The sequence below is a fragment of the Salinibacter sp. 10B genome, from assembly GCF_002954405.1.
Classification (GTDB): domain Bacteria; phylum Bacteroidota; class Rhodothermia; order Rhodothermales; family Salinibacteraceae; genus Salinibacter.
On record NZ_MQWC01000005.1, the window covers coordinates 228496 to 286166 of the forward strand.

Sequence of the window (57671 nt, forward strand, 5' to 3'; positions counted from 1 at the left end):
CCCCGAGCGAGGATGCTATCGCCGAAGACGCTGCCACCCCGACCGGGGAGGCATCCGCCGAGGACACACCTCCCAAGGACGCGACTTTTGCGCGCGACACCGGACCCATGCCCATCGTGGGCATCGGCGCCTCCGCCGGCGGCATCGACGCCCTCCGCCGCTTCTTTTCCCGCCTCCCCAAAGAGGATTCGGACGAGCGCGGGATGGCGTTTGTCGTCGTCCTGCACCTCGCGCCCGACATGGAGAGCAACCTCGCCTCCATCCTGCAGCAGGACACCACCCTCACCGTCACGAAAGCCACCGACGGCATGGCGGTCGAGGCCGGACACGTCTACGTCATTCCCCCGGGCCGCCGTCTGGAGATTGCGGGCGGCCGCCTGCAGGTGACCGCCACGGAGGGCCGGCACGACATCTCCACCATCGACCGCTTCTTCCGCTCCCTCGCCGCCGACCAGACCACGAACGCCGTCGGCATCATCCTCTCCGGCACCGGCACCGACGGCAGCGTAGGCCTCCGCGCCATCAAGGAGGAGGGCGGCGTCACGATGGTGCAGGACCCGGCCGAGGCCGAGTACGACAGCATGCCCCAGAGCGCCCTCGCCTCCGGCCTCGTGGACCTGGTGCTCTCCGCCGAGGGGCTGGCCACCAAGCTCGCCGAGTACCGCGACAGCGCCGGCATCGTGCAGCTGCCCGAGTCCGTCGAGTCGCTCGACGAAGACGGGCTCTCCACGCTCCAGAAGATCTTCTCTCGCCTCTACACCGAAACGGGGCACGACTTCTCCAACTACAAGCGCTCCACGATCCTCCGCCGCCTGGAGCGCCGCCTCCAGATCAACTCCCTGCCCTCCCTGGAGGACTACCTGCGCCACCTGCGGGAGGACGAGGGCGAGATGAAGGCCCTCTACCGGGACCTCCTCATCAGTGTCACCAGCTTCTTTCGGGACCCGGAGGCCTTCCAGGCACTCGAAAAGAAGGTCATCCCGAAGCTGTTCGAGGACAAGAGTGCCGGGGATCAGGTGCGGGTGTGGGTCCCCGGCTGTGCGACCGGCGAGGAGGCCTACTCGCTGGCCATCCTGCTGCAGGAGTACGCCGACACGCTCAGCCACCCGCCGGACTATCAGGTCTTCGCGACGGACGTGGACGAGGAGGCCCTGCAGGTCGCCCGCGAGGGCCTCTACCCCGAGCCCATCAAGAGCGACGTGCCGGCGGATCACCTCAAGCGGTATTTCGAGACGGAGGGCGACTACTACCGGATCGACCATCGCCTCCGCGAGCGCATGCTCTTTGCCAAGCACAATCTGCTCACGGACCCGCCGTTCTCGAACCTCGACCTCGTGAGCTGCCGCAACCTCCTGATTTATCTCAACCAGGAGATGCAGGAGCACGTCTTCAAGCTCATCCACTACGCGCTCAACGAGGGCGAGTACCTGTTTCTGGGCCGGTCGGAGGCGTCGGGGCGGGCCACCCACCTCTTCTCCGCCCTCGACAAGTCGAACAACATCCTGCAGGCGCGCGTCCTGCCGGCCGAGAACCGGCAGCACATCCCCCTCTCGACGGACCTGTGGCGCGGCCTCGACGTGGGGCGGACGTCCGACGCCAAGAGCGGCCTTCCCGGCGTGACGGGCGGGGATCAGGAGCGGCCCCCGGTGGACGAGCTCCACCAGCAGGCGGTGATGGAGGAGGTGGCCAGCGTCCTCGTCGACGAAAACCAGGAGATTGTGCACCTGAGCGAGGGCGCCGGCCGCTACCTCACCATGAAAGGGGGCGCCCCGTCGCACAAGATCCTCAACTGCCTGCCCGAGACGCTCCGCCCCGAGCTGCGCAGCGCCCTCTACCAGGTCTTCGAGAAAAAGACTGCCATCGAGCGCACCGGCCTGGAGGCCGAGATCCAGGGCCAATTCCGCTCCCTAGACGTCACGGTGCGCCCCATCGAGAGCCCGGAGCCGAAGCAGTACGTGCTCGTCCGCTTTGAGGAGCGGGAGGAGGAGGAGGAGAAGCGAGCGTCGGCCATGCCCGAGAGCGCCAGCGCCCGCGAGGCGGAGCTCCAGGAGGAGCTGGAGCGCACCCGCGACCAGCTCCAGACCACCACGGAGGAGTACGAGGCGGCGACCGAGGAGATGGAGGCCGCCAACGAGGAGCTTCTGTCGATGAACGAGGAGCTGCAGTCCAAAAATGAAGAGCTGGAGACGAGCAAGGAGGAGCTGCAGTCGCTCAACGAGGAGCTCAAGACCACCAACCAGGAGCTGAAGACCAAGATCGAAGAGGTGCGCGAGACGAACAGTGTCCTCGAAAACCTGATGGCGGCCACGGAGATTGCCACCCTCTTCCTGGACCGCAACCTCAAGATCCAGCGCTACACCCCGCGCGTGACCGAGCTCTTCAGCATTCGGCCCGTGGACGTGGGCCGCCCGCTGTCGGACTTCACCAAGCGCTTTGACTACGAGGCCATCCTCGACGACGCCCGGACGGTGCTGGACGATCTCACTACCATCGAGCGGGAGATTCACCAGAGCGACGACCGGTGGTTCCTGCTGCGGCTGCGGCCCTACCGCACGGTCAAGGACGAGATTCAGGGTGTGGTCCTCACGTTCGTCGACATCACCGCCCGCAAGCACGCCGAGGAGGCCCGCCGAAAGAGTGAAGCGCGGCTGGACGCGTTCGTGCGGGCCACGTCGGACATCATTTACCGGATGAGTCCGGACTGGTCGGAGATGCACCACCTGGAGGGGCGGGAACTCCTCGACGACACGGCCGAACCGCGGCAGACGTGGATCGAGGACTACATCCCGGACGACGAGCGGGACCGCGTCATGGCGGCGATTGAGGAGGCCATCGAGCAAAAGGATCCGTTCCACCTCGAACACCGGGTCGTGCAGGCCGATGGCACGGAGGGCTGGGTCGAGTCCCGCGCCGTGCCCATCATCGGCGAGGACGGCGAGATCGTCGAATGGTTCGGCACCGCCACCGACATCACTGCCCGCAGGGATATGGAATAGGTGTCCCGAGAATGCAGACGACGCGGGCGTTGGCGGAAGTCACCTCAGTGACCGGACACAACGTCTCCCCCTTCCGTGAAGGGAGAACAAGGGCCGAGTCTGGCGAGGTCATTCCGGGGAGAGGGCTGTCCTTCGATCAAAGGAACTACTCCCATCCCAGAAAACAGGATCAGACGACGGTACGCATACACCCTTCCCCCATTCAGCGTAGAGTTGTGAGATTAAGCGCAGGACATTCCCACGTATTGAAGAAGCTCCGGGAACTCCTTGGTAAATCGGCCCAGGAAGTTCCGGACGGCTTTTGTTAGCCTCTTCCAGTCGGCAACCTAGGATGCAGGTGCAAGACCTCCTGCTTCAACCAGCGCCACAGCCGCTCGTCGGGGCTCAGCGCGTAGCCCTGTCCCCGTCTGTGGCTCACTCCCAACCGATCCAACATCTGCCACAACCCGGCCTTAGAGACTGTTTTGATTTTCCAAGATGACAGTTCAGGCAGAGCGCGACGACTGCAGATTGTTGGGATCCAACAGGGGCTCCTTCTGAGCAACGGACGGCCTTCCAATTCCTGCGAAATATCTCGTCGATTCTCAAACCCGCTCAAAAATCAAAACAGTCTCTTAGTCTCAGGGGCTTTCTCTCTCGACTCCTCCCGAAGCAGACCGACCGTCCAGTGGCTCTTTCCGTGCCCGAGTGCCCGAAGGGACCGACTTGAAAGTTCACGGACCGCTTCAAGCATCTTCTCCTCACTGGTCGGGGGGAAAAGCGGGCTTTTGCCTGCGTGCGGTGATTCTCGCTCCTTTCGGGCGGTTGTGTGAACCATTCTCTGGTCCATCGCGGTCTGGCCGGTCGTGGGTCCCTTTTTGCCGCAGGCTAAAGCGCGAGTACGAGCAGGGCTGCCCCCATAAGCGCCGCGACCGATCGTACGTGATTCCAGGCGGTCCACGTCTCAACGTAGGTCCTCCACGTGCTGGCCGCGTCCGGTCCCGCCGGATCCAGCTCTTCCAGCGCGTCGTTCATCGGGACATTGAACACGGCGGTTACCAGGAACGTCCCAGCGAGGTAAAGCACACCCCCTACGGTCATGTACACGCCACCGGGCCCAGGCCACTCCCAAAGGGCCATTCCGACCAGCACGAGACAGCCTCCGGCCGTGCCGAAAAATACGCTCAGGAACCACGGGTTGAGCACGGTGCGGTTGATTTCCTGCATCGCTTTGATGCCTTCGGCGAATGGACGGCGAGCAAGGGCGTGCATCACAAACGTCGAGAAGGCAAAAAAGACGCCCGCCATCAATCCGGAGCCCAGAGCGCTGCAGAGAGTCAGAAAAGCCACCCAGTCGTTCATGTGGCAGTCTCTTTTTTCCAGGAGCCGGCCGCTGCGGCCTCTCGGGCAAAGTCTCCGAAGTCGCGAGGCGGGCGTCCAAGGGCACGCTCGACCCCGTCTGTGAGGTGGCTGTTTCGCCCGTCCATCACCTCCCGGAACAGATAGTCAAGCAGGCCCCTGTAGTCGTCGGGGACGCCCTGCTCCTCGAGGGCCGAGAGAAACTCCTTGTGGGAAATCGGCGCGTAGGTCACCTCCTGCCCCGTCGCCTCGCTGATCTCCCCGACCGCCTCGGCGAAGGTCAAAAGGCGAGGGCCCGTCACCTCGTAGACCTGCCCGTCGTGTCCGTTCTCGGTCAGAGCCGCTACCGCGATGTCGGCAATGTCCTCTACGTCGACGAATGGCTCGGTCACGTCGCCGGCCGGAAGGGCAACAGTCCCCCCGAGGACGAGATCTCGCATGAATCCCTCACTGAAGTTTTGACTGAACCAGGTCGCCCGAAGCACCGTCCAGTCGATCCCGGCGTTCTGCACGATCTCCTCGCAGCGCCGGGCCTCTTCTTCCCCACGTCCCGAGAGCAAAACTAGCTTTTGGGCACCGCTCTCAACGGCGAGGTCGACAAACGCTTGGATCGCCTCCGAAGCTCCGGGAACGGCAAGATCCGGATAGTAGACAATGTAGATCGACGTGACGCCGTCCAGGATCGGCGCCCACGTGCTGCGGTCGTTCCAGTCGAACGGGAGATCAGCGGACCGGGACCCGATTCGCGTAGGCACGCCCAGCGCTTCGAGTCGCTCTATGACCCTCCGGCCCGTTTTTCCCGTTCCGGCCGTGACCAGCGTGAGGTTTTGGGGTGAGGCGTTCGTCTTTGTCATTGGTTTCCTCCCATGGATGAGATCATAGTGGATTGCTTTTGTCGAGGGTGCCCCATGTCGAGGGTGCCCCCTCCGTTCACGGTCGACGCCCCACGAATTTTCTTATCTCGCGCAACGAGCGGACGCCTTCCCCCTGGAAGATGCCCTGAGAAAAAAGTTGTCCGTCCCTCAACGTAGCGCTACGGCAATTTTTGGTATGGTTGACTCGGCTCGTTTGCTGCTACGTCACCGGCGGTCCATGATCTGTGCCGGTGTAGGAAAAGACCTGCTCTCGGCTTCTTCCTCATCTCCCCGCTGGTGTCAGAGCATTATCCGGATACTGCAAATGTCTCATTGAAAAAGAAGTGTGAGCAGCCATCGCCTTTCGTCGGAAATGAATCGCTATCCGGCTGAGGCAGAGGGGGGGAGGTCATTAGTAGAAATGCCTTCTGTGCGCGCACTGCATGCAAGCTGGTGTCCTACACATCAATCCCACGGCGCACGACAATGCATTCCTGAGTTCTACGATGAACCCAATTCTTTGAGGGATTCTTCTTTATCATCCCTCCTTATTTCTCAAACGAGCACGCACATGAAAGCAGTCCTCGCCCCCGAGTACGGATCGCCGGACGTCCTGCAGATCGCGGACGTCCCGAAGCCAAGCATTCGAAAGAATGAGGTCCTGATCCGGGTGCGGGCCGCGACGGTCAGCTCCGGTGACTCGCGGGTTCGGAGTCTGACAGTGCCAACGGGATTCAAGCTTCTCTCCCGCCTTCTCTTCGGGATCATGCGCCCTCGACAGCCCATCCTCGGGACCGAGTTTTCAGGCGAGATCGAGGCCGTCGGAGAAGACGTCAAACGGTTCGGCGTTGGAGATTCCGTCTTTGCGTATAGCGACGGCAAGATGGGGGCACACGCCGAGTACGTGGCGATGCCGGAGGAGGGCCCGCTGGCTCACAAGCCGCCCAACCTCACGTACGAAGAGGCTGCGGCGCTGTCGTTCGGGGGCGTAACGGCGCTTCGGTTCCTACAATGGGGCGGTCTTCAAGAAGGCGAGACGGTGCTCGTCAACGGGGCCTCCGGGAGCGTCGGAACCGCCGCCGTGCAGCTTGCCCGGCATTTCGGGGCGTCCGTCACGGGCGTATGCAGTACCGGCAACGTAGAATGGGTCCAGTCCCTCGGTGCCCACCGAGTCATCGACTATACAAAAGAAGATGTTCGCGAAATCGGCGATGTCTACGATGTTATCGTCGACACTGCCGGAACCCTTCCGTACTCCCGGAGCAAGCACCTGCTCAGGGACGGAGGGCGTCTCCTGCTGGTGCTCGGGTCCCTTCCGGACATGCTCCGGGCCCCCTGGGTGGCGCTCACGAGCACCAAGCGGGTCGTGGCGGGAGCGGCCAGCGGACGTCGGGAAGACATGGAGTTCCTAGCATCACTGGCGGAATCCGGGGCGTTCACACCGGTGATTGATCGAAGCTATCCACTGGAGCACATCGCCGACGCTTACCGCTACGTCGAACAGGGCCACAAGAAGGGAAACGTTGTATTGACCGTGGCCTCGACCAACGGCTCACGCCCACACACAGCTCGGCGAAGAAATAAAAACCACGCTCAACCCTCTTAGACGAACTGCGAGACTGGTCAGTTGCCTTGAACTTCCTTCCTCCCGGCGTCTTCTAAACCCACCCCTGCCATTCAGCCAGCGTGTAGAGCACCCCCACGATGAAGAGGCTGCCAAAGATCACCTTGTTGTATCGGGCCAGCCAGAGTGGAAGGTAAATGTCAAAATTATCCTCTCGGTCATCGGTGAAACGCTCAGCTACGTCTGTGAGCGGACAACGCCAACGATTCGCCCAGAGGATCCCCACCTCTCCCAACACAATCACGATCAGCAGAAGGGCCACGTCGAACGCTTCGCGCCATGCATACACGGGAAGAGCAAGGATGCAGCCGGCAAAAAAGGCCCATGCAATTGTATGAACGGTCTTTACGGCTCGGAGTGATGGCTGAGGAGTCATCATAATGCGCTTTCGGAGCAGACGGAATCCGATTAGGGCCCGACCTGCGGTTATGTCCCACGCTGAGACGGCTGCAGAGCATAGTCCGTTGAGACGTCAGCCGGTTTGGTACGATAGAACAAAACGCCCAGCAGAACCGCGACGATCAGAAGCACGCCGAGGTACCCGACGATGCCGACGTTCCGGAGGTCCATGTCGCCCGTAAGAACCCCACCCAGCCCGGCGAAGCCGAGCAGTCCGCTCGTGATCATGAGCACGCGGATGGACGTGGCAAGTCGACTGCCGCCGAACACCGGGGCGGCAAACAGCACCGAGAGCGCAAAGAACACGTCCCAGGCGAGGATGTCGAGGGCGTAGGCAACAGAAGGCCACTCGAAGCTCAGAAATAGCGGTAGATTCGACACCTCCCCGAACGCCGGCTGTCGACTCAGGGTTAGGATGAGAAAGTGGAGAGTCGAGGTCACCCCGGCAACTAGGCCCATGAAGATGACGGACGCGAGGCTCCACACCTTCGCGCGGGGAGCCGCCCATGCATGTACGCTAACCATGAGCGCAACCAAGGCCGGCATCATGGCGAGGATCAGGACCTCGAGGATGGTAAACATCGGGTCGCCGATGGGCTCCTCAGGAGACTCCAGCGAGACAAATCCAGTTATGAGCGTCGCCGCGTACGCCACCTGAAGCACCGCGACGCTTCCTGCCGACACGATGCCAAACCGACGAGCAGTGGTCGTGAACGTGAGAGCCATGGGTTTTTCAACACCTCTGTTGCGTTTGTCCTGAACATCATCCACCAATCCCCAGACGGAGGAGTGATCAACGCCCGCTCCCCCGGTCCCGTGACACCGGTGTTTCTAGCAGCCGCGACCTCACCATTTCCACCCATTTCCGGGGCTCTTCATAGAGAGGCGTATGCCCGGACTTCTCGAACCACACGATCTCTTTGCGGGGCGCCTCCAACACTGCGTAATACTTTTCGACGAGCGTCGTCATGGCATTGACGTCGTGCCGCCCGACGAAGAAATATACCGGGACCTCCACCTCGGCTGCCTGCGTCGTCAAGTCCAGGTCCTCCAACTGAGGGTACACAACGTTGAACACCTTGGCGAGCCCCCGCACCCAATTGACCTTGTCCCAAAAACCGTACTCGGGCGCGAGGAGCGCATCGATCAAGATGTCGTGGCTCTCCCCCTCCCCTGGCGCTCGCTCGGACATGATGCGATTGAGCACGTCCAGGTAATCGGCATACGTGAGAATCGGATTACCACTTTGGTACGGAGGCGGTCCTTTCCGGCGGAGCCGCTCTAGGCGCTCGGTCTCCCCTCGTCCTTCCAGGTACCGCAGGGCCAGTTCGTATCCCATCACGTCATTCTCAGTCGTGCGCACCATCTGCCCACTCCCCACATAGGCATGGAAAAGATCCGGTCGGTCGCGGACGAGCCAGATTCCCAAAATGGTACCCCACGACTCGCCCATGAGGTAGATTTTCTGTTTATCAAAACGCGTTCGGAGATGCCCTACCAGAGCGACCGCGTCGGCACGGTAGCGCTGCGGGGTCAACCAGCCGATGTCCACGGCCGTGAAGGACTTTCCGGCTCCCGGTTGATCCCAGACGAGGAAATCGTCTTCGAGAGCTCCGAGATGCTTTCTCGTAGACGGAAGCTCGCTTCCACCCGGCCCGCCGGCAAGAAAGAGGAGAACCGGATTCTCCCTGCTCGTTCCTCGAATCGTGACCCATTGAGAGCTGCCGTTGAGCTCGACTTGCTCCAGGGACGCAATGCTCCCGGGAAGTGGCCTGCCGCTATCGTCCACGATCGGAGGGGTGTAGGCCAGTATTTGAGAGAGCAGGACCGTAAGGACGGCCACGGCCGTGACCCCGACAAGGAGCGCCAGGCTTCGCGAACGAAGCGCGTCCAGGCCCCTGAAGGCTCCCACGAGCACGGCCCCATCCACCACGACGAGAAGGAGCCCCACCCACACAGGAATGCCGGTCGTAAGGGGAGCGATTGCCACCAGTGCAAACAGGAGAACGGCCAGCACCCCGACGGCGCCCCAGACAGCCAGACGCACGATTCGACTCGCGACGGGCGCTCGACTCGATTCAAACTCTTGAGAGGACATAACGGCCTCTGTATCAAGGTGACGCGGCCGAAACCCGGCGGGATGGAAGCGCACTCCTCCCTCCATCCCACTCGTAACCGCACGTGGACCCGGCCGCCTCTTCTACGCTATGTTAGACGGGGGCCGGGAAGACAGCATTAGAATGTACGCATGATTCCAACGCCGGCAGTGAAGTAGGTCAGGTCAACGTCCGTATTCAGACCACCGATCTCAATGTCACGGGAGAGCGATCGATAGCGAAGCCCCGGCATCAATTGCCAGTTTTGCCCTAGGGTAATTACCGGACCGGCGCCAATCTGCCATCCAAATCCGTGACCGGAGTCGGCCGTGATGTCGCCGTCGGTGTTTTCAACTTCGATGTGGTTATAGATGCCCCCTGCTCGCAGAAAGTAGCCGTACCGGCTCGTGCGAATGGGGTGGATGAATTGCAGACCGAACGTGTAGCCCGTCTCTTCGACGTCAATGTCCGTCCCGGCAAACGAATTCCCATCTGCCGACATGCGACCATACCCCCAACCACCATATGCACCAAGGTGTGAAAGGAATCGATATGAAAAGACCACTTCGCTCCCGAATCCCGTGTTGAGGTTAGCATTCCCGAGGTCTTGCGTTGCGAACTCCGGTCCCACTCGAAGCTCTACACCGAACCGGTCCTGAGCGACTGTGGGGGTAGAAATAAGCAGCAGAAGTGCGCCGACAAACGTGATGAAAAAATATCTCATGGTAGTACCTATCGGATAAATGGTAGCCCCCTTGAACTGGAGGCAACCTACCGCAGGTTGATCTCAGTCTGGTAGGTTTTTCTTGACAACGTGGCGCAGGGAGAGAGCAGGACTTACTGACAGGGGTCTCCCTACGTCTACAATCTTCAACCGAGGGAATGGCTACCGACCTGTGAGACAGTGAAGGCCACACCTGGGAATTCTGCAGTCTGCAACCCAGGGACACGGCCCGCTGCAACACTCGGGGCAGAGTCAACTCCTCATTTTCGGCGTTCGTGCCCCGTGGAGCCGAGCTCCCTGCCGCCTCTGATGCTCACCTCAGATCAAGAAGCCACCGAGCTGCGATCAATAGGCCTATCAGAACCGGCCCTTCAGAAGCATGGCTACGCGGGGGAGGCTCAGAATGCTCGTTGGGTAATCCATCGCTCCTGCACGGCGGTCTCAAGCATGCCGGGGGTGATCAGGCGAATAGCCTCGCTAAGGGGCATGGGTTCGATGCCACTAGCGTTCGTCGACCCAGGTGAAACCCAACTCGCGGTGGGATTCGAAGAGATGAACCGACCAGGTGCGGTTGCACTCCTCCCCCGTCCCTCAGTGCTGATTCCAGCCTGGTCGTCTGGAGGTGCTCTACGTGTACTCTACAGCCTGTTGCACGCGCCGGTAAAGGGCCGTCAGCCCCTTTCTCCGCTGCAGTCCCACTTTGTCTGAAAGCCCCATCTGTTCGAGCGGATTGCACGGTGCATCCTCAATAGTAGACACACGGGCCTCATGAAAAGCCTCGCGCAAAACCCCGAGGAAGGCACGCGCCGTGGCGGCCTCTCGGGGGGCATCAGCATGGAGTTGAACGCGTCCGTCCTCCACCTCAACGTAAAGGAAAACCGGCGACTGACACTCGGGCACTGCTCCGAGACCGGCCTCCCGCATTTCGGCATAGGCCTCAGGGAGATCGGGAAGCCGACGGGCGTAGTCCCGCATCAACTCCAGTTGTAGATCGGGGCCCGCAGCCCGAAACGTCTCAGCAATCTCGGCAAAGGTAGACATAGTGCGATCCGTCGTGGAAGGAGCAACTCAGGAAGAGCGGACTGGCAGCGATTGGACGCGCTCGTCAGTGGCGCGGGCGATGGCGTTCGCAACGGCCCCAGTCGCCGGGCCCTGGGCGGCTTCTCCTGCCCCCAGCGGCGGCTCGTCGGGCCGGTCCAGGACAGTCGCTTCTACCACCGGCACGTCCTCAAACTGAAGAATTGGATAGCTGCCCCACTCCCGGCTGGTGATGCGGGTATCGTCGAACTGCACTTCCTCGTTCAGCATCCAGCTCATCGACTGAATCATCCCCCCCTCCACTTGATTGCGGAGTCCGTCGGGGTTGATGACCTCCCCGGAATCGATGGCGCCCCACAGGTGGGTGACCGTGAGATCCCCGTCCGCCTCAGCCCGTACCCTTGCTGCGACGGCGCAATACGACGCGCGATTCTTGTAGCGGGCAAAGCCGTAACCGAGACCCTCAGTAGCCCCCACAGAAGTGTCTTGAGCCTGCTCGGCCACCGCGTCGAGGACCGCCCCCGCTCGCGGGTCCTCCAGGTGCTGTTTCCGAAACACCACCGGATCGGTTCCCGCCCGGTCGGCCAACTCGCCCATCATGCTCTCAATGGCGAACACGTTGGCGTGCGCCCCCAGTCCGCGCAAGGCTGAGACGCGCAGCGGACCGTCGAAAAAGTGGGCACTGATGCTTCGGGTCGGAAGCTCGTAGTACGGAACTGCATTGCGGTAGCCGCCAGCCAGGTAGCCCCGCGACGTGAGCGCGTGGGCGTCCTCAATGTACCGACCGGCCAGCAGGTTGCCAGGATCGCCCCCTGGACGCGTGCTGTGCGAGTCCGAGTGCACGTCGAATTGCCAGTCCTGAATCGTACCGTCGTCCCCAAGGGTCGCCTCCACGTCCATGATCATGGCACTGCCGTAGGGCTCCCAGCCGTGCTCATCTTCGCGCTCCCACTGGAGCCGAACGTGTCGATTCGGCACCTCCATTGCCAACAGGGCCACATCCGCGGCCACGTCGTCCGCACCGTTGTGACCGTAGCAGCCCGACCCCGGCACGCCCTTGACCTCAATCTTTTCCGGCGGGAGTCCTACCAGTGCAGTCAGGGTGTCACGAAGGGGATACACGCCCTGGCTGTGCGTCCAGATGCGCAGGCGGTCACCGTCGTAGTGTCCCACGGCGCAGGACGGCCCGAGTGAGCCGTGCATGACGTACGGGCGGAAGTAGCTGGCGGAGATCGTTTCGCCCTCGCCCGCACTGCCCTCGTCGACCACCGTCTCCGTCTCTGCCGGCAATGCTCGGAGGTGTTCTTCCAGCGGCGTGTCGGCTGGAAGCGCCCTCGGCTCCGACCATTCAGCGTTGCTCTGGAGCACCTGCTGCGCTCGAAGGGCCTGGTGCTCTCCCTCCGCCACGACGGCCAGGAAGCTGCCGTTCTGCACAATCTGCAGGCCGTCGCCGACCGCCTCGCGCACAGCATCCTCGTCATATTCCCTCAGCGACGCGTCGTAGCCCGGCGGGCGGACCACTCGCGCGTGCACCATGTCGTCAAATCGGAGGTCCTGCACGTAGACCTCTTCGCCCCGCACCATGCGGTCAATGTCCGTCCGCTCCACGGGCGTGCCCACCCACTCCCGCTCGTCCGTGGGTCGCAGGTCGGCAGGCTCGGTGACGGTCTCCGTGATCTGCTCGTCGCCCAGTACCTCCGCAAACGTAGCCGATTGGCTGCCTGCTGTCAGCGTCCCGTCGTCGATCTTCACCCCTTCAGACTCGACGCCGAACTGCTGAGCGGCGCGCTCCTTCAGGATGCGGCGGGCCGTGGCACTCGCGTGCCGCACCGACATGGCGCTGTGTTCAATCGACACGCTGGCGGACGTGTAGCGCTCGTTTGGCGTCACGCCGGTCTCGGCCAGATGCACCTCTAGCCGATCCGGCGACGTATGCAGTTCCTCGGCGGCCACCTGCGCGATGGCAATGCGAATACCTTGCCCCAGCTCCAACTTGCCGGTGTAGACGCGCAGACGCCCGTCGCCCAGCACTCGAAGCCACGCGTCAATGCGTGGGTGTTGGGCGAGGCTCGGAGGCAGGTCGCTCCTGCCTGCCGGATCGGACGCCTCCGCCGCGTCGGCCTCGTCCTGCGTGAGCTGGCAGCCGGGAAGCAGGCTGAAGCCGATCGTCAGAGTCCCGGCGCTTTTCAGGAAGGTGCGCCGTGGAAGTCCGGACTCAGGCACATCGTCGGAGGAGGAAGGAGTGGACATGGGACAGATGGGAATCGGGAAAACAGGGCACCAAACCAGAAGTGGGCGCATCAATCCTCCATCTCGCCGGCCGCGCGCTGAACGGCCCGAACGAAGCGGGCGTGCGTGCCGCATCGACAGAGAACTTGGTTCATCCGGTCCGTGATCTCTGCCCGACTCGGATTCGGAGTGTCCTCCAAGAGCGAGACAGCCGTGATGATGACCCCGTTCACGCAGTAGCCACACTGCGCGGCCTGCTCCTCCACGACGGCTTCTTGCACCGGATGCAGCCCGCCATTGTCGTCCGAAAGGCCGGCGAGCGTCGTGATGGGCCGGTCCTCCACCGCCGAGACGGGCAGCTGACAGGTGGTGCGCGCCGTCCCCTCCAACAATACCAGACACGACCCGCACTGCTGCAGGCCACAGCCGTACTTGGGACCGTTGAGTCCCAACTCGTTGCGCAGGACGTAGAGGAGCGGCGTTGACGGATCGACCCTCACGGTGTGGTCGTCGCCGTTCACCGTGAGCTGGATCTGCTGCTGTTCCATCTCGGGATCGGGGTCGCTTGAGAGGAGCGGGAAAAGAGCCGGACGTTTTCATCAGCGCGCGCCGGTCTACTCCCAAACCAACCTCCGCCCCCTCTGATCCGACCGCGTTCCAAACCGGCCGTTAGCGGTTTTCGCCCTCTTTCTGTGACACTTGCTGCCGCACCTTCGCAAGCGCCTCGGGCGTATCCACATCCTGCAGAATGCTATTGTCGTGAACGGGCACCCGGGTGAGCGGCACCTCGTCGCTGCGCAGGAGGTCGCGAGCGCCCCGATCCCCCTCCAGGTCGAGCAACGCCTCGCGGTAGGATGCCCCGAAAATAACAGGATGCCCCTGCTGCCCGTCGTAAGTGGGTGCCACAATCCGCGGGGTCGTTTGAGCGGCAAAGGATTGGCAGAGCCGATCCACGATGGAGCTGGAAAGCAGAGGCAGGTCGCCGGGGCACATCGCAAACCCGGTGGCATCCGGCGAAGCTGCGCGCACGCCTCGGCGGATTGACGAAGACATGCCCGACCGAAAGTCGGGGTTGTGGACGACGCGCGCCCCATCCGCCCGACGGACCAGCCCGGCGATCCGCTCGTGCTGGGCACCGGTCACGACGATCATCTCTTTCACCGGAGCTGCCGCAACCGCCTGAAGAACACGGAGGAGAACGGGCCGGCCATCCACCGTTAGAAAAAGCTTATTCCGCTCCCCCATCCGCCGGGAGCGGCCCGCGGCCAGAATGATGGCGGACGGCGCATCGGGTAAGCTCATGATACATGCAAGGCTGTGGAGGGGCTACGCCGTCGCGGGGTCACCGTCGGCGGACGCGGCCTCGGCCTGATCAGTCTCCGGTCGAACCGTCGACGGGTGAATGCGACCGGTCCCGTCGGATAAAAACCCACCGCTCGCCCCAGCAAACACGGTTTGCACCTCGGCCGCAACGGAGAGGGCAATCTCTTCGGGCGTTTCTGCGCCAATGTCGAGCCCGACCGGGGCGTGGAGCCGCCCGTCGGCCATTGCCTCCTGAGCCGCCCGGTCTGCCGATGTCTCTCCCTCTGCAAAGTCCTCCGCCAGCCGCTCCAGGCGGGACCGAGCTCCGAGCGCCCCCACGTAGCCGACGTCCGACCGCAGAAGAAACCGCAGCACCGCTCGGTCGCGGATGTAGTTGTGACTCATGACGACGGCTGCGTCGCGCGTCCCCACGTGCGCAAGCTCCTCAGAAACCTCCTCCGGATGGGGAAGCGCAACGTGCCCAGCCGCATCTGGAAAGTGCTCTTGGAGTTCAGGCACGGGCGATCCTCCTACGACCACGGGCTCCCAGCCCAGCAGGTTGGCCTGCCGGACGAGCGGCTCGGCGTCGTGCTCCTCCCCGAAAATGAGGAGACGGAGCGGCGGCTCCACGTGCTCAATCATCACGTCGACCCGGCCCCGATCCAACGTATACGCGGTCTGCAGCGCCCGCTCCTGACGGAGCACGTCCGCAGCGTCCGCAGCAACGGCCTTCCGGAGGGCGTCGGACTCGATGTCTCCGCGCCCGGACGCCGCCGGTGTCGTTACCAACAGGTGGCGTCCTTTTTCGCTGTCAAGGTCGCCCTCCGTCCGGTAAACCGTCGCCAGCGCTCCGGCAGTTCGGTGCTCCATGCACTGCCGGACGAGAGACAAGGCGCCGAGGGCATCGTCGTCGGACCGAAACGGTTCGAGAAGAACGTGGATCGTGCCGCCGCACCCGCTCCCGAAGCCGAAAGGGTCTTCTCCCTCCTGCTGCTCCAGCGTCACGAGGTCCGGCGCTCCGGTCTTTAGCACGCCCTTGGCTCGCTCGGCCACCTCTCCCTCCAGGCATCCCCCAGAGATGGTCCCCACGTACTCCCCGTCGGGACGGACGAGCATGCGTGCCCCCTCCAGTCGGTACGACGATCCCTCAATTTCTACAATGGTCGCAACCACGGCGGGCACGTCCTCGGCCCGCAGTCGGTCGGCCTCTCGAAGTATGCGTTTCAGCTCTCGCATGTCTGTGTTCGCGTATGCATGACTGTCCTGGTGAAAATTATGCGCTCGTCTCTCGTGTCGAGCTCAGCTGTGTTTCATTCCCCTCTCCCTCGAAACGTCCCAATCGGGGGCATGCCAGGGAAAGAGCGTGACGTCGAAATGATCGCCGGCCTCAATGCGCTCACGCCCCGCCGGCACGCGGATGAACCCATCGCTCTCGTGAAGCCCTGCCAGCATGTGGGAGCCCTGCTTTTCGACCGAGCGCAGGATCGCGATTTCGTCTTCGACGCCGTCGACCCGCACTAGCACGAACTGTGCGCGGTCCGGGGCCAGACGGTCGTAGGGAGACGCAAGGCGTCCGTTCATTCGTCGTCCCTTGGGGTGTGGATGCCCCAGGCACCGCCGAAGGAGGGGACGGACGTAGACGACCGTGCTGATGGTCGCGGAGAACGGATTTCCAGGGAGGCCAAAGAGAAGGGTGTCCCTCTCCAGGGTGTCCCTCTCCGTTGCGGCGTCCCGCGTCGCAAAGTAGAGCGGCTTGCCGGGCTTCTGCCGCACCTTCCAGAAGTGGCGCTCGAAGCCGACTTCCTCGGCGGCCCCCTTTACGTGATCGTGCGGGCCCACGGACACCCCGCCGGTGACGAGCACAACGTCGGCCGCATCGGCCGCTCGGTCAATGGAATCAGCGGTGTCGCCCCGTCGGTCAGGAACCGATTCGATATGTCCGAGCGTCGCTCCCGTGTCGTCAAGGAGGGCCGTCAGAACATACCGGTTGGCGTCGCGAATCTGGCCGGGCTGGAGATCGGCATCGACGCCAACCAATTCGCTGCCCGTGGTCAAGAGCGCGACCGTGGGCGGCTCATAGACCGGCACCTGAGCAACACCTAGGCTCGCCAGTCGGCCCAGCAGAGGCGGAGTCAGCAGCGCGCCTCGTTCTGCGACCCCATCTCCCACCGCCACCTCCTCCCCCTCGAAACGAACGTTCGCGTGGGGACTGCCGTCATCGCGAAAACGCACACGCTCGCTCCCGCCATCGGTGTCTTCGATCGGGATCACGCGGTCGGCCCCGGTCGGGACCACTGCCCCCGTCGATATTTTGATCGCCTCTCCCGCCTGCAACGCTCCGTTGTAGGGGTCGCCCGCCTGCGACTCGCCCACGACTGCCAGCTCCCAGGGCCCACCGGCGGAGTCGCGGTCAGGCAGAGCGACCGCGTAGCCGTCCATCGAACTATTGTCAAAGGCAGGCATCGGCTCCGGTGCCGCGACATCTTCAGCCAATCGATGGCCCGCTGCTTCCGCGAGGGACACCTCCGCGCGCCCTGGATTCGGACGGTGCCGTTTCACGATGGTCTGGGCTTCGGAGATGGAGATCATGATTGGCGCTGGCTGTTGCTTCAGAAGGCGGTGCCTAGAGCTCACGTGGACGGATCTACCGTAGTGCCCGGTAATACATGAACCGCAATAAGTTAAGAAGATGTCAGAGCCTGCCCAGCGGTCGGCTGGGCGCACTCACGTTTCTCGCGTCCCCACTTGCGCGATACGTAGCGTTCGCCTGGGAAAGCAGAATGATCCCAACGGGCACAATGCTCCGGAGGAGTAGCGGTTAGGCGGAGGCGTCTGGCTCGTGGCCGCCCCCCCAGAGCATCGGAAAGACGTGAAGCAGGCCGGGAAAGAGAGCGTGGAGCGACTCTTCAACCCCGCTCGTACTGCCAGGAAGCGTCACGACGAGGGTCTCCCCAATCGTGCCTGCCACCTGTCGTGAGAGGAGGGCGTGGGGGGTGCGTTCCGCACCGTACGACCGCATCCGCTCGGCGATCCCGGGGGCCGCTCGATCGAGCACCGGCGCAATGGCCTCGGGCGTCGCGTCTCGGGGCCCGAAGCCCGTGCCGCCGGTCGTAAAAATCAGGTCGATGCCTCCTTCGTCTGCCTGCGACTCCACGTACGCTCGCACACGCTCCGGCTCGTCGGGCAGCACGTCGGTGCGGGCCACCGCGACCGGGTAGTCCGATAGAAACGACGCGATCTTCTTCCCAGATCGGTCCTCGCGATCGCCCGCAGCGGTCGAGTCAGAAACGACGAGCACCGCCGCCTCCAAATCCTCCTCAAAGTCCTGTTGAAAGTCGGACGAGCCGCCCCGTTTCTCAACCACTTTCACGCCGGTCATCTCCAAGTCGTCGGCCAGCGGCTTACACATGTCGTAGGCGTTCACGAGCGCCGCAGAGACGGCCGTGATGACCTCGATTTCGACGCCGGTCTTCCAGACCGTTTGCGCCTCGGCGGTCACCTTCAACCCCTCATCCACGACCGAGAAGCCTAAGTCGACCCAGTCGAGTGGAAGCGTCTGGCAGAACGTGACCCACTCGGGAGTGCGCTTGGCGGCGTCGATGCCTGCAGCGCGGGCAGTCGCCCGGACGTTTCCTTTCGGGATGGTTTCGTTGCGGAGATGCTCTCGCACCTCGGGACCGGCACGCAAGAGGCCCTCCGCCCGGGCGTACCGAAGCGTGTGCGTCTTGTGGCTGACGTTGATCATGATAGGGTCGCTGGAGAACTGCTGATGAGAAGAGCCGAGGCCACTGCAAAGATGGAAGACAGCACTCTACCGTCGAATCAAATGTAAAGGGCCCGACCGAAGGCGAACCTGGATGCGGTCCCCTTGCCCCACGTCGAGGACGCGGGCCCTGGAGGGCAACACTCTCGCCCGCAGGGAGGACTCCTCTCCATCGTCACCGACACGGAGGAGCACTACGTATTCGGACCCTTGGAAGATGCATTGGGTCACCGTTGCCTCGACGACGTTCCCCGATGCTTGAGCTCCTGCCTCCGGACACAACTCTACCTGCTCCGGCCGGATGCAGAGCCAAACGTCGGTCTCCGGAGGAATGTCCGACGCCGGCGCGGCCAGGCGCTTGCCGCTCCATTCGATCCTCGCTCCGGAGGGATGAGACACAAGACGGGCCGGAAAGACGTTCGGATTGCCCGTAAACCGCGCCACAAACGTCGTCGCAGGACGGTTAAAAACCTCGGCCGGTGGGCCCACCTGTTGGAGCTCTCCCTCCTGCAATACCGCTACGCGATCAGCAACCGTCGAAGCCTCAGCTTGATTATGTGTTACGTAGAGAACGGGAATGTGGAGATCCGTTAGCAGCCGACGGAAGTGTCCCCGGAGACGCCGTCGCACCGGGGTGTCGAGGCCGGCGGTCGGCTCGTCGAGCAGAAGGGCCGCCGGGTCGGATGCCAGGGCGCGCGCCACCTCCACCCGCCGGTTTTCGCCCCCCGATAGTGTCCCTGCGGTCTGTTCGAGGATGTCTTCAATTTCCAGGAGCGCCGCCAGTTCGTCGACGCGCTGCGACGCGGCGGCCGCATATTCAATGTTTTCGCGGGCAGTAAGGTGCGGAAAGAGGGCGCTCTCCTGAAAGACCCGAGCGGTTCCGCGCGCCTCGAGGGATTCCGGACCGAGGGACGTCTCATTGAGCTGAACCGTGCCTTCATCCGGGGTATCCGTCCCGGAGATGAGAGACAGGAGCGTGCTTTTTCCGCTTCCTGACGGTCCGAGCACGGCCAGGACCTCGGCGCCCACGTCCAGGCTCAACGGCCCCAGCGCGAACGAAGGGTATCGCTTTACAAGTCCACGCAGACGCAGCATCTACTCCCAGGCGTTTGGACGAAGACGGTTCAGCAGCACAAGCACGAGGATGGAGAGGACCGCCAGCACGACGGCCACTGGAAAGGCGTTGTCAAGCCCTAACGTAGTGAACGCCACCCAGATCTGCACCGGCAGGGTTCGGGGATAGTACGCAACCATGAGGGTGGCCCCGAATTCGCCCATCGAGCGGGCAAAGGTAAGCAAGAGACCAGCGACCACGCCCGGCCCTGCCAGCGGGAGAGTCACGCGGCGAAGGGTGGTCCACCGGCTCGTGCCGAGAAGCCGCGAGGCCTGTTCGTAGCGGCGCGGCACCCCTTCGAACGCCGACTTCGCCGTGATCACGGTGAACGGCGAGGCCACGAATGTCTGTGCCAACACCACGGCGGCGAAGGACCGCGTGAGGGGCATGCCGGCGGCGGTCGAGGCGCTCCCGATCCATGTAGACGGGCCGAACACGCTGAGCAGAAGCATGCCACTCACAATGGGGGGAAATACCAGCGGAAGCACGACCAGAGCGGTCACGGGGGTCGTCCACCGGGCGTCGCCGCGGGCCAGTCCGTACGCCAGCGGCGCGCCCAAAAGGGCGGACAGCACGGTGGTCGTTCCGGCGGCGGCAAGCGAGACCAGAGCGGCACTGCGGACCTGCGCATCGGCCAACCGCTGCCCGATCTCGGCCGGCGACTGCGTGATCAGCAGCGCGATCAGGGGAAGCCCGTAGTAGATCACCAACAGCCCCCCCAATCCTGCAATGACCCACTGCCCAGGGCGCAACTCAGAGCGCCGACGAGATCGGGGCGGGAGCGTCTCCATGAATGCGGGGATAGTCATCGGGAACAGAAAAGCCAAACGCCGTCAAGTACGCCCCGCGGCACTGCCGACGAAAGACGGTCTGCACCTCCGGTCTTAGGTGCCGGATGGTGGAGGCATAGCTGATCGGGGCTCCCCGAACCACCTTCCCGTCCGGCAAGCGGTATGAGGCCTGCTCGTACCAGTTCCGGGCATGGGCCGGGCTGCTCAGATTGATCTCCCGCGGGAGCTCCACGAACGCGTAGCCACGCGCCGTCGCCATGCTGCGGTATGTGAAAGCCGCCTCGATGGCTCCAACTTCAAACTGGCTGATCAGTGCAGTCTCCGGATAAACCTGCCGGGGCTCGAGCACGCGGGGTGACAACTCCGGGATTTCGTAGTACCGACTGGCGAGATCGAGGGCAAAAAGTGTGCGGTAGCCAAGCGGATCCAGGTCCGGATCCGTCCGGCCCAGTCGCACCTCCGATCGGAGCAGCGGCTCGTACCAGGCCTCCGGTCCGGCCTCTGCCAGTCGGCGGCCCGCTGCCGTATCGGGATTGTATGCAAGCACGAGCGCGTTCGTGGCAAACTCGACGTGCCACGTCGGGTGCAAGGGGCCGTCAAAGAGCGCCGCGTCGGCCAGTGATACGATGTCGGGATCGCGCTTGCCCTCCGCCACAAGGCGCGCGACGGCCACCGAGCCGTGCGCTTCAATCTCGGGGGACGGGTCCGACAATTGCTTCGCCAATCCGTTCTCGAACGCATGGTACAGGCTCCCCGCCGCCATCAGGGAGACAGCACCGCTCGATCCGTTGGTGCAGGCGCCCCCGGCCATCAGGGCAGCGGTTGCGGCAATGAACTGGCGGCGCGTCATGGACAACTAAAGGGTTTTTTCGCCTCCGGAACGGTCCCGTGGTTCGCCTCACGAGCGCTCGTGCGCCACCGGCTCATCGGGAGCGAACACCGACCCGTTCCCACAGCACCCGTTAATCCACTCGGCCTCCCCGTCGGCGTACACTTCCTTCTTCCAGATCGGCAGCCGTGCTTTGATCTCGTCGATACAAAACGCACAGGCGCGGAACGCATCGGCACGGTGGGCTGCTACAACACCGATCCATACGGCGACTTCGCCTAACTCGAGGCGGCCCACGCGATGCACGCAGGCAGCATCGATCACATCGAACCGCTCGACGGTCTCTTCTACGAGTTCGTGTCCCTCCGACTCGGCAAGTTCGTGGTAGGCTTCGTAGTCGAGCCGCCGCACGTCTCGCCCCTGGGAGTGATTGCGCACCCGGCCCTCGAACTCCACGTAGGCACCGGCCTCCAGAGAGTGCAGGGTCGCTTTCCGCTCCTGCACCCGAATGGGCTCGTCGGTAATCGAAAACGGTGAGAACGTGTCCATTGCACTACCCTCCTGCGACAGGGGGAATAAATACGACGAGGTCCTGAGAACTGAGGGCCGCGTCCCAGTCGGCAAACGACCCGTTAACGGCCACTCGAAGATCATCGGGGGCTACCGAGAAGTCGTACCGCCGATCCAACTCCTCGAACAACTCCGCTACGGTGGTTGCCCTGGACTCAACGGCCTCCCCTGACCGCCCGACCTCTTCGCGCAGCTGGGCGTAGTACTGTACCTTGACGGCCCGAACGTCCGCGGCATCCGGGGATGGATGATCCTCTGGGGATGAAGCCACGACACGAGAAGGTCTGTTCGAAAAAAGTGTCCTGTGCGCTACCCGCCGATCTTGTACATCTCCACGCGGTCGTCGGCGTCCTGGTCGGCGGCCCGACCGCGCTCTTCGGAATAGCGGTCGTCCCGATCGCCCCAGACCGACCCGAGGCGGTCGAGGATCGCCTCGTCGGCGGCTCCGTCACGCAGCAGCGAACGGAAATCCGTGCCGTCCTCAGCGAAGAGGCAGGTGTAGAGCATCCCCTCCGTAGAGAGACGTGCCCGGGTGCAGTTACCGCAAAAAGGATTGGTAACCGACGACACAAACCCGATCTCGCCCTCCCCGTCTCGGAAAGCGTAGCGGTTCGCTACCTCGCCGGGATAGTTTGCCTCCAGCGGTTCGATGGGAAACTCCGCGTCGATTCGGTCTTTGAGCTCCGCAGAGGGAACGACCTCCGCTCGGTCCCACCCGTTACGCGTCCCCACGTCCATGTACTCGATGAACCGCACGATGCGGCCGGTTCCCCGAAAGTGGCGCACGAGCGGCAGTACGGATTCGTCGTTCACGCCGCGGCGCACGACCGTGTTGACCTTGATCGGCGTAAGTCCCGCGCGGTCGGCGGCCACAATGCCCTCCAGGACCGGCTCTGGCCCCTTCCCGACCCCATTCATCTTCCGAAAGAGCTCCGGGTCGAGCGCATCAAGGCTCACGGTCACGCGGTGCAGGCCCGCGTCGGCCAGCGCTTCTGCGTGATCGGCCAGCAGGTAGCCGTTCGTCGTGAGGGCGATCTCCCGGATGCCTTCTACCTGCGCAATGTCCCGAATCAACTCCTCCAGGTTTGGGCGCAAGAGCGGCTCCCCACCGGTAATGCGTATCTTCTCAACGCCGCGCCGTGCAAAGAGGCGGACCAGCCGCGTGATCTCCTCAAACGACAGGTAGTGGTCGGGATCCAGGAAGGAGTAGTCCTCTCCGTACGTTTCCAGCGGCATGCAGTAGTCACAACGGAAGTTGCACCGGTCGATGACCGAGATCCGCAGGTCGCGCAGGCGCCGCCCGAACCGGTCGGCAAGCACCCCGGAGGCATCGTCGCTCCGTTCGGCTGCGTCCAGATGACGAGTCGGCTGGTCGGCAGCAGGCATGGGCAAGCAGAACGAACGAAAACAGTGGAGAAGGCTCCGGCTTGCGGACACTGCCGCTCGCCCACAAAAGGCACCTCCGGCGGGATACAGACGGTCCCAACGCGGAGCGCATGTTGCAGATCCCTATCCCAAGCGCGGCAGCGAGAGCATGAGCACTGACAGCGTAAGAAGCCGGATTATTTAAGCACGGAGGTTGAGAGGAGCAATACAACAGTATTCCGAGATTATTGCATAATCCTCCCATACCGGGGGAAAGAAGGATTGGGAGCTTTATTATGCATCAATTACACAATACTCTGGTTTTTGCCCGGCTGGATTGACTTGTCTCCCTTTGTGGACTATCATAAAATGTCTAGCGTTTTATAAAGACGCCACGAACGTCGTTCCTCCTTCAACGGCTCCGGTTTCCGCCATGGCTACGTTTACCCTTTCCGTCAACGGTGAGCAGCATAAGGTTGACGTCGATCCGAAGACCCCCGTCCTGTGGGTGCTACGGGAGCATCTGGGCTTGGTCGGCACCAAGTTCGGATGTGGTATCGCCCAGTGTGGGGCCTGCACCATTCACCTAGACGGCGAGGCGGTTCGGTCCTGCACACTGCCCGTGTCGGCCGTGGGCGACATGCCAATCACCACCATCGAAGGCCTGGCCGACGACAACGAAGATGACCTACACCCAGTACAGGAAGCGTGGCTGGAGCACGACGTGCCGCAGTGTGGCTACTGCCAGGCCGGGCAGATCATGAGCGCCTCGGCACTTCTCGCGACGAACCCAAACCCCACGGAGGACGAGATCGAAGAGGCCATGTCGGGCAACATCTGCCGGTGCGGGACTTACGTGCGCATCCGCGAAGCCATCCAGACTGCTGCCGAAAAGGCCTAGCGAACCCTACCCTTGATGTTGCCTCCACGCGTCTTACTCATTTGACCGAGGGACCCCCATGAGCACGGACAGCACGAATATGGATCGACGATCGTTTTTGAAAGCATCGGCCCTGGCGGGCGGCGGCCTGATGATTGGTTTCAATTGGTTTGCCGGGTGCCAACCCTCCGGCCCGGCCCCCATGAAGGGCCCGCCGGACTCGTGGTTCGACATCAACGCTTTCCTGAAAATCGGGAATAACGGGCTGGTGACGATCATGTCGCCCAACCCCGAGATCGGGCAGAACGTGAAGACGTCAATGCCGATGATCGTCGCCGACGAGCTGGACGTAGACTGGCGCGACGTGGTGGTCGAGCAGGCGGGACTCGACACTGATAAGTACACCCGTCAGCTTGCCGGCGGCAGTCAGTCGATCCGTCAGGGGTGGGAAGGGCTCCGCACGGCCGGCGCCGCGGCCCGCCAAATGCTGAAGGACGCAGCGGCACAGCGCTGGAACGTGTCCGCCTCTGAGCTGACGACCGAGGACGGCACTATTCGCCACGAGGCGAACGGGCAAGAAGTCGGATACGGGGACGTTGCCTCCGAGGCAGCAAAAATGCCGGTGCCCGAGGACGTGGAGCTCAAAAACCCGGACGACTTCGACATCATCGGCACGTCCCGAAAGAACGTCGACGCCCGCGAGATCGTGACGGGCCAGCCGCTCTTTGGGATGGATACGGAGCGGGAAGGCATGCAGATCGCGATGATCAAGCATCCGCCCGCCTTTGGCATGACCATCAGCTCGGTGGATGCCAGCGAAGCAAAGGGGATGCCCGGCGTCGAGGACGTGTTTACGATCGACGCGGCTCCGCCCGAAGACAGTCGTCAGTGGTCGGATGTCAATGCCTTCCCCGAGCTGGTCGTCGTGACCGGACGGTCGACGTGGGAGGTCATGCAGGCGAAGGAGGCAGTGAACGTCGAATGGGAACAGGACTCCCCACCCGAAAGCACCGCGGATCACACGCGGGAGCTGGAGCGGCTCTTGAACGAGGGACAAGTAGAACCGTCGCGCCGAGACGGCAATCCAGAGGCGGCGTTCGAACGGGCCGAGCGTGTCATTGAGCGCACCTACAGCGCGCCATTCCTCGCGCACAATACGATGGCGCCGATGAACTTCTTCGCGGACGCGACCGGCGACCGCGCGGAGCTGCTTGGTCCGATCCAGACGCCCGAGTATCTGCGTCCGTCGGTGGCAGGCCTTCTTGACCTACCCGAAGACAAGGTGCACATCCAGATGACGCGAATGGGCGGCGGCTTCGGCCGTCGGCTCTACGGCAACTTCGGAGCCGAGGCCGCGGCCATCTCGCAGAAGGCGGATGCGCCGGTGAAGCTCGTCTATACCCGTGAAGACGACATGACGCAGGGGACGTATCGCCCGGCCTACCGGGTGAAATACCGCGCGGCGCTGGATGCCGACGACAACCTGATCGGGTTCCACGTCCGCGGGGCTGGCGTGAACGAGAGTCCCGTTTTTGCCGACCGCTACCCGGCGGGTGCCGTGGAAAATTACCTGGCCGAGGATCTTGTGCTGGACTCCAACGTCACGACGGGCGCCTGGCGTGCCCCCCGGTCCAACTTCATCGCGGGGGCCGAACAGTCCTTCTTGGACGAGGTTGCCGAGATTGCCGGCAAGGACCCGATCGACTTCCGACTGGAACTGTTCGACCGAGCCATCAACGACCCAGTCGGGGACGAGCACGACTACGAGGCTGAACGCTATGCGGGGGTGCTGGAGCTGGTGCGCGAGAAATCGAACTGGGACGAGACCCCGTCGGACGTGAGTCGCGGCGTGTCGGCCTACTATTCGCACAACTCGTATGTCGCACAGGTCGTGGAGCTGACGCTCGACGGCGACACGCCCCGAATCGACAAGGTTTGGTGCGGGGTGGACTGCGGCATTGTTGTAAACCCGGATGCGGCGCGCAATCAGGTGGAGGGCAGTGTCATCGACGGCATCGGCCACGCCCTGTACAGCAAATTGACGCTCACGGACGGGGAGCCCGACCAAAACAATTTCGACGACTACCGGATGATTCGGATGCCTGAGGCACCGAAGTCGATCGAAACGCACTTCGTAGATAACGGCATCGATCCGACCGGCCTCGGCGAACCTGGGCTGCCTCCCATCTCCGCCGCGCTGGCCAACGCCCTCTACCAATCAACTGGGGAGCGTCTGTACGAGCAGCCGTTCATCGACGGCCTGAAAGAGGACGAACTCGCGGCGACTGGGTGACCCGACCGGCCCTACCCCTCGGCCCATCTACTGAGACATCTTTCCAGCGAAGACGCAACAGCCCAGAAACGGCCCAAAGGTCGCTGGATCGAATCGGTCCCCGGCCGCGATCACGTCTGTAACCAGCGCGGCTGGGACTACCTGCGGCGCTTGCCCTCCCCAGACCACGGCGCCAGCCTCACGCTCGAAGCGATTCTTCCGGCGTTTGCTGCTTGCAGAAAAGGCTCAGTGCTTCTGGTGCTGGTTCAGGCGGGGTATCACCTATCCGATCAGGTGCGCAAGGCAATGCAGGCCCTGTCCATTATACCACTGTGGCTTCCGTCCTACGGCCCGGCGCTTCATCCGATCGATGACGCTCTACCACTGGTGGCCTGGAGGGTTGGTGGCCTGGAGGGGCCGATCACGAGCCGAACCCCTGAACGAAGCAGCCGGATTTGGTATCATGGCCTCGTGACGGGCTGGTGACATCCCGACCACGGCGGTTCCTTCTCGGCTCTTGCCCGCTGAGACGTCAGATTGACCTCAAGGAAACTCCAACTCCAACTGTTCGCCTGCGCGGGACGTGGAGCTGGTGAGTGACGAGACACTGAGGCCCAAGAGCCGAACAGGCTCAGCTGGTGGGCGCGGCCTGTGGAGAAGCCGCTCGGCGAGGGCGAAGAGCTCCTTCTTTTCTGATACTGCCCGCTCGAGCGTGGTTTGCCGGGTGCTGATCTGGTGCTCGTGGGACTTTAGTTTCAAGGTGACGGTGCGGCCACGAGCAGGTCCTCCCTCCGGTCCGGCCCCCTGCAAGCGCCTCTCGACCTTCTCTGCGATTGTCTCCAGTCTGCGAACCATTTCCTCAGGGTCGGAAATATCTTCTCTAAACGTGCGCTCGGCTCCGACGGACTTTCGCTCGCGGTTGGGCTTTACGGGCCGGTCGTCTTCCCCCATCGCCAGCTTTTTGAAGTGAGTGCCCCGCTTCCCGAAGCGTTTTCTGAGCTCTCGCTCAGGCCGCTTTTGCAGATCTTTTCCCGCCTGGATGCCCATCTCTTTCATTTTCTCGGCTGTGACGGGCCCGATGCCATGGAAATCCTCAATTGGGAGCTCCGCAATGAAGGCCATCTGCTCTTCCGGGGTCACCACCGTGAGCCCGTCGGGCTTGTCTCGGTCAGAGGCGACCTTAGCGACGAACTTGCTGGGACCGACGCCAGCGGACGCCGTAAGGCCGGTCTTCTCGAAGATCTCCCTTCGAATGCGCCGGGCAATCAGCGTGCCCGAGCGGGGTCCTTTCTTCGGCTCAGTGACGTCGAGGTAGGCCTCATCTAAAGAGAGCGGTTCGACAAGATCGGTGTAGCTGTAGAGGATCTTCCTGATGGACTGGGACTCCTCCTTGTAGACGTCCATTCGCGGAGAAACGAAGATAAGATCTGGGCACTTTCGGTCTGCCTCTACGGCCGCCTGGGCCGAACGCACCCCGTACGGCCGTGCCTCGTAGCTGGCGGTCTGGACGACGCCGCGGGGAGGCGTTCCTCCAACCGCAATCGGCTCGCCTGCGTACTTCTCTGGGAAGTCCCGTTGCTCTATGGCCGCATAGAACGCGTCCATGTCTACGTGAACGATGCGCCGATGGCTGTCTTCTCCATCCTGTTCCGTATTGTAGCCTGCCTGCCTTTCCATTCGGATGGACTTTCAATTAGGACGGCAAACTGCCGGCATGCAAGGGCAGTCCCATGATACAGGCGGGAGTCTTCATTGAGCCTCTTCCGCCTTGGCAACCGGCAACTCGTCCCCCCGCGGGGTGTATCGAGGAGACTTCTACCTGCATTTCATGGTCCATTCTCCTTCTTCCGGCACGCTGCTGGCTGCGACCTGAATGGTGCCCTTTCCGTGCTTGGCATTGACCTGGTCGACGACTGCCATGAGGTTCTCGGATTGTTTTCACCGGTGGCCTCAGATGCTGTTCGGATTTTGATACAATGAGGGAAAGGCAGGGACTGATCTCTTAATCGGGCTCACGGGAGCAGGTCCCGGGCCGGAGACTATTTCCAGGTTCCTTTCGCTGGTGCGTCGGAATTCGGGAGGCGGAGAGTTACGCGCCGACCTGTATCGGCTCGGTAGCGCCGCGAGCCAGGGCCTGCAGGCACTCGGGTCCCACCGGCTCCTCGGGCATCCAGGGCGCGAGGGCCGTGCGCTCGGCGTACTCCTCCTGCACGGGCTCGACCTGCGGCCCCTCGGCGTGGACGCGCTCCAGGTCGTCCTGCATCTGCTTCGCTTCGAGGATCGGCGTCGTCTCCGGCAGCGTCACCAACAGCATCTTCGTGTGGTCGGGATCCTGCAGGCGCATGAGGGGCTTGGTGATGCGGCCCGCCTCGACCTCACTCGTGCGCATCACCTCGCGGTGGTAGGAGCCGGTCGTGTCGAGAAGAAGGAGCGTGTGGCCCGTCGGTGCGGTGTCCATCACCACGAACTGGCGCCGGGCCGTGCTAATCTCGCGGGCAAATGCGCGGAAGACCGCTACCTCCTTCGTGCAGGGCGAGCGCAGGTCTTCCTCCAAGAGCTCCCGCACCTCTGGATCAAGGTCTTTGCCCTTCGTCTTGAGGACGCTATCGCGGTACCGGCGCGTGGCCTCCTCGGGATCGATGGCACTGACCTCCAGATTGGGAAGCGCGTCATTCCCGACCGCGTCGGAGATATGGGCGGCCGGGTCGGTGGTCGTGAGCAGCACCTCCTCGCCCCGCCGCGCCAGATCGACGGCCACGGACGCGGCAATGGTCGTCTTGCCGATGCCCCCTTCCCCATTACCATGACGAGCCCCTGCCCGTCGTCCGCAAAGCCGTCGACCAGGTCATGGACGTTCGGCAGGTCAATATCCGGCGCCTGCCCCGTGCCGTTCGTCGCTCAACAGCGCGCGAAGCGAATCGAGCCCCAGAAGGTTATGGCCTTTCAACGGCACCGTGTCGCTGGGAAGTTTCCTCAGCACGTCCGGCATGCTGCCCATTGCTTCCTCGGCGCGACGCTCCATGGCTGCAGCCATTTCTGGAGCGCTCCCCAACCGGATCGGGCGTAGAGCGGGACGGCGATTCAGGTATGCCATTGGAGAGGTCGATTTTCTCATCCGTCGCTTCTTCTTCATTGGATGCCCCTCCGGGAACCTGCGTCCACACGAGCACAAGGCCCATTGCGGCCAGGACCGCTCCGGAGGCAAAAGGCGCCAGAAAGCCGAAGCGGATGAGAAAGCCGCTGATCACCTGCCCCGCCGCGATGCCCAGGCCGAACGAGACCGTCAACACCGAAAGCTGTGCGCCGCTCTGCCCCTCCTCTGCCAGCTCGCCTGCCAGCGCAAGCGCTGGGGCGAAGACCATCGCTGCTACGCCGCCCTGCGCGAGCCGCACGGCGATCATCTGCCACGGCGCCGTCACGAGCCCCTGCACGAGCGTGACGGGGATAAGCCCGAGGAGTCCCCATACGACAAAGCGTCGGTGCCCATACTCGTCGGAGAGGCGTCCCATCGTCGGCTGGAATACGACCTGCGTCCCGATGAAGGCAGCGAATTCCACTGCGAAGAGCACAGGCCCCTGCCCGAGGCGTTCGTTTACGACCGGCTCGATCGGAGACAGAAGCGTGATGCATGACGCCATGAACAAGGAGGCCAGCCCCAGCGCAAAGATTGGATCGAAGAGCCGATCCTGCTCCCCGGAGAAGACGCGAAGGCCTCCCTCACTACTCCTCGGCTGGAGGTCGTCGGGGTCGCTCACGAGCCACCCTACGAGTGCGACGCTCAGAAAGGCCGCCGCCGCTGAGCCGTAGAAGGCCATCTCAAAACCGCTCAGCGTAGCTCCGCTAATGGTGTACGGGCCGTGCTCCACGACGAAGCCCGCCGCGAGCGGCCCTGCCCCAAAGCCGAAGAGCCGAAAAGAGTTGTACACTCCCATGTTGCGCCCCCGTCCGCCGGCCGGGCTCAACTCACTCACCAGCGCCACGCTGCCGACGATGGTGAACGCCGCTCCACCGGCCTGCAGGACCCGCACCCCCAGAAGGGCCGTGTAGCTGGTCGCAAATGTATACGCAAGCGTTACCACACCGAGAACGACCAGCCCCAGCAGGATGAACACCTTGCGCTGCCCCATTCGGTCGGAGAGTCGCCCGGCAAAGGGCTGCACCACACTGTTGACGAGACCAAACGCCCCGAGCACCAGTCCCGTGATCGCTGCTTCCGAGAGACCAAACCCCCATCCTCCAACTCCGTCGCTGGCAATGTAGAGTGGCAGCACAATAATGAGAAACGAGTTGGCGACCGCATCGGCCATCCGGGCAAGTCCCAGGGCAGCAACGCGGCGATCAACGCCGGATAGAAGCATTGAGGGCTGGTTTGAAACAGAAGACTATAAGGAAACCGGGGCTCTGAGCGGGCCGGTTCCAACCGGCAGCCGCTCCGAGTACGGTTCGCCTACATTAAAAGTCCTGTCCGAAAAACGGATTCATGGATTTATGTAGTCAAAGACATAGCCATGACCTATTACCGCCGACATACTGGGGGTGGCAGGTCAATCGGATGTCGTAGCACAGAGCAGAGGAACGGCGGCTTGTTTGCCTATATTCTCCTATTTTGCCTAGAGAGGGCGAATGGGAGAGAGGTCGATTGGGCGCGGGGGGCATGAGCGTAGGATCAACTGGCCTACGGAAAACAGAAGCGAGAAGTCAGAAGCAAGATGCAATCGCCCTGCTTGGACCAGATTGGAATCGTAATATAGGCCTTCTCGCGTTCCCTCTTGTGGTGAATGAGGACGCCATCAAGGAGCCGGGTGCCCTCTCATCGGGGTTCGGAAACGGAAGGGCGAACGACAGTCCGCCGGGGCACGAAGGTAGGCTCCGGCACCTGCCGAAATGTAGTCACCACCCGTTGCAACCAGGTCAACTCCTCGGGGGCAGTCTTGGGAATCTGCCGGTAGTAGATGACGAGGTTGCCCTCCTCCTCCGTAATCCGGAAGGTACTGATCTGATAGGATGGGCAATAGACAGGGGGCAGGTATCCGAGCAGCACGGGAATTTTGTGGAGCAGTTTCAGCCACGTGCCGGTGTTCAGTACCACTCGCCCGTCATCAAGCGTTTTCAAAAACACGCTGTGGGTGTGTCCGAAGACAAACACGCTCACCTCCGGATGCTTCTCAAAGACGTCCTGGGCTGCCTCGACGTATAATTCTTCGCCCTCTTGTACCAGGTCGCCCGTCTCGTCATGCTCCAGCAGGTTGTACTGCTTCAACGTTGCCCGGACATCCCTCACCAGGAAAAACAGTGGGACGGACAAGAGCAGTAGAATGACAAGTACAACGGCGTTCACCGCGAAGATCACGTTTAGCGCGCTGCCGACCATGCCCAGTGACTGAAACAGTACTGTCTCGGTGATGACGTTGAAGCTGACGAGACCGGTTGCTTTAAGCAGGCCGGCGCCGGAAACCACTACGCTGGCGCTGAAGAGCAGCAGAAACGGCAAGAGGACGTACCGCAAGAGCGGGGACATCTCCCGATAAAAATAGTTCGACGCCATCCAGGTCGGAATGTCCGTCAGTGGCGTCACGGACTGAAGATCCTTCAACCAGTTGCCAGTTCCGAAGTCGGAGAACCGACCGGCCGTGCCCACGGTCCGGGTTGTGATGTGGTACCCGACCGGTTGCGCATGTGGATTGCCGAAGTCCGGCATTCGGTTGTTCTCGTCATGCTGCATGCCGTGCTCGATCCATACCGTCTCCCCAGCAACCGTCCGCGTGATGGCAATCTCGGGAACGAGGTCGACGTTGAACTCCGCCAGACGCTTTTCAAAGTCCGGGTAGCAGGCCAATTCATAATCGTGATTTCCCGGGATAAGCGTGATCGGAATCTGAGCACCGGTTGCCTTGAGTTGCTCGAAAAGCTGCGGCTGTTGCTCGATAAGCGCCTCTAGCTTGTTCGTCCCCGGAACGCCGGTGAACTCCCACAGCCCAAACGCATCGCCGTTGATAATCAGCTCGGCGTCGCCGCCCTGCTCCTCCAACTCCTTTAGGAACGCGATCAGCTCGTCCATAAAGTCGCAGTCGCGCAGTTGCCCATCCCCCCCGATGTGCATGTCGCTGATGAAGTGGTAGTCCGTCGACATTGTGCCGGGTGATGCCTGACCTATCAGAGGGTACTGTGACGAATGCTCGTATGCAATTGAGTTCGAGTGCCCCCCTTCTTGCAGTAGCCCCCCATCGTTGTCGTACCTCGTCGCGACGTGCCGCGGCGCGTTGAATTTGCTCCCCAGTTCAGCAGTAGCTCTCCTGCGAATGGCCCGGCACAAAACGGACGTTTTCAAATAGTAGCTGAACCGCGCTCCGATTCCAACCCTCGATCTCGATGTGATCGCGACACGCAGAGTTGGAAAGGGCACGCTCTACAACTATTTCCCCGACCGGAAAGAGGAGCTTCTTCGCGCCGTTGCTGCCGACGAGGCGTCCCCCTTTTCTCACTGGCCTGCTCATAGACGGGGTCATCAATATTGAACCTTTTCCCGTCCAATGGTACGCCCCGTTTGGCCGTCGGAGAGACTTTGCAGACTGTTCGTTCAGAGAACAGGATCTACTCCGTCGCAGAGATTACCTAGGGATGGGGTCTACCCTCCTGTATCAGACGATTGAGAAAGGCGCCGGACCACTTCCAGAAACCGCTCGACAACCGGCAACGGGTCTCCTTGGGGCCACACAACGCCCATTCTGATGGGAAGGCGTGGCTCCGTGATAAGTGCATAGGTAACCCCTGGATACCCGCCTTCCGCGCGTGCTGAGTGAGCAGTGGAGACGCCAAGACCGGCCGCAACGAGCCCCAAAAGACTCTCCATGTGCCGAATTTCTTGCACGACTTCCGGTGCAAATCCCGCGTTATGGCACGCCCGAAGGTAGTTGTCATAGACCCCAGGAGCTACGTTGCGCTCCCACATGATGTGGGGCTCCCCTTCCAGCTCTCGAAGGGGCACCCGGTCTCGGCCGGCCAGCCGATGACTCTCCGGCAGCACGGCAACGGTTGGGGCCGTATCAACTTCTAAGGTGAGTAGCCCGCGCTCATCAATGGGGAGAAGTGCAAATCCAATGTCCAATGTCTCCTTCCGCAACGCTTCAGCCTGCGACCGGCTTCCCAACTCCTCCAGTTCCAACTCCACGCTGGGCGTTTCTTCTCGAAAGGTTTTGATCACGCGCGAGAGCCCACTGCGCATGACGGCACCGGTGAACCCAATCCGCAGATATCCGGCCTCCCCCTCCTGGGCGGCGTGTGCAGCCTTCTCCGCGCGACTTGCATCCTTTAAAATGCGCTTTGCATACGGAAGCAAGGCTTCGCCGGCTTGAGTGAGCTCGACGTTTCGTTTGGTCCGCTCAAAGAGTTGAACGCCAAGTTCGTCTTCGAACTTCTTGATCTGCTGGCTCAGGGTCGGCTGCGCGACAAACGACTTCTCGGCGGCCCGGCCGAAGTGCAATTCCTCAGCTAGCGCAGCGAAGTAGCGTAGGTGACGAAGCTCCATTCAACCACCGATCTGATAGCGATTGGCTATTATATTTAGTGTATAAATCCATGACCCCAATCACCCGTTCCCGCTTATACCTCTTTGGACGGCAGCAGGAAAGGTATTATGCCACCATCTTTCCGATTTCGACAGCTTCGAGATTTATAAGAAGAAATATGTAGAGAGCTCTTACGTCTCCTGGCCTATAACCAATCAGGAGGAACCAATTATGGATTCCCTTAAGGACAAAGTCGCCATCGTAACTGGTGCAGGCTCCAGCATTGGCCGTGCCACCGCCAACCTCTACGACAAACGGGGGCCGCCGTCGTTGTCTTGGATATTGATGGGGAGGGCGGCGCTACGACGGTGCAGACAATCCCATCGCGGACTACGACGTTGAGGACTTGCAGCAGGTCACGTCGATCAATTAATCGGGCGGTTTCTACAGCATGTAGTATCAGATTCCTCGGCCTACGTCGCTGCCAAACACGGCCTCGCAGGATTGACGAAGACCGCGGCGCTGGAGTACACCGACCAGAACATGCGCGTCAACGCCGTCGGCCCAGCGTTCATCTCGACGCCCCTGCTTGAGAACCTGGACGAGGAGGTTCGAGATGGACTCGTCGCATTGCACCCGATCGGCCGCCTCGGAGAGGCTGAAGAAGTAGCCGAACTCGTGGCTTTTCTCTCATCGGACGCCGCCTCCTTTACGAACGGAGCATACTATCCCGTGGACGGTGGCTACCTTGCCCAGTAGAACGATTCATTTGTGAGAAGGAGCACGGTCCTTGACCTCCAACTGCTTCCAGACAGAGGGCTGTCTCCCTCGTAATACCAAACCACCCTCGACTTCCAACCGAGGGTGGTTTATTTCTTTTTACCATCGGTTACTGCCCCCCTCCGACGCATGACCGCTTGCGCAGTGAAGGTCTTTTGTGCGCAAAGGTGACTTCGAGGTCGGAAGTCAATCACCGTCTCTTCTCAGGGGTATTTCCCCTGAGTGCCCTCCATTCCTTTCAGGCTTGCAGGTCCTATCCATCAGCCGGATGCCTTCGTATTCGTGCCCACGAATGCGGCGTGCGAGACTGATGAGAGCGCGTGGCTGTGCTGAACACGCTCTCATCAATCCCTCAAGTCTATGTCGACTTCAACGACTTCTTTTTCCCAACTCAACCTTTTTCCTCTCTCTTCTTGCGCGGCTCTCCCTCCGGAGAATTCAGAGAACACTTTGGACCAACTGCCTTCCTCCTTCTCAGAATCGGATGATCCTTCTGACTCAGGGGCCCCTCGTTCGACTGCCTCCTTCGCACGGACGCAGGTCAGCCAGTGGCCCGACGGGGAGCGCCCCTGGCAAAAGCTCCTCAGCGTAGGCCCGTCGGCCCTTTCCGACGCGGAGGTTCTGAGCGTTCTCATTGGTCGGGGCACCCGCCTGAGCAAAGAGATCGTCACCTCTGTTGACATCGGTCGCGAGCTTCTCCGCCGCTTTGAGACACCGGCCGGCATTTCCGATCGGCCCGTTTTAGAACTTACTAGGATCCCCGGTATCGGCAAGCAGACCGCCGCTCGTCTCACGGCTGCCATCGAACTGGGCCGCCGCATCGACTCTGGGCGGGCGGGATCGCGAGTGCAAGTGTGTAATCCAGAGGACGTGGCCGGAGTCTACGGACCGCTTATGCGGGACCTCAAGTCGGAGATCTTTAAGATCGTCTTTTTGAACACCGCTAACGTTATCATTGGAGATGAGACCGTTAGTGAAGGAGGGCTCAGCGCTGCCATCGTCGAGCCGAGGGCCATCTTCCGGTCTGCGATCGGCCGCAACGCTGCCGCGATCATCGCCCTTCACAACCACCCTTCGGGCAATCCTGAACCCAGCCGGGCAGACGTCAAAATCACTCGCCAAATTGCCAGCGCCGGGGAGGTGATGGGCATTCCTTTGCACGACCACCTCATCATCGCGGGGACCAGTCACACGAGCCTTGCCGAGCGAGGCGTTTTCTCTTGAAGGCCACTGAGAGCTTCTCCATCGAGCACTCGCGATTTGACGTAAGCGCCCACGGAGCTCAACGCATGTACGTTCCTGAGCAGAAAGTCTCGAACGGACGCCCCGCGGATGGGTCGCGGGGCAGCCCCTCAGAGACTGGAGAGTACACCATGAGTGGACTCCCACCTCGTGGTTCAGTATCGATGCGCTCCCTGAGAACAGGTACCCTGAGATTGGGTCTCGCCTCCCAGGGCCTCCCCTTTGATTGAATAGACGGAGGGTTAGGTGAAGGCGCTGCTCTCTTCTGCCACCCGGCCTCTCCTCAGTGAGACCGGTTGGCAGAAGCGCTACGTGCCTCCCCTCGAAAACCCTTTATCCATTCAACCCTCAGACATCCTATTTCGGAGGTATTTGTTATGACGTCCGTAAACAAAGTCATCCTTATCGGCAACCTGGGACAGGACCCAACGCTTCGCTACCCCGGTTCGGGGTCTGCGGTGTGCAACATGCGCCTGGCTACCAACGAGTCCTACACCAACAAAGACGGGAAGCCCGTTGATCAGACCGAGTGGCACACGGTCGTGGCCTGGGGCCGTCTTGCGGAGATCTGCTCCGAATACTTGAAGACCGGCTCTCAGGTTTACTTCGAAGGCTCCCTGCAGACCCGAAGCTGGGAAGACCGTGACGGCAACAAGCGCCAGACCACGCAGGTCAAGGCCTGGAAGATGGTTCTCTTAGGCCGGCCAGCAGGACAAAACCGCCGCTCGACTGAGCAGCCCCAACGCCGTGCAGGAACCAACGGCACTCCCCCATCCCCTAACAAAGAAGAGATGCCGTTCTGAGGTGTCGTCCGCAAGAATTCCATTGTCTGACAGAATTCGCGTCGGGGGCCGGAGGGCTCCCGGCGTCGAGTTCTCTGTCGAGACGGGAGGACGGCTCTCCCCGTGAATATGGTTGAATGGTTTTCCGCGGTTCACTCGTCTCTGATCTCCGAGAGCGTTCTGGATTGAACGAGGGTTGCGCGGTTTACTTCTGATTTCTCTAGGTCTTTGGCTTCTTCATATTTTTGCTCGATGAGACTTCGTATCTCTTCTTCGGAGTGTTTGTTGATCTCCTCTTGTGTGAGCTCGTTCAAGACCAATGCATAAATGTCGATTTTGGGGGCTTCAAGCTCCCTTTTGTTTTTGCTTGACCCGTTTTGGGTTTCATCTGAAGTGCCCTCATCCCCTGTTGAGGTGTTCTGTGTTTTTGGCACGCGGGGCTGGTCTTCGTTCTCATCTTCGATAATGAATCGAACATGGGTTGGGGTTTGTCCCTTGCGTTCGACCTGGTATTTGAAGATGATATCTGTCTTCTCAGCAATCTCCTCCTGTGTCTTGTCGATTACCTTGCGCTTGAAGTCGGAGAAACGAGAGTAGCTGTGTTCGCAAGATAGGATTGCTCGCAGTTCGTCAACCGTGATGCGCAGGTGTCGGAGGTCCGACCTCATCTTTAGAAGCTCGTACATCCTCATTGAGTGCTGCGAGGTCAGCTGCATGAAATTCTGCAGCCGATACATCGTGAACCTCTTTTTTAGTTGAAGAAGGAAGGGCTTCATCGCCTCGTTGAATTGTGCGACGATGCATCCATCACCTTCTACGTACTCACACATCACGATCGGGCTATATCCCCGGTATCGACGTTTGCCATCAACTTCGTCCCGGATGTAGACCTCCTGCTTCAGGAGCTTAGAACAGATTGCTTCGGCTCGCTCATAGAGGGCACCGTAATTGGTGCCCGATAACTCCATTAAGTCCTTGATGTAAATTCTCTGAGGGGTAAAGGCTTCGTCCTCTTTGTCGAGTTGGGAAATCATCATTCCCACGACGCGGTGCTCTAAACGAGTCCAGTTGGCCTTTGCGCGAACCAGGTCGTTGGCCTTCACGACCATCTCGTCGCCATTGAACAGCTTCAGCTGTGACTCAGACATACCGTACGGGTACGAAGGGATGAGAGCGAGTCGTGAGAGAGGGGGGTTCTGCTGTGAGCGTTCGCTATAATAAGGGTCTCGAGCCTGAGAATCGACGCCTGGCTCTCATTCTTTCGTACCCCTTGAGAAGTTGGCTTCTGCCTCACAGAGGGGGCTCGGCGGTTTTCCTCTCATTCTTTCGTATCGGTCCCCCTATTGGTAAATTATTTAGTATTGAGAATATTGTTTATTGAACGGGAGGGCTAATCCATTGCACTCCAGTACCTTACGATGGTTGGGTGCGAAGGATTGAGAGTCCAGGTACGACAGAATGAGAGTAGGGTGCGAAAGAATGAGAGTTTTGGTGCGAACGAATGAGAGCGTGGGTACGAAGAAATGAGAGCGATCTTTGCCCTGGATTTTCGGCCGCTACGAAGCAATGAGAGTCAGTATAATGGCCTGTAATCCTTTTCTAACGACTCTCCGTAGTGAGGGAGCGCTCTATTTTCCGTCATATGCGAGGGATACGAAGGAATGAGAGCACACGGCAGCAGGTCATTCTCCAGTCGACACTGACCCGGGCTACGAAGGAATGAGAGCAAGTACGGAGCAAAGCTGCTCGGTACGAAGGAATGAGAGCAAAGCCACGAGCGGTTTGAGGAAGCATGACTTTCCCTCGTGTCGTTCCGAATGGGTTCAGTCCCCTTTACGCTCGTCGTGCGTCCAATACGATCTTCTCCTTATACCCAACGGTGGAGAAGCTCCCTCGACTCTTCGAGCCCCGCTCTCAGGGACGCTGCATCTTTTGAGCAAGGGATAATCCCACGCTCATACCAGCATGGGATGGGGCTGAGATTGGAATCAGTGCGTCACTAGCTGCACAATCAGACAAGCTGAAACGGCCGGCTCGCTGATCGAGCGGGTGATGTTGTTCAAACGCCCTGAAGTCGTCACTCTCCTACCCGGCCGACTTGTACTCTCCGGAAGGAGTCCAACTCTATTTCTTCAGTATTTCCACTGCCCTCCTGTAGATTTGAATCGCCTGTGTGCCGGGACTGTCGTTCGCAGCAACCTCTTCCACCGTGCTTCGGGCACGGGTAATGGCATCGTGAATCTCATCGTCGCTTACGCGATCCAGTTCGTCCTGGGTAAGATCGTTCAATACGAGACCGTATACATCGATGCGAGGACCTGAGGCGTTTGGGGCCGAACTCGCGTTGTCTTCGCTTTCAGCGAGTCCATGGGTGCCCGACCCCTTTGGATTGGATGAACCATCCTCAGAGGAGTCACCACTTCGCAGTGAACTGCTCGATTGGCTCCCTTCCTTCGATTGTTGGTTCCGGTTATGCTTGATGGCGAAGTTGATGCGGACAGGCGTCTGTCCATCGCGCTCGACGCTGTAATTGAAGTAGATGTCGGTTTTCTCCTTCAACTCCTCGCGAGCCTTTTCTAAGACCCATCGCTTAAAGTCTGCGAACCGTTCGTAGCTGTGTTCGCAGCAGAGAATCTCTCGAAGCTCGTCGATTCCGATCCGAAGATAGCTCAGACCCTGGCGCATTTGGAGAAGCTCATAGATGCGCATTGAGTGTTGACTGGAGAGCTTCATGAAGCATTGCAGGTTGTACTGCGTGAATCGCCGCTTCAACTGTAGCAGGAATGGACGCATGTCGTCGTTGAACTTCGCCGTAATGTACCCGGATCCCTCAACGTACTCGCAGGTCGACATGCAATTGTATCCCTTGTACCGCCGGCGCCCGTCCTCCGTCTGCGTCCGAACGTGTATCTTCTGATCTAGGAGCTTTTGGCAGATCTCTTCTGCCTGATCGTAAAGAGACTTTCCACTGCGGCCGGATAGGTCGGCAAGGTCTTTAATATAAACGCGCTGCTCTCCGAATTCTTCGTCATCCTTGCGGAGTTGAGCGATTAACATCGCGACGACCCGATGCTCCAACTTGGTAAAGTTGATTCTGGACTGAACGAGGCTGTTACTCTTGACGACCTTGGTTTCTGCGTCGAAAAATGACCGTTGAGACATGCGAACGTTGGAGTGCTGGACAATAATCGCTCTATTTCTGCGTCCGCCAGAGTGTATGTCCCTGTAAATGACTGGGGGACGGACCGAGAGTGTCTTCACTGGAATTCACTTCGAGGGGAAGGTGTCGGCACATCGGTCTGGCAGGAAAGATGTGCCACAGGATACGAGTTGATGGTGTGCACTGTCTATGGGTGTACCCATTTTCTCACACCGGGTGCAGGGTCAGGCTGGGACTTCTGAGGGTCGTATGTGCCTCGGTACCGTTTTTCTCACAGCGAAGCGGCCATTATTACGTTTAGTTCTTTTAATCCGTTTAAGGGATTACAGGGGGCATGTAAGTGCTTGACTGACAATCTCTTATCCTGCTCAGGTGTGAGGGAAAGGGTACTGGCTGTGAGAGAATTGGTACTGGCTGTGAGAGATTCGGTACTCCGGCATGAGAGAATCGGTACCTGGGTGTGAGGAAATCGGTACCTGGCTAGCTGGGCCGAGCATGGGGTGTGAGAAAACCGGTACGAGGCATTTTTTCCGTCTATGAGGAGTCCCAGGTGTGAGAGAATCGGTACTTTCCAGGCTGAATCGGGCGGTTTTCTGCGTCGGGTGTGAGAGAATGGGTACGCTTTGGGGATATGCCGATGGTGTGAACATCGCACCAGTGTGAGAAAACCAATGCGCTGGACTCCGTTAATCGGTAGGTGTGAGAGAATCGGTACGAGACCTGGACCCTCCTCTCGTAGCTCCTCTTGAGAGGTCGTCTGAGAGGCGTCCGCACGCGTTTATGGAAATAGAGGTATGACTGTGGGGGGACATTACCGAAACTCAGGTGCAAATAATTACCTGAGTCCAACCAAAGTCCACCTGAGTCAACTGTAGTGGAGTAGCTGTCTGTAGTGGGTTCTTCGTGAACACGTCAGGGAGGTGGGCTTCCAAGCGGGCTACACCCGAAGGGCATATCCCTCAGAGCACCTCATCGAGCTGTTCTTCCACGAGCTCACGGACTGCCCGATTGCAGAGCTCATTCATGCTCCTGCCTGTTCGCTCGGAGAGATACTTTAGCTTTAAATGGAGCGGCTCGGGCAACCGGAGAGGGTACGTTTGTTTGACATCCTCTCGCACCTGGGGCTCCTCCCAGGGATAGACGTTTTCTTGCCGCTGCGCCCTGTTAGCGGACCCTCCACCATCATCGGACTGTGAAGAGGTGTTCGGAGGCGGGACTTTGGCTCCGCTGATAAACTCGTCCGCGGCCTGCTCCTGTTCTTCCGTCATTTGTCGATTAGGCCTCCTGCGCATGAGCCGTCTCGGTCTGTTCAAAGATTGCATCGTAGAGGGCCTGCACTTCGTTGCAGGCCTTCGGGTCAGGCGATTCCGTTTCTGTGACCGCTACGCCATTGCCGGCTGCGCGTCGAAACGCAATTCGATCATGGAGAACGACCCCTGAGAACACAAGGTGCTCAAACTCTTCCAGGATCTCCTCCGCTTCGCTTGCCTCCCGAACCTGGGGGTGCGGGGAGGCGCGGTTGATGAACACGCGGGCCTGGAGTGAAGGGTTTATGGCCTGAGCCTGTTCGACGAGCTCCTCCATTCGTTCAATTGTCCAGACATCGAACTGAGACGCTTGGAGCGGCACGTAAAATCGATCGGTAACGACCATAGCCGATCGAAGCTCGACGCTGTCCCGCCCGCCTGCGTCTACAATCAAATCGTCGTACCTCGCCTCCAGGTCCTGGACCTGGCTCGTTACCTGTTTGCCAAACACTTGAACGGACGGGATTCGAGGCACGCCCTCAATTTCTTCTCGAACGGCAGCCCAGTCGCTGGCGCTGCCTTGTTTGTCGGTATCGACGAGTAAGACGTCGCGCCCCTCGTTTGAGCGAAGAGCTGCGAGATTCGTTGCAAGGGTCGTCTTTCCCGTTCCTCCCTTCTCGCCGCCAATGAGTATGACCATAGTCGATGAAAGCGCGATTCGCAGAGTGATATCACATCATATGAGATCATATGATATCGTGCGCAAAAACGCAAGGGTCCTCAGTCTCAAAATCGTTCACAACCCCCGACCTGATGAGCGCACTTCTGAGCGAATTGGAGCATGAGCCTGTGCATGTCCCTGAAAATGGAGCGATCTCGCGTCAGAATTCGAAATTATAGCTCTAGGGAGGGTTTGAGACCGCAATCCGGTCTTGAGGAAGGAAGAAAAGGGACGATCGGAAGAATTTCCGGAGGGATCCGAAAAGCGCACAGCAGTTGGTTCAGCTTGGCGTCGAAGTGATATCGTATCATATCACATGATATGATATCACTGCACTAGGGCCTCGTTCCAGGGGGTGGTCCGAAACCACTAGCAAAGGTTACCGGCAATCTAGGTGGCCGTTCGCGCGGCTGTAAATCGAAGGGTGGCTCTGCAAGATGAAGTCTAGAGAGCAAGGCCGGAAAGGAGGGGGGAATACGGGTAGCTGTCGGCAGGTCCAAAAGATACGGGGGAGGGGAGACAGCTCCATGGCCGTTCGTCCTCGACGGGGCGACGTGCGCCGTAAAATCCCCCTTGGAATTCAAGCCCCTGTGCCTCGCAGCTGAGGAAGTAGATTTCACGACGGTTCGCCCCGCCTCCGGGCGCTCCGCCATGGACCCAAGGGCCCGGCGAGCCGGACCTGGCTCCCCTCCCCCAGGCATAGCCTGCGGCCGACAGGCCACCACACACTCATTCCATGTAAGCCCCGGAGGCAGTCATGAACCAGCTCGCAAACACAACGCAGTCCAGGACATCGACTCACATCACAGCACCATCTCAGGCCAAGCCGCACGGCAAAAGCGCAGGGCACCGGAGATTCCACACCTACCTGCGGGAGGCGAAGATCTGGGCACGCTTCGTCTATCGCCTGGGGAAGGAGCGCTTCGGAATGGAGCGGCCCTTCGACCCGAACGAGAAAAAAGAGTTTGCCATCAAGCAGAGCATGAAGCTCGGGAGCAAAGGTCTCACCTTCATCCTCCGGCCGCTCATCGAAAGCAGTCACCACGAAGGGCTCCAGTATCTCTACGAGACCGTGCAAACGCTTGGAGCGAAGTACGTTAGGATCGGCGCGGAGAACCGGTACGATGAAGAGACGGGTGTAGAACGGGTCTTTCTCTTCATTGAGCAGGTGCGCCGGCGAGAAATCCGAAAGCTTCGGGTCGGGGAGCTTCCCGAGGAAGATGCCTTTTGGATCGCCCCACTGCTCCAGAGAAGCATCCATCCCCGACTCTACCTAATGGACATTCGGATACGGCCGGAGAGCACCTACACGTTGAGCGTAGCCGTCGGACACGTCTACGACCTGGCGAAGGACTACATCGATCTGATGGACGACCTAAGTGCCACACGGTCTCGCCCCGAGGAGCCGGAAATGCTCCCGCTCTACCACGCCCCCTCCATATCGCTTCGATGATCGTTTCGATGAGAATAATAGCAATCACGTATGGAAGGAACGCTTCGGGGCCTGCGGGCTGCGATGCAGCCGGTCGCGGTCCGACCGCTTACGGTTTACCCTGTGCGCGGGGCCCGCCAGGTCTCCGAGGCATCGGCCGAAGAGAGGGGCGATGGACCTTTCCCCGGGTCAAAAGAGGGAAAAGCTGCCCACGTATCCCAGAGAGAGGCACCGGGCCGTAGTATCGGCTATCGAAGCTCCGCGGGCTGTGGCCGCTATAGAGCCACGCGGTCCTCGCCGGAAGCACGAACCGGCCTCGAAGCAGGGGCAGGGCCCGGCCCTTGCTGTCGCTGAGAAGGGGCGCGCTCTCAGGGAGAGGCGACCCATTCACGGACGACCCTGAATCTGTCACATCGACCGTGTCTCCGGGAAGGGCGGCTATGATTTTTCCAACCGGTGCCACACCCGACGGGCATGACCCTTCAGGGAGGTACCCCCGTTCGAGAGCGCTAGTAGCCACCTGTGGTGGGAGGCAGGCTGAAACGAGCATGCCGACCTCGACGCCCAGCTGTCGTCCCTGATTGGCAGAAGGCGCATTGTCTACGTCGCGACTACGTTCATGGAATGACCGTGTCCAGTAAAGACCAACGGGGAGACTCTCGGACACGTTGACTGAGAAAGGGGGAAGGGCCCAGAGCAGCATCGGCAATGTCAGGAGCCCGGCCAGTGCAAAGATGCTTCCGGCGGCCATCCTCCACAGAGAGCGATTCCTACCAATATGGCGCGCACGGGTCAGAAATTGACACGCAGAGCGAGACTTCTGTTCAGCATGTGCTTGCCTGAGGGGCATAGGCGTTTCAGCAAGGAGATGAGGAGGGTGGGGAAGAGGAAACGGCAGATGACGATCTGCGCTAAACAGCTTCCTTAGAAAGGTCCCTTCCGCCGCCGGCGCCGGTCCCCGAATCCTGCCTCGTAAAGCGCCTCTTGCACGAGGAAGCACACGCAGGTCAGGTGGGCCTCGGGGCGAGTCATCGACGCAGTTGCCATCTCGGCGGCCTGCTCAAGGAGGTCCTTCCACTGGCGCGCCTCGATCAACGGGCCGGGCGCTGAAGCCCTCTCGCTCAGGAATTGCCTGTGAAGGGCGGCTGCTGGGTGCCGGCCGTTGTATCCGAGGAGGTCTAGAGCACGGCCAGCGATCTCGCTTGCAGTCGCTCCAAGAGGATCTGCCTTCGAGCCGGCCAGCACCCGTAGCGTGGCTGCCTGGTCCGCATAAATGGTAAAGGAGGGCCGCTCTGCAGGCCGATCATCTTCCGTACTGGAGTTTTTACTGTTGGAAGAGGTTCCTCCAGCGTCGCTGTTGAAATTACGTTTCGAGGAGGACGCGTCTGCTTTTAAGGAAGTGGATTCATCGAGAGTGCCCCGTCCCGAATCTGATTTTGGGTCAAGTTCGTGTAGGGGAGTGCTCTTCCCGGAGATGCCTTCTTCGAAAGAACTCACTTCATTCGGAGTCATGCGTCTTCGAGCATACGTTTCACTACCCGGGTTGTCACTGTCCGGGGTCACACTATCAGAAGCCTCGGTGTCAGAGCCCGAGCCGGGGGAAGAGGAAGAGCTATCGTCCCCGAACATGATCTTGGACAGGGCCCCAAGGTCGTCGGGGGAAAGGGCCTCGTCGATGGTGCTTCGAGAAGAGGACATGAGCAGGAGGGGATTGAAGGAGAGGGAATGGGCGATGGAGTTGAACGGGGCACTCTTTGTGATTAAAGAGGGGCTACTCCTTAGAAGAAGGAGAGACGGCCCTACCCCGGTCTGCTAAGAGTGGAGTTGTGCCGGCTCCATCTGAAAGACTGTTTCCCAATGAAAGAGTCCTCTTCTGCCGGAACGTGCCTTCTCTTCGGGCAGCCACTCGTCGAGCAGCCTCCTGGATTTCGGCAAAAGCGGCCGAGAACTGAACCGCGCCCTGATGCGCCGAATCAAATTCAAAGATGGACTTTCCGGTTTGAAAGGCCTGTCCGAAAGCGGCAAATCGACCGATCGGACTGAGGAGACGGCCCTCCGGGTAGATCCCGGCCACCTCCGAAACGCGAGACCAAACGAGGCTGCTTTCAATTTCGGTTGGGCGGTAAAAGGTCGGGAGGATATACCACTCCGGGTCGGCGCCTGAGCGGTGGGCACGGCGGAGCATATCCGTGAACCGACGAAGACCGTTCAGGCTCATGAACTGACATGAGAGCACCAGCAGCACGAGGTCGGAGGCCAAGACGACGTTGTCCGATAGAGCACTTACCGAAGGCGGCACGTCGAGGAAGACGAAGTCGAATCGGCTCAAAAATGAGTTCGTGCCACCTTCCGCGCTCATGTTGCCACCAGAGGATTCCCTTCGGAGGGCGTCGTTCAGGTACGAGCGGTTGTTCTCCGAATAGAGGAGATTCTGAATTTTGGTTAGCCGCTCATCGGCCGGGCAAAGGAAAATGGAGCCAGGAGGAGCGTCTCCTAGGGGACTTCCGACATGAGAATATTCTTCCCCCTCTCGGATTTCCACAGCGACCTCCCGAAGCGAGGCTCCAGTGGTGAACCAGTCATAGAGTGTTGGCCCTTCATATTCTCGGTCGAGAGCGGCAAACTCTGAGGCACTTCCCTGAGGGTCGAGGTCAAGAATGAGGATGGAGAGTCCCTGCTCATAGGCCGCGGCCGCCAGGTTGATGCACGAAGTCGTCTTGCCAACGCCACCCTTGAAGTTAATCGTACTGGCGACGATTGGGCCTTTTCGGGCAGGTTGGTCGAGGGCACTCCGTCCGGAGGCCGCACCCATAGAGGGAATGTCCGAAGCTGATGAGGAAACGGCTCCTGAAGGTGAAGCTGCTGAAGGAGACCCCTTTGAGGTGGAGGCTGAGGAGGGGGAGTCTTGGGCCAAAGAGTCTGTCATGAAAATCGAAGGTCTGGTTGGAGGGCTCTGTTTAAAGAATGGAAGGGCACTCTGTCGACCCTGTCATCAAGGCCGTGTCAGTCATGGTGTAGGGGTCAATATTGCCTCATCCGACACCGATGCTGTTAATGTCAGTGGCGCCGTCACTGTCAGTGCAGGTACTACTGGGAGTTTCGACACTTCAGGCGCAACTGCCACAGCTGGTGCAAGTGACGTCAATGGCACCACTGAGGCTCATGTCATCGTCGGCGCCACTGTCAGTTTTGCCATCGCTACCAATGCTGGAAAGAGTACCACCGCTGCCGGAGGTGACACAGGTGTAACCACTGTCCTTGGTGTCATCACTGCCACCGGTCACACTGGTGCCATTATTGGTGTCACCGGCTCCGGTAGCACCCCCGTCGGATCCGTCACTGTTGACAACACATTCGCAACCAGCACTGCCGTCATAGCTGACATCACTGACACTATCGGCATCACTGGCCGTGTTGGCACATCACACGCCGGTCACGCCGCGTTCACTGTTGTCGCTCCTGTCGCCGCTGGCACCACTGTCACTAGCGACGGTCCTACTGTACAAGCGAAGCTGAAATTAAAAGGGGATTTTCAGCGCAACCTCCCTTGCGCTTCCGGAGTGTTGTTGAGGCTGTTATGCTAGAATCGTGCTGTTAAGTGCTCGCCGTAGATCAGGGAAGTCTCGGAATCTCTGCGAGAGAGGCGCCTAAGCTATGGAGAGATTCGGGGTGCCCAGGCGCTCTCAGAAGCCTCAGGATGTGCGATCTGTGCGTATGGGTACCAGAGGGTAGCTTTAGCTGTGAGTGAGGGAGGCAGCAAATGGAGGCGTCTGGAGAGAAAAACTGCAAAGCTGTGCCTGAAGGGCGAATCCCTGCATGTGTACCAACAGTTCGGTGGACAGTGCGGTGAAAGAGGCTCGCAAAAACGAGGGATGGAGGGGAAGTTCAAGAAGGACCCTTCATCGGAATCCGGCTCAGCGATGTCACCTCCACGGCATAACAGCCACATGCGCACCCGAAGATAAGCCGGTGGCGTGCCCAACTGCTCGCTATAGGGCGTACCTTGGGTTTCGGAGCACAGTGCTTCAGGCGCGCTGAGAAGTCCTCGAAGCTGCCCTGTGGGTGGGTGCTGAGAAGATAGGGGGGGAAGGGAGGCACCTATGTTGTTTGGGCCTACTCTGTCCTGTAGGGAATCCTGACTGGGGCACTGAAGATGTTCTCGAAGAGACCTTTGGAAGGCGCTCGGAAAGACGGCGCAGAAAACTCATGGGCGTCCTACCGAATCCAGGAGGAGCGTCTACAAGAAGTCTCATTTGATAACCGTTATTATCTGTTGCTGTTATTGTTACTGGCCGCTCTGATCAGACGTTATTACATTATCAAGAACTGATCACTTGAAGAAACACATGTCAACCCCTAATGCATCCCTTCGGGGCGCCCAGCCCGGAACGCCGCCAAAAAAACAGTCGAGGAAGGCGGTCAAGGTGTATCTGACGAAGGAGGAAAAACAGCACGTAAAAGAGAGCGCCGCCCGGACGGGGCAGACCCTCTCTGGATACGGACGCCGGCGCCTTCTCCACAGAGACCATCCTCTCTTCAAAGCGGTCCTAAAAACGGACCTTCGGATGCTCGCCTGCACGCTAAAAGAAATCGAGACGGCGCTTTCCAGTGGGAACGTGAAGGAGAATCACACCTCAAACCCCACCTCCGAACAGCCCAATTCAGGAGAGGTCGTCTCTCAGGTCGGGGTGGTCCTCCGATCGATCGAAAAGCAGATACAGACCATCGAAGAGACGTTCGGCCGATGAGAGGAAGCCAATCGGTCTTGGGGTCTCACTCGATCGGTGCGGGAATCGGTGCCGTCCGTACCCATTCGAAAAGAGTCAAATCGAAAAAACGGAGGGCGGGCCTGATTCTATTGCACGATTCAGGCAGGGATCTTCTGGTCCGATGAAGGGAAAAGGGCCGGACGCGGAGAGAAGAGCACACCATGAGTCAAGATTCCCCACCGTAAATGATTGGATACATCACGAAAGTCAGCTCCTTTGGGGCGCTTGCTCGCTACCTGCAGTCCAGTACGGGCAGGTCGCCGGAGAGACGAGTCCTGTGGACGACCGCCCGCTACGTAAGCGGAGACTTGCAAAAGGCCGCCGCCGAGATGAACCTGACCCGCCACCTCGCCGAAACGGAAGCACTCGGCTATCACCTCACGATCGGGTACGACCCTACCGACCAGCCCACCCGAGCCGAGATGGAGTATGCCGTTAAGCGAACACTCGGCGCCCTCGGGCTGGGAGACAACATGGCGATAACCGTCGCGCACGGAGATGCCTACTTTGCCCACAGCCACACGATGGTTGCGCGCTGGGACTACTGGACGGCCCGCGTAGTGGAGGCATCAAACAGCTACTACGTGATCACCCGCGTAATGCGGGAATTGGAAAAGAAACTCGGAATGGAGCCGGCCCCTCGGCCCTACTGGGAGCGAACCGGGCGGGAGAGGGAGGGCGGCCGGGTAGAGGGCAGCTCAACTCGTCTCACCGAGCACTTTCCCATTGCCCTGCGAAACCGGGCGCGCTCTGCATTGCAATCGGCCACGAGCTGGTCTCAACTCCAAGCGCTTCTTCGAGAAGACGGACTTCGGTATGTGCGAGGCCGAGACAATCTTCTCGTCGCACGTGGTGAGACGACCATACGGGCTGGGCAGATCACCGGGGGCACCTCGCTGGCTAAGCTGGAAGCCCGCTTCGGGCAGACGCTGCGAGAATACGAGGCAGAGGTGGCCGGGCGTCTCATCGAGGCAGACGGGGATGAACCCCAAAAAGAAAAGCGGCAGTTTCGAAAAGGAGGTGCCACCAGGGCAGGTGGAGCCACTGGGAAACGAGCGGCCGAAGAAGGTAGAAAACGCGAGGGAGAAGAGAAGCAGGCGGAGGACCTCTTGCTGGCGCTCGCAGGGTCTTTTCGGCGGCGCGAGGAGGCCTACCAACTTACGCGGCGCTCTGCGCTTTTTGAAGCGGAAGAGGCAGATGTTTCAGGGCTACAGCAGGACCTCCGGAAAATTGAGATGCGGGGAACAGCCCTTCTGGAGGGCATGCTCCGATCGGGAGGGTCGGCCTCACAGCAAAGTATCTCCAGTGAGGGCTCCGGAGGCAGCAACCGCGAAGGAGACCGCAGGCTTAAAGATCAGGCTCTGGACCTCTGGAGAGCAGCTGCTCGGAACGTCGAGCATCCGGAGAATACTCGGAGTCTGACCCCCGAAAGTTTGCGGAGAATATTGGGCGAGAAGCGTGCTGTGAGGATCACCCCAGAAAAATCGAAGCGGCTCTTCGCCCTGCTTGAAGAGCACCGGCGGGCAGCGGGGCAGGCAACTGTGCTTTTTGGCTCAGAAGGAGAAAGGGGCGGTAAGCAAGTGCGGCGTGAGCGAGGGCAGGAAAAGCCATGGAATCTATGGGAAACCGAGACGTCCGACGAGGCGACTTCATTGGAGGCGGCTTCCCCTTCCACAGAATCCTACTCCGAAGAGGTCTATCCAGAAGGGCAGAGTCAGAAGGATGGAGTAAAAATATTAGTGGGTCCGTTGGCAGAAACTCCCCCTGCGGAAGAACTGCTCACGAAGACGCGAGAGGCAATCCAGGAGGCTCGATTGGGGCTCGAAAAGAGGCTTCGTGAGTTGCAAAGACAGGTTCAAGATGGAAAAGGAACTGCCGAGCTAGAGCGTACGCTCTGCCGGTTGCTCGGCCGGCTGGCGGATCGGGACCCGGAAGCTGCGTCTCGGTTTGCCCGGCGCTATGTCCTGGAGGAGGAAGAAAAGAGGGAGTCTGGAGCGGAGGGCAGGGGGGAAAGCGAATCCATTCTCGAAGGAGGAAGCCTCGAAAGAGAGAACCTGCAGTCCCCCGCGGTGCAGGAAGCGCTCCGTAGAGCCCTTCCGGAAGGTGTTCAGATGGAAGGCCGGAGGGGCCCACAGAAAGAGAGCCCTTCTCGCTCAAGGTAATCTTACAACAAGGGTGCTACTGCAAAAAGGCGCCCCCCATAATAAAGGTGATCCTACAATAGGCGGAGACGAACATGGAGCCAGACGCGCACACAGGGAGTGGAAATTCCCAAAACAAAAAGGACCCTGCCCGCGAAGCCGTAGACAGGGAAGACGCAGAGATTTCTCAGAATGGAAGGGGAGAAGAGCCATCCAGGCCTACTTCGGCCCCCGAGCCTCTCAGTTGGGAAGAGCTCCAGTGGAGCCTTTTCGGGCTCGGGCCTGATGGGAAGGAGCTGCCGTCCAAAGAGAAGATCCCGCATGAGGAAATTTTGGACGGGGACCTCTCCGAGGAGCTCTCATCGCTGGTTGGCGAGCTGGACACGAATACCCGACGCGCCCTGCAGGAAATTGACACCTATGCGAGCGCGTCTGCCCTCGCGCAGGAGCGGACCGCCCTCATGGGGCGAGCAGAAGATTTGACGATGGACCTGCGCGACATGCAGGAGCAGATCCGCGAGATGGAAGCAGCACGGGTAGGGCTTCGGTCAGCATTTCAGAAGGTTTACCGCCAGCCCGAAGAGACCTTTCGGGTGTGGCAGAAACTGGAATCAGGAATTGATGATGGCGAAGGAGGGGGGCGTGGTAAAGCCAGTCAGATCCTCGCCGCATCGCCTGAGCGCCTTGGCGCGCTTCGGGGCAACTCGGTTTTTGGGGTTTCCACCCCAGCGCGGTCTGAAGCCATACGGGCCGCAGCCCGAGCGGCGGGCCTCGCGCGGGCCTGTCAGGACGCGCTCCGCCGCGCCACCCGGCTCGGGGTATTCGGAAAGGATCATGCCTCTGGGCGCCACTCAGCAACGAAGGAACGGGATGTTGATGAGAATGGCACAGGCCGGTATTCGGGGCTCAACCAAAAGAGAGAAGAAATTCAGGCCATGAAAAATGAGGCGGATGCGCTCGGCGAGAAGGTGCAAGAGCTAACCGGCGGTCGGCCCCTTTCGGAGCAGAGCCGGGCGGTCATCGAAAGGGTTCAGTCCATCGCTCCCGAGCAGCGACAGGCCCTTCGAAAAGTGATTCTGGGAGCAGACGCGCAGTCGATCGGTGATGCAGAGCCCAACCGGGAAACGGGGAGGCGCGCTACGCCAGGACGGGAGGCGGTTGCAAGAGGAAACGGTATAGAGAAGGCACCTACTATGAAGCGGGGGGCTACCGCACGCTCTACGGGTAGACGGGGGCAGTCGTCCAGGAAGGCCACCTCGACGGCAGCAACTGCAAAGGGAGTTCTGAAGGCCTCGCTCCGCCACGTCGCAATTCACGTGGCGATCCGGACGCTAGATCGGGTCGATAAAGAGGCTCGGGGACGCGAGATGTTGGAGATTTGAGGACTTCGGAGCGAAGTCGACAAAAGCAGGCTGCGTCTTCGGAAGCAGCAGGCCGTTGTACGGGATATATTTACGCCCTACTCCAGTGGGTTCGGGCTACTCTTCTTCACTGGGAGGGTGCTTCCGATCAAAGAGACGCCTCTCCCAGGAGAAAGGCTCGGGCCTCTGCGCTCCAGGTCGTGGAACTCGGGGTGAAACGGATTGGTCAGGACGTTCTTGGCAAGTGGAAGAACGGCACTCGGGACCCCGAGAATTGGTGAGCGCTCCTCGTTGAACCAGTCAGTGCCGATGTCTCGGATCGCATCCCGGTGAGGGAAGGCGTCCCAATCTTCAGGGAGATCCTCCTCTTCAACTCTTTCAAGGTGCTTGTCCGGATCGAGCCGGCGCGGGATGAGGAGGTAGTTGCTACTGCGGGCCACATCATAACTGCCCAGCCACGCAAGTTTTTCCAGGACTGCAATGCAAGGGTGCTCACTCGCGTAAGCAACCTGAGTCCCCATGTGGTGCCAGCGGCCGTCAGCTTGGAGGCTGCTTTTTCCGCGGAACGTTTCGCCGAGGTGGCGTTCCTTTTCGAGTCGCCAGATCGAGAACACCGCAGGTCAATGCTAATGAACAATCAAACGTAAGGCCTTGGCTTGCGGAGTTAGATCTATGCGGGGATTCCGTATTCGATGTGGTGAAGCATGTTTTTAACTTCCGCCATGCCCGCCACTGTGTCCATGTGATCGAGCGGCGACTCCCCTCCGAGCATTGAGTGAGGTGTGGAAAGCCACTCCTGGGCCGCCTCCGTACTGTCCAAGTTCTGCCGGGCAAGCGCGACGAGCTCAGCCAGCAGCACCAGGCGATCAGATTCTCCCGTGGTAAGCGTTCCCGTTTCCGGGCGGCGGCTGAGCGTGCGGGGCGAAATCCCCATCGCGCGAGCCAGAAGCTCGTCCGACGCCTCCAGGTGCTCTTGCATCCTCTCCACCGCCTCATAGGGCAGACCGGCACGAACGGCAGCGACCCGATCGGAACCGATCTCCGGGATGATTGATGCAGCCGTCGATGGGGCTCCAGTCGGAGATATCGGGGGTGAAGAGAGATTGCAGAGGGATGACGGATATCTGGTCTCTACCAGCTGTCGCGGAGGTTTCGACAGATGCGTCAGCGGGCAGATCCCGATGAGCGGCAATGGTGTGAGAGTCACAGAGGAGGATCCCGAAGCCTTCCTCCCTGGCGAAGGTTGGTTCGAGAATACAGTTTGCCCTTACGAAAGAGCGTTCTGAGCATCCACGCCACTATTGATCGACAGGTGGGTACCGATAAAGTGGTCCTCCTGCCGCTCGACCGGTCCGCCCATAATTCGCTGGAGGACACAGAGAGGCGGATACAGCTTGTCAAACAGCATTTCCTGAAGATACTCGGCGGTGAGTTTGCTGAGACGCTCCTCGGAGATGTCCAGCGCCTGCAGGGGCGAGTTTTCCAAGAGGGCAGCCTCGACATCTACTCGTCCGTCGGGCACCTCACGAGCCAGCGCTTCCAATAGCTCCATGAGGGCTTCGTCCAAGCCCCGTTCTGAAATAGACGCCTCGCACCGTACCCAAGACGAGTCGTCACGACGGGGCCATTCTCCAATGAGTCGAACCTCCGAAGCATCTTTATCAGAGGACGGTTCTGAAAAGACTTCACTTGTGCCTTCAATGCGTAGTCCGGGGGCTCCGTGCAGCACGCGAAGATGGTAGGCCGTCTCAATGGAGGGGAGAGTGGAGCAATAAAGGCGAGCGATCAGCTCGTAGAAGGCATCCTCTGAGTCTAGGACGCGTTGGAGCGAAATCATCCCACCCGATTTGCCTTCAACAGAAAGCCCCAATGATTGTCGGTCCGAGGCAGTGAGATTGGAAAATAGAGACGCCTCGTCAAACAAGGAGGCCCGTCGAACATCTCCCGAGGCCAATGCACGGGCGGCTTTCTGCAAGGCTCGCAGGAGGGCGCCGCGAAGCGTGTGCTCCAGTGCGGAGCTTACCCCTCGCCGGAGATCTCCCGAAGGCGCCTCCCAGGTCACCTCGACCATCGGGCTGTAGCGCCCAGAGGACAGGCGCTGAAAGTACAGGGAAACGCCCGGCGGTCCACTAAGCAGCTCCCGTAGGTCCTTGTGCAGTGGCGGAAGGGCCAGTTGGGTGAGGTGCTCCACTTGCTTTTCAGCAGAGAGGCCTTCGTGAAAGACAGAAAACGGCGTAGGGCGTGTCTGTGAGGAGGACGGAAACTCATCGAGAGACGCGTTTTCCCACTCATCCACGAGCACTCGACAAAGATCGTGGGTCGCGCTCAGGAGGGATCGGGGCCCCAGCGTTCGTGAGCGACTTTTGGTATTGCCATCTCGATCCTCATAAGCGACGGTCAGGAGCGGCACATAGTGGCCGTTTCGCTTGCGAATAGTGAGTGAGAGATCGGGAACACCCTCAAGGGCCTCATTCCTGGCCTGCAGGATCTTTTCTGCTTCCTTCGTAGCGCCAGAAACGGCTTTCTCGAAGAGGTGCTGGACGCGCTCCGTCGTGGTCGCCTCCTCAAACCAGCCTTTCGGCAGGGCGCTGAAAAGATAGCTCCGTCGGACGTCAACACGCCCGGCCTCGTATTCGTCGACAAGGCGTTTAGAAACTTTCCAGACTCCTTGCCGAGGCGACCACTTGAGAAGCGACAGAATGTGACGCCGGACTTTGCCTTCCGGGGTGGTCCACCGGACCTGGAGGGCAGGATGAACGAAGCCTTCTGCATCGGTCCGTTCGATGACAGTCATCCCGGGAACGTCAAACTGAGACTGCTTCGCGGCGCTTTTCTGACGAGCGACCTCAAAAGAGAGGGCATCCGGCATCTGGTCTTTGATGAGGTCCCGCCAGATGAGGGCCGCGTGACGAGCGCCCTTCTGTCCGCCGAAACGGGCATCCGAGAAAAACTTCTTTCGGAGGGTCCCCTGGCGCTGCACGCGAACGAAGTCGCCGTGTGTGTCGCCCTGCTCGGGGTCGGTGTCGACCCGGCTGATGTTTGTGGTATCTGACCTATCCGGCTCCTCCTTGTAGCGCTGGCTCCAGAGAACGGCGGCCGTGTACGCCGCCTCCACGGAGCCGTAGACCTCATCGGGAAAATACACGGCTTCGGTCTCCGACAGGCCTGGGAGACCCTCAGGTGAAGAGTCGACTTCGGACGAAGATACGCCTTCCTTTGAGGCCTTTTCCGGCACTGCCTTCCAGCCTTCTAGGGCCGGATCTCTCGGGTCGCTGAAGTCAATCCGCACGACCGCTATTCCAGATGGAGGGGCCTCCTGCTGGCCTTTCATTTCACTATGGAGTCGTCTTATTGTCAGACATTACGACTGTCTCTCGCCGTTGTCTCCTCTGAGCAATCCCGTTCTGTGTGCCTGGCGGATTCGGGTTTTGGGTAGCTCCTCAGCAGCACGCTCCAGGGTGGACTGCAAATTTGAACGCGAGGCTTGAGAGTAGAATAAAGAAGGGAGGCGAGGAATGCAGAACGGTCGCGATGTGGCCAGGACTCAGTGCCGCATCGGGTTATGATAGATAGGCAAGCGGTGGGCCGAAGTGCTAGGGAGCTATGGCACAACAGTGATGCGCCAGAAGGGGGAACCGGATGGGGGATGGTGAAATCTTTGAGGAAGGGTCAGGAAAACCAAAGAGAGGGTTGCCTGGAAGGATGGATTTCAGTATTAAGGAAACCCCAAATCCGTGCGCTCGGGTCTCGCTTGGGCGGGACTCGCCAAATACCTTTCACTCAGAGTCGCCCCCTACGGAAGCCTTTGCGGTTTCCGGTACCACCGGACTGCTTTGGAGGGGCAGTTCGGTAGGTCTATCCTATCAGGGGGTGTGGCTTTAGATTGCGGATTTCCTTTATGCTCATTCCACCCCCACAGCCGTGTCCGGCATGCAGTCAATACTCCGTTCGGTTTTTCGAGGACGAAGAAAAGATTCCAATACCCTTACTCCTACAAGAGAGGGACGGATGTAGAGAGCCCGTGAGGCTGGCTCCCGGTTCAACGAGACCAATCGAGAAGAGCAATGATTTCGTCGGCCGGCAATGGCATCCCGAGCGATTTCTGGTGTCTCTCTGTACCGCCTGTGGGTTTGCTCGCCTTTCCGTTAGGGGCCGGCTCATCAAAAACGGGCACTCACCAGAAGGAGGTACACGCGCTAATGACGGCCACAGGGACGATGCAAAACGGATCTTCGTGGTACACCACGACGTGCTGTGCTGCGGTGAAGGAGCCGCTACTGATGGTGAAGTGGGTCGTCGGAAAGGGGAGGGGGGCAGCCGCCAGCTGTGTGCTCTGGAGAGGAGGCTCGTTCAACAAGCCCTATCGCCGATGACCACGCTACCGGGAACTCTCCCAGCAGAAGAAATCTATGCCCCGGCAGAATGGACGTATTTTGTAGGTGGCAAAGAGGCGTGCAGGGGGGCGTTTCAGAAGCATCTGAACCAGGTGTATGCCGCCCGAGCATCGTGGCTACGAGACTGACTCGACAGTTCCTTGTGGCGGACATTCGACCTGAGGAGCAGTATCCCTCTGACGCCGCCAGCCCATGGCGTTAGTCTTCAAAACATAACCGCGCAATCCGGAGTGGAGACTGCATGGAGTGGATATATTCATCAATAGGGGCGAGGCTCATCTCACCACCACCGTCGGGAGAAGGGACACGTCGTCTTTTCGGCTCTGCCGTGAACAGCACCTCCCCACTGTTCTCAGTCAGCTCAGAACTGGTTCGAGAGCATGAGCCTGACTCCGTCGTGTCGGCAGTGAATTACTCATCGCGTTGGTGGCGTCTTTAGGGATTGGTCAGAATACAGGAATAGGCCAGAGCACCGCTGCGGCAAAGGCCGTCTGCGGTATATTCAACGCGCAGGGCGGCTGCGTGCTTTTCGGCACTTGTATTCTGAAACAGGGTAACAGGATTGCCTCGATTTTGAAGCGGGGCGCACCCGCCCGCGATGTTCTCACCCGATAATCGAGAGCGGGCTCCGCGTCCCAGCCTTTCCCTTCTGGAGAACGTGAGTGTAGATCTGAGTCGTCCGCAGATCCTCGTGCCCCAGAAGCTCCTGAACGGTGCGGATGTCAGTCCCGTGCTTCAAGAGATGAGTTGCAAATGAGTGGCGAAGCGTGTGAGGACTGGCGGGCTTGGTGATGCCGGCGTCCCGAACGGCTTGCTTCACGGCTTTCTGCACCGCCGACGGGGAGCGGTGATGGCGCTTTATGTCCCCGCTTCTCGGATCTTCCGATCGCCGGCTAGACGGAAAGACGTACTGCCATTTCCACTCCGTTGCTGCATTCAGGTACTTGCGGGCCAGAGCCAGCGGCATGGACGCCTGCCCGTATCCGGCCTCCAGGTCCTCCCGCCAGATCGCCTCGCTCTTCTGTAGTTGGCGCCGAAGGGGCGCCTCTAAGGGGTCGGGAAGAATGGTTCGGCGATCCTTCTTTCCCTTTCCTTGCCGGACGGTGATCTGCTCGTAGCCGAAATCAAGGTCTTTGACCCGCAGGCGAAGAGCTTCTGATAGGCGGAGCCCTGCTCCGTAAAGCAGGTGAGCAACCAGGCCATTGGTTCCTTCCATCTCCCCGAGGAGGGCTCTGGTCTCCTCTTCTGAAAGTACGATAGGAAGACGCTCCGGCTCGTTCGCGCGCTCAAAATCGGTGATCTCGTCCCACTCCCGCCCAAGGACGTCACGATAGAGAAAGAGAAGAGCATTCAGGGCCTGGTTTTGCGTCGAGGCGGCCACCCGGCGCTTGGTGGCAAGGTATGAAAGATATTTTCGGACCTCTTCCTTGCCCATCTTGCTGGGATGGCGCGTGTTGTGGTATTTCACATAGCGGACAATCCAGCGGGTATAGGTCTGTTCGGTGCGGTAGGTGTAGCCGCTGCGCCGACAGGCGGCTCGCACTCTGCCCAGAAAGTCAGAGGAGCCGTTTCCAGGCCTGTCCCCTTCAGGCGGGTCCGCCTTGTAGGAGGTGGAGGAGTCGGAAACAGAAGAATCGGAAACGGGAGCAGCCGTATGGGACATCGGAAGGGCAGAGCAGGAACTGTGGGTTCACTGGGACGAGAAGAAGTGCAGGGCCAAACCGCCCCCTTTGAACTACCGGAAACGACCTCTTATCATGTAGACACGCGGAGGCCGGTCGGCATAACGTGTCATATTCGGGGTTATGAGGATCCGATCGGCTTTTCGCTCTGCCTGTTTTGAGTAAACCCTTGATAAGAAAGGGCTTAGCGAGGGTTGAGATTCATGTTATGCCGAACGCATCCGTGTTACATCACGGAAGTGATCGGCCTAAGATATGTTATGCCGTCATA

Annotated in this window: 49 protein-coding genes (1 of these 49 running past the window's edge); 13 read left to right on the forward strand and 36 right to left on the reverse strand. The window is 60.3% G+C overall.

Features of this window, described 5'->3' with window-relative positions; translation table 11 throughout:
• Nucleotides 1-2996, forward strand: partial view of a chemotaxis protein CheB gene (locus tag BSZ35_RS18625; RefSeq protein WP_105014109.1) — the 3' portion only. 70 nt of this gene lie to the left of the window's left edge; 2996 of the gene's 3066 nt are visible here — the last part of the coding sequence; its start codon lies beyond the left edge, outside the window; it ends in the stop codon at nucleotides 2994-2996.
• 867 nt (nucleotides 2997-3863) lie between these two features.
• Here BSZ35_RS18625 and BSZ35_RS18630 read toward each other — a convergent pair.
• Both BSZ35_RS18630 and BSZ35_RS18635 read right to left on the reverse strand, forming a co-directional pair.
• Entirely contained in the window at nucleotides 3864-4337 is a 474-nt protein-coding gene (locus BSZ35_RS18630; protein ID WP_105014110.1) for an anthrone oxygenase family protein, read from the reverse strand.
• Nucleotides 4334-5188, reverse strand: coding sequence for an NmrA family transcriptional regulator (locus tag BSZ35_RS18635; protein WP_105014111.1), 855 nt, complete (start codon nucleotides 5186-5188; stop codon nucleotides 4334-4336). The genes BSZ35_RS18630 and BSZ35_RS18635 overlap by 4 nt, the downstream gene beginning before the upstream one ends.
• A 571-nt stretch (nucleotides 5189-5759) precedes the next feature.
• Between BSZ35_RS18635 and BSZ35_RS18640 the strand changes: the two genes are divergently transcribed.
• Nucleotides 5760-6794, forward strand: a complete 1035-nt coding sequence (locus BSZ35_RS18640) for an NAD(P)-dependent alcohol dehydrogenase (protein WP_105014112.1) — start codon at nucleotides 5760-5762, stop codon at nucleotides 6792-6794.
• Nucleotides 6795-6846: 52 nt separating this feature from the next.
• Here the strand turns inward: BSZ35_RS18640 and BSZ35_RS18645 are convergent, their stop codons facing one another.
• The 17 genes from BSZ35_RS18645 to moaA form a co-directional block, all read right to left on the reverse strand.
• Complete coding sequence (locus BSZ35_RS18645) at nucleotides 6847-7191, reverse strand: hypothetical protein (RefSeq protein ID WP_219846699.1); 345 nt, start codon at nucleotides 7189-7191, stop codon at nucleotides 6847-6849.
• A 47-nt stretch (nucleotides 7192-7238) separates the two neighbouring features.
• A complete protein-coding gene (locus tag BSZ35_RS18650; protein ID WP_105014113.1) occupies nucleotides 7239-7937 on the reverse strand; it encodes a hypothetical protein in 699 nt (232 codons plus the stop codon).
• A gap of 67 nt (nucleotides 7938-8004) precedes the next feature.
• A complete protein-coding gene (locus BSZ35_RS18655; RefSeq protein WP_105014156.1) occupies nucleotides 8005-9309 on the reverse strand; it encodes an alpha/beta hydrolase in 1305 nt (434 codons plus the stop codon).
• A 137-nt stretch (nucleotides 9310-9446) separates the two neighbouring features.
• Nucleotides 9447-10031 (reverse strand): outer membrane beta-barrel protein, encoded by a 585-nt coding sequence (locus tag BSZ35_RS18660; RefSeq protein ID WP_219846700.1) that lies wholly within the window; start codon nucleotides 10029-10031, stop codon nucleotides 9447-9449.
• Nucleotides 10032-10658: 627 nt separating this feature from the next.
• The gene (locus BSZ35_RS18665) at nucleotides 10659-11072 is read right to left on the reverse strand and encodes a SufE family protein (RefSeq protein ID WP_105014114.1); all 414 of its coding nucleotides are present in this window, start codon (nucleotides 11070-11072) and stop codon (nucleotides 10659-10661) included.
• A 27-nt stretch (nucleotides 11073-11099) separates the two neighbouring features.
• Entirely contained in the window at nucleotides 11100-13319 is a 2220-nt protein-coding gene (locus tag BSZ35_RS18670) for a molybdopterin cofactor-binding domain-containing protein (RefSeq protein ID WP_105014115.1), read from the reverse strand.
• Nucleotides 13320-13369: 50 nt separating this feature from the next.
• Nucleotides 13370-13846, reverse strand: coding sequence for a (2Fe-2S)-binding protein (locus BSZ35_RS18675; RefSeq protein ID WP_105014116.1), 477 nt, complete (start codon nucleotides 13844-13846; stop codon nucleotides 13370-13372).
• 121 nt (nucleotides 13847-13967) lie between these two features.
• Nucleotides 13968-14600, reverse strand: coding sequence for a nucleotidyltransferase family protein (locus BSZ35_RS18680; RefSeq protein WP_105014117.1), 633 nt, complete (start codon nucleotides 14598-14600; stop codon nucleotides 13968-13970).
• Between the two features lie 24 nt (nucleotides 14601-14624).
• Complete coding sequence (locus BSZ35_RS18685) at nucleotides 14625-15836, reverse strand: XdhC family protein (RefSeq protein WP_105014118.1); 1212 nt, start codon at nucleotides 15834-15836, stop codon at nucleotides 14625-14627.
• Between the two features lie 63 nt (nucleotides 15837-15899).
• Nucleotides 15900-17189 (reverse strand): gephyrin-like molybdotransferase Glp, encoded by a 1290-nt coding sequence (glp, locus tag BSZ35_RS18690; RefSeq protein ID WP_105014119.1) that lies wholly within the window; start codon nucleotides 17187-17189, stop codon nucleotides 15900-15902.
• Between the two features lie 229 nt (nucleotides 17190-17418).
• Complete coding sequence (gene moaCB / locus BSZ35_RS18695) at nucleotides 17419-18345, reverse strand: bifunctional molybdenum cofactor biosynthesis protein MoaC/MoaB (protein WP_105014120.1); 927 nt, start codon at nucleotides 18343-18345, stop codon at nucleotides 17419-17421.
• Nucleotides 18346-18411: 66 nt separating this feature from the next.
• Nucleotides 18412-19458, reverse strand: coding sequence for an ABC transporter ATP-binding protein (locus tag BSZ35_RS18700; RefSeq protein WP_105014121.1), 1047 nt, complete (start codon nucleotides 19456-19458; stop codon nucleotides 18412-18414).
• Entirely contained in the window at nucleotides 19459-20268 is an 810-nt protein-coding gene (locus tag BSZ35_RS18705) for an ABC transporter permease subunit (RefSeq protein ID WP_105014122.1), read from the reverse strand.
• On the reverse strand, nucleotides 20231-21118 hold the full coding sequence (locus BSZ35_RS18710) for an extracellular solute-binding protein (RefSeq protein ID WP_105014123.1): 888 nt from the start codon (nucleotides 21116-21118) through the stop codon (nucleotides 20231-20233). Before BSZ35_RS18710 ends, BSZ35_RS18705 begins: the two co-directional genes overlap by 38 nt.
• Before the next feature lie 48 nt (nucleotides 21119-21166).
• A complete protein-coding gene (locus BSZ35_RS18715; protein WP_105014124.1) occupies nucleotides 21167-21646 on the reverse strand; it encodes a molybdenum cofactor biosynthesis protein MoaE in 480 nt (159 codons plus the stop codon).
• Between the two features lie 4 nt (nucleotides 21647-21650).
• On the reverse strand, nucleotides 21651-21938 hold the full coding sequence (locus BSZ35_RS18720) for a MoaD/ThiS family protein (protein ID WP_105014125.1): 288 nt from the start codon (nucleotides 21936-21938) through the stop codon (nucleotides 21651-21653).
• A gap of 38 nt (nucleotides 21939-21976) precedes the next feature.
• Nucleotides 21977-23053, reverse strand: coding sequence for a GTP 3',8-cyclase MoaA (gene moaA, locus BSZ35_RS18725; RefSeq protein ID WP_105014126.1), 1077 nt, complete (start codon nucleotides 23051-23053; stop codon nucleotides 21977-21979).
• Between the two features lie 412 nt (nucleotides 23054-23465).
• Here moaA and BSZ35_RS18730 point away from each other — a divergent pair, with 412 nt between their 5' ends.
• The 3 genes from BSZ35_RS18730 (at nucleotide 23466) to BSZ35_RS19365 (ending at nucleotide 26670) form a co-directional block, all read left to right on the forward strand.
• Complete coding sequence (locus BSZ35_RS18730) at nucleotides 23466-23933, forward strand: (2Fe-2S)-binding protein (protein WP_105014127.1); 468 nt, start codon at nucleotides 23466-23468, stop codon at nucleotides 23931-23933.
• Nucleotides 23934-23991: 58 nt separating this feature from the next.
• Nucleotides 23992-26205: a molybdopterin cofactor-binding domain-containing protein gene (locus tag BSZ35_RS18735; protein WP_105014128.1), complete on the forward strand. Its 2214-nt coding sequence runs from the start codon at nucleotides 23992-23994 to the stop codon at nucleotides 26203-26205.
• Between the two features lie 150 nt (nucleotides 26206-26355).
• A complete protein-coding gene (locus tag BSZ35_RS19365; RefSeq protein WP_146110179.1) occupies nucleotides 26356-26670 on the forward strand; it encodes a hypothetical protein in 315 nt (104 codons plus the stop codon).
• A 57-nt stretch (nucleotides 26671-26727) separates the two neighbouring features.
• Here BSZ35_RS19365 and dinB read toward each other — a convergent pair whose 3' ends face one another.
• The 6 genes from dinB to BSZ35_RS18765 all read right to left on the reverse strand — a co-directional run bounded on the left by dinB (nucleotide 26728) and on the right by BSZ35_RS18765 (nucleotide 33709).
• Nucleotides 26728-27861, reverse strand: coding sequence for a DNA polymerase IV (gene dinB / locus BSZ35_RS18740; protein WP_105014129.1), 1134 nt, complete (start codon nucleotides 27859-27861; stop codon nucleotides 26728-26730).
• 138 nt (nucleotides 27862-27999) lie between these two features.
• Nucleotides 28000-28104, reverse strand: coding sequence for a DUF4113 domain-containing protein (locus BSZ35_RS18745; RefSeq protein ID WP_105014130.1), 105 nt, complete (start codon nucleotides 28102-28104; stop codon nucleotides 28000-28002).
• Between the two features lie 169 nt (nucleotides 28105-28273).
• Nucleotides 28274-28942, reverse strand: coding sequence for an ArsA-related P-loop ATPase (locus BSZ35_RS18750; RefSeq protein WP_181149496.1), 669 nt, complete (start codon nucleotides 28940-28942; stop codon nucleotides 28274-28276).
• Nucleotides 28943-29117: 175 nt separating this feature from the next.
• On the reverse strand, nucleotides 29118-30542 hold the full coding sequence (locus tag BSZ35_RS18755; protein WP_105014132.1) for an MFS transporter: 1425 nt from the start codon (nucleotides 30540-30542) through the stop codon (nucleotides 29118-29120).
• A 452-nt stretch (nucleotides 30543-30994) separates the two neighbouring features.
• Nucleotides 30995-32314, reverse strand: coding sequence for a metallophosphoesterase (locus BSZ35_RS18760; protein ID WP_105014133.1), 1320 nt, complete (start codon nucleotides 32312-32314; stop codon nucleotides 30995-30997).
• 495 nt (nucleotides 32315-32809) lie between these two features.
• On the reverse strand, nucleotides 32810-33709 hold the full coding sequence (locus BSZ35_RS18765) for a LysR substrate-binding domain-containing protein (RefSeq protein ID WP_105014134.1): 900 nt from the start codon (nucleotides 33707-33709) through the stop codon (nucleotides 32810-32812).
• Nucleotides 33710-34193: 484 nt separating this feature from the next.
• Between BSZ35_RS18765 and BSZ35_RS18775 the strand changes: the two genes are divergently transcribed.
• The 3 genes from BSZ35_RS18775 (at nucleotide 34194) to BSZ35_RS18785 (ending at nucleotide 36514) form a co-directional block, all read left to right on the forward strand.
• Entirely contained in the window at nucleotides 34194-34448 is a 255-nt protein-coding gene (locus BSZ35_RS18775; protein WP_347709588.1) for an SDR family oxidoreductase, read from the forward strand.
• A 471-nt stretch (nucleotides 34449-34919) separates the two neighbouring features.
• Nucleotides 34920-35693, forward strand: coding sequence for a DNA repair protein RadC (gene radC, locus BSZ35_RS18780; RefSeq protein ID WP_258096795.1), 774 nt, complete (start codon nucleotides 34920-34922; stop codon nucleotides 35691-35693).
• A gap of 395 nt (nucleotides 35694-36088) precedes the next feature.
• Nucleotides 36089-36514, forward strand: coding sequence for a single-stranded DNA-binding protein (locus BSZ35_RS18785; protein ID WP_105014136.1), 426 nt, complete (start codon nucleotides 36089-36091; stop codon nucleotides 36512-36514).
• Nucleotides 36515-36645: 131 nt separating this feature from the next.
• On the opposite strand, the gene BSZ35_RS18790 is transcribed toward BSZ35_RS18785, so the two are convergent.
• The 4 genes from BSZ35_RS18790 to BSZ35_RS18805 form a co-directional block, all read right to left on the reverse strand.
• Complete coding sequence (locus BSZ35_RS18790) at nucleotides 36646-37641, reverse strand: replication initiation protein (RefSeq protein ID WP_105014137.1); 996 nt, start codon at nucleotides 37639-37641, stop codon at nucleotides 36646-36648.
• Between the two features lie 976 nt (nucleotides 37642-38617).
• Nucleotides 38618-39655 (reverse strand): replication initiation protein, encoded by a 1038-nt coding sequence (locus BSZ35_RS18795; protein ID WP_105014138.1) that lies wholly within the window; start codon nucleotides 39653-39655, stop codon nucleotides 38618-38620.
• Between the two features lie 957 nt (nucleotides 39656-40612).
• On the reverse strand, nucleotides 40613-40921 hold the full coding sequence (locus BSZ35_RS18800) for a hypothetical protein (RefSeq protein WP_105014139.1): 309 nt from the start codon (nucleotides 40919-40921) through the stop codon (nucleotides 40613-40615).
• A gap of 7 nt (nucleotides 40922-40928) precedes the next feature.
• Nucleotides 40929-41600, reverse strand: a complete 672-nt coding sequence (locus BSZ35_RS18805) for an AAA family ATPase (protein ID WP_105014140.1) — start codon at nucleotides 41598-41600, stop codon at nucleotides 40929-40931.
• A gap of 778 nt (nucleotides 41601-42378) precedes the next feature.
• Here BSZ35_RS18805 and BSZ35_RS18810 point away from each other — a divergent pair.
• Complete coding sequence (locus tag BSZ35_RS18810; RefSeq protein WP_105014141.1) at nucleotides 42379-43074, forward strand: hypothetical protein; 696 nt, start codon at nucleotides 42379-42381, stop codon at nucleotides 43072-43074.
• A 903-nt stretch (nucleotides 43075-43977) separates the two neighbouring features.
• On the opposite strand, the gene BSZ35_RS18820 is transcribed toward BSZ35_RS18810, so the two are convergent.
• Together BSZ35_RS18820 and BSZ35_RS18825 are read right to left on the reverse strand one after the other, a co-directional pair.
• Nucleotides 43978-44751 carry a hypothetical protein gene (locus BSZ35_RS18820; protein ID WP_105014143.1) on the reverse strand — a complete coding sequence of 258 codons (774 nt, stop codon included), beginning with the start codon at nucleotides 44749-44751 and terminating at the stop codon, nucleotides 43978-43980.
• Nucleotides 44752-44824: 73 nt separating this feature from the next.
• The gene (locus tag BSZ35_RS18825; protein ID WP_181149502.1) at nucleotides 44825-45865 is read right to left on the reverse strand and encodes a ParA family protein; all 1041 of its coding nucleotides are present in this window, start codon (nucleotides 45863-45865) and stop codon (nucleotides 44825-44827) included.
• A gap of 7 nt (nucleotides 45866-45872) precedes the next feature.
• Between BSZ35_RS18825 and BSZ35_RS19665 the strand changes: the two genes are divergently transcribed.
• The 4 genes from BSZ35_RS19665 to BSZ35_RS18840 all read left to right on the forward strand — a co-directional run bounded on the left by BSZ35_RS19665 (nucleotide 45873) and on the right by BSZ35_RS18840 (nucleotide 51345).
• Entirely contained in the window at nucleotides 45873-46637 is a 765-nt protein-coding gene (locus tag BSZ35_RS19665; protein WP_181149504.1) for a hypothetical protein, read from the forward strand.
• A gap of 762 nt (nucleotides 46638-47399) precedes the next feature.
• Nucleotides 47400-47801 carry a hypothetical protein gene (locus BSZ35_RS18830; protein ID WP_105014145.1) on the forward strand — a complete coding sequence of 134 codons (402 nt, stop codon included), beginning with the start codon at nucleotides 47400-47402 and terminating at the stop codon, nucleotides 47799-47801.
• Between the two features lie 206 nt (nucleotides 47802-48007).
• A complete protein-coding gene (locus BSZ35_RS18835) occupies nucleotides 48008-49984 on the forward strand; it encodes a relaxase/mobilization nuclease domain-containing protein (protein ID WP_105014146.1) in 1977 nt (658 codons plus the stop codon).
• A 311-nt stretch (nucleotides 49985-50295) separates the two neighbouring features.
• Nucleotides 50296-51345, forward strand: coding sequence for a hypothetical protein (locus BSZ35_RS18840; RefSeq protein ID WP_146110180.1), 1050 nt, complete (start codon nucleotides 50296-50298; stop codon nucleotides 51343-51345).
• 77 nt (nucleotides 51346-51422) lie between these two features.
• Here the strand turns inward: BSZ35_RS18840 and BSZ35_RS18845 are convergent, their stop codons facing one another.
• The 5 genes from BSZ35_RS18845 to BSZ35_RS18860 all read right to left on the reverse strand — a co-directional run bounded on the left by BSZ35_RS18845 (nucleotide 51423) and on the right by BSZ35_RS18860 (nucleotide 57261).
• Entirely contained in the window at nucleotides 51423-51938 is a 516-nt protein-coding gene (locus BSZ35_RS18845) for an RES family NAD+ phosphorylase (protein ID WP_105014148.1), read from the reverse strand.
• Between the two features lie 56 nt (nucleotides 51939-51994).
• Nucleotides 51995-52531, reverse strand: coding sequence for an antitoxin Xre-like helix-turn-helix domain-containing protein (locus tag BSZ35_RS20000; protein WP_258096796.1), 537 nt, complete (start codon nucleotides 52529-52531; stop codon nucleotides 51995-51997).
• 60 nt (nucleotides 52532-52591) lie between these two features.
• On the reverse strand, nucleotides 52592-54655 hold the full coding sequence (locus tag BSZ35_RS18855) for a hypothetical protein (RefSeq protein WP_105014150.1): 2064 nt from the start codon (nucleotides 54653-54655) through the stop codon (nucleotides 52592-52594).
• Between the two features lie 843 nt (nucleotides 54656-55498).
• Nucleotides 55499-55678: a hypothetical protein gene (locus BSZ35_RS19375; protein WP_146110181.1), complete on the reverse strand. Its 180-nt coding sequence runs from the start codon at nucleotides 55676-55678 to the stop codon at nucleotides 55499-55501.
• A gap of 644 nt (nucleotides 55679-56322) precedes the next feature.
• On the reverse strand, nucleotides 56323-57261 hold the full coding sequence (locus BSZ35_RS18860) for an integron integrase (RefSeq protein WP_219846701.1): 939 nt from the start codon (nucleotides 57259-57261) through the stop codon (nucleotides 56323-56325).
• Nucleotides 57262-57671: the final 410 nt, after the last annotated feature.

Bases quoted from the DNA above. Each gene is read 5' to 3' on its own strand.
- BSZ35_RS18655 (WP_105014156.1), bottom strand. From the start codon at position 9,309: ATGTCCTCTCAAGAGTTTGAATCGAGTCGAGCGCCCGTCGCGAGTCGA.
- BSZ35_RS18730 (WP_105014127.1), top strand. From the start codon at position 23,466: ATGGCTACGTTTACCCTTTCCGTCAACGGTGAGCAGCATAAGGTTGAC.
- BSZ35_RS18660 (WP_219846700.1), bottom strand. From the start codon at position 10,031: ATGAGATATTTTTTCATCACGTTTGTCGGCGCACTTCTGCTGCTTATT.
- BSZ35_RS18710 (WP_105014123.1), bottom strand. From the start codon at position 21,118: ATGACGCGCCGCCAGTTCATTGCCGCAACCGCTGCCCTGATGGCCGGG.
- BSZ35_RS18680 (WP_105014117.1), bottom strand. From the start codon at position 14,600: ATGAGCTTACCCGATGCGCCGTCCGCCATCATTCTGGCCGCGGGCCGC.
- BSZ35_RS18825 (WP_181149502.1), bottom strand. From the start codon at position 45,865: ATGGGTGCGGCCTCCGGACGGAGTGCCCTCGACCAACCTGCCCGAAAA.
- moaCB (WP_105014120.1), bottom strand. From the start codon at position 18,345: ATGATCAACGTCAGCCACAAGACGCACACGCTTCGGTACGCCCGGGCG.
- glp (WP_105014119.1), bottom strand. From the start codon at position 17,189: ATGATCTCCATCTCCGAAGCCCAGACCATCGTGAAACGGCACCGTCCG.
- BSZ35_RS18755 (WP_105014132.1), bottom strand. From the start codon at position 30,542: ATGCTTCTATCCGGCGTTGATCGCCGCGTTGCTGCCCTGGGACTTGCC.
- BSZ35_RS18795 (WP_105014138.1), bottom strand. From the start codon at position 39,655: ATGTCTCAACGGTCATTTTTCGACGCAGAAACCAAGGTCGTCAAGAGT.
- BSZ35_RS18760 (WP_105014133.1), bottom strand. From the start codon at position 32,314: ATGTCGACGGACTACCACTTCATCAGCGACATGCACATCGGGGGGGAT.
- BSZ35_RS18810 (WP_105014141.1), top strand. From the start codon at position 42,379: ATGAACCAGCTCGCAAACACAACGCAGTCCAGGACATCGACTCACATC.
- BSZ35_RS18650 (WP_105014113.1), bottom strand. From the start codon at position 7,937: ATGGCTCTCACGTTCACGACCACTGCTCGTCGGTTTGGCATCGTGTCG.
- BSZ35_RS19665 (WP_181149504.1), top strand. From the start codon at position 45,873: ATGTCCGAAGCTGATGAGGAAACGGCTCCTGAAGGTGAAGCTGCTGAA.
- BSZ35_RS18635 (WP_105014111.1), bottom strand. From the start codon at position 5,188: ATGACAAAGACGAACGCCTCACCCCAAAACCTCACGCTGGTCACGGCC.
- BSZ35_RS18805 (WP_105014140.1), bottom strand. From the start codon at position 41,600: ATGGTCATACTCATTGGCGGCGAGAAGGGAGGAACGGGAAAGACGACC.
- BSZ35_RS18645 (WP_219846699.1), bottom strand. From the start codon at position 7,191: ATGATGACTCCTCAGCCATCACTCCGAGCCGTAAAGACCGTTCATACA.
- BSZ35_RS18855 (WP_105014150.1), bottom strand. From the start codon at position 54,655: ATGAAAGGCCAGCAGGAGGCCCCTCCATCTGGAATAGCGGTCGTGCGG.
- BSZ35_RS18735 (WP_105014128.1), top strand. From the start codon at position 23,992: ATGAGCACGGACAGCACGAATATGGATCGACGATCGTTTTTGAAAGCA.
- BSZ35_RS18765 (WP_105014134.1), bottom strand. From the start codon at position 33,709: ATGGAGCTTCGTCACCTACGCTACTTCGCTGCGCTAGCTGAGGAATTG.
- BSZ35_RS18785 (WP_105014136.1), top strand. From the start codon at position 36,089: ATGACGTCCGTAAACAAAGTCATCCTTATCGGCAACCTGGGACAGGAC.
- moaA (WP_105014126.1), bottom strand. From the start codon at position 23,053: ATGCCTGCTGCCGACCAGCCGACTCGTCATCTGGACGCAGCCGAACGG.
- BSZ35_RS18715 (WP_105014124.1), bottom strand. From the start codon at position 21,646: ATGGACACGTTCTCACCGTTTTCGATTACCGACGAGCCCATTCGGGTG.
- BSZ35_RS18630 (WP_105014110.1), bottom strand. From the start codon at position 4,337: ATGAACGACTGGGTGGCTTTTCTGACTCTCTGCAGCGCTCTGGGCTCC.
- BSZ35_RS18700 (WP_105014121.1), bottom strand. From the start codon at position 19,458: ATGCTGCGTCTGCGTGGACTTGTAAAGCGATACCCTTCGTTCGCGCTG.
- BSZ35_RS18820 (WP_105014143.1), bottom strand. From the start codon at position 44,751: ATGTCCTCTTCTCGAAGCACCATCGACGAGGCCCTTTCCCCCGACGAC.
- BSZ35_RS18640 (WP_105014112.1), top strand. From the start codon at position 5,760: ATGAAAGCAGTCCTCGCCCCCGAGTACGGATCGCCGGACGTCCTGCAG.
- BSZ35_RS18665 (WP_105014114.1), bottom strand. From the start codon at position 11,072: ATGTCTACCTTTGCCGAGATTGCTGAGACGTTTCGGGCTGCGGGCCCC.
- BSZ35_RS18745 (WP_105014130.1), bottom strand. From the start codon at position 28,104: ATGGCAGTCGTCGACCAGGTCAATGCCAAGCACGGAAAGGGCACCATT.
- dinB (WP_105014129.1), bottom strand. From the start codon at position 27,861: ATGGAAAGGCAGGCAGGCTACAATACGGAACAGGATGGAGAAGACAGC.
- BSZ35_RS18675 (WP_105014116.1), bottom strand. From the start codon at position 13,846: ATGGAACAGCAGCAGATCCAGCTCACGGTGAACGGCGACGACCACACC.
- BSZ35_RS18705 (WP_105014122.1), bottom strand. From the start codon at position 20,268: ATGGAGACGCTCCCGCCCCGATCTCGTCGGCGCTCTGAGTTGCGCCCT.
- BSZ35_RS18830 (WP_105014145.1), top strand. From the start codon at position 47,400: ATGTCAACCCCTAATGCATCCCTTCGGGGCGCCCAGCCCGGAACGCCG.
- BSZ35_RS18670 (WP_105014115.1), bottom strand. From the start codon at position 13,319: ATGTCCACTCCTTCCTCCTCCGACGATGTGCCTGAGTCCGGACTTCCA.
- BSZ35_RS18790 (WP_105014137.1), bottom strand. From the start codon at position 37,641: ATGTCTGAGTCACAGCTGAAGCTGTTCAATGGCGACGAGATGGTCGTG.
- BSZ35_RS18800 (WP_105014139.1), bottom strand. From the start codon at position 40,921: ATGACGGAAGAACAGGAGCAGGCCGCGGACGAGTTTATCAGCGGAGCC.
- BSZ35_RS18835 (WP_105014146.1), top strand. From the start codon at position 48,008: ATGATTGGATACATCACGAAAGTCAGCTCCTTTGGGGCGCTTGCTCGC.
- BSZ35_RS18685 (WP_105014118.1), bottom strand. From the start codon at position 15,836: ATGCGAGAGCTGAAACGCATACTTCGAGAGGCCGACCGACTGCGGGCC.